At 72.2% G+C, this 47,700-nt stretch carries 37 protein-coding genes, 1 tRNA gene and 4 pseudogenes; 28 read left to right on the forward strand and 14 right to left on the reverse strand.

The genetic code is table 11. The features are described from left to right. Positions 1 to 112: 112 nt before the first annotated feature. The 3 genes from GCU69_RS18520 to GCU69_RS18530 all read left to right on the forward strand — a co-directional run bounded on the left by GCU69_RS18520 (position 113) and on the right by GCU69_RS18530 (position 3,532). Complete coding sequence (locus tag GCU69_RS18520; RefSeq protein WP_156206649.1) at positions 113 to 1,105, forward strand: IS481 family transposase; 993 nt, start codon at positions 113 to 115, stop codon at positions 1,103 to 1,105. Between the two features lie 399 nt (positions 1,106 to 1,504). Further along, positions 1,505 to 2,044: a hypothetical protein gene (locus tag GCU69_RS18525; protein ID WP_156206668.1), complete on the forward strand. Its 540-nt coding sequence runs from the start codon at positions 1,505 to 1,507 to the stop codon at positions 2,042 to 2,044. An 810-nt stretch (positions 2,045 to 2,854) separates the two neighbouring features. Further along, entirely contained in the window at positions 2,855 to 3,532 is a 678-nt protein-coding gene (locus tag GCU69_RS18530; RefSeq protein ID WP_156206669.1) for a hypothetical protein, read from the forward strand. A 143-nt stretch (positions 3,533 to 3,675) separates the two neighbouring features. Here the strand turns inward: GCU69_RS18530 and GCU69_RS18535 are convergent. Beyond that, positions 3,676 to 3,749, reverse strand: a tRNA-Pro gene (locus tag GCU69_RS18535). Between the two features lie 93 nt (positions 3,750 to 3,842). Beyond that, complete coding sequence (locus GCU69_RS18540; protein WP_156206670.1) at positions 3,843 to 4,790, reverse strand: metallophosphoesterase; 948 nt, start codon at positions 4,788 to 4,790, stop codon at positions 3,843 to 3,845. A gap of 300 nt (positions 4,791 to 5,090) precedes the next feature. Here GCU69_RS18540 and GCU69_RS18545 point away from each other — a divergent pair, with 300 nt between their 5' ends. Both GCU69_RS18545 and GCU69_RS18550 read left to right on the forward strand, forming a co-directional pair. Further along, positions 5,091 to 5,954: an LLM class F420-dependent oxidoreductase gene (locus tag GCU69_RS18545; RefSeq protein WP_098752664.1), complete on the forward strand. Its 864-nt coding sequence runs from the start codon at positions 5,091 to 5,093 to the stop codon at positions 5,952 to 5,954. A gap of 119 nt (positions 5,955 to 6,073) precedes the next feature. Then, on the forward strand, positions 6,074 to 6,541 hold the full coding sequence (locus tag GCU69_RS18550; RefSeq protein ID WP_098752668.1) for a GatB/YqeY domain-containing protein: 468 nt from the start codon (positions 6,074 to 6,076) through the stop codon (positions 6,539 to 6,541). 535 nt (positions 6,542 to 7,076) lie between these two features. Here GCU69_RS18550 and GCU69_RS18555 read toward each other — a convergent pair. After that, positions 7,077 to 9,335 (reverse strand): transglycosylase domain-containing protein, encoded by a 2,259-nt coding sequence (locus tag GCU69_RS18555; protein ID WP_156206671.1) that lies wholly within the window; start codon positions 9,333 to 9,335, stop codon positions 7,077 to 7,079. Positions 9,336 to 9,735: 400 nt separating this feature from the next. Here GCU69_RS18555 and GCU69_RS18560 point away from each other — a divergent pair, with 400 nt between their 5' ends. After that, positions 9,736 to 10,068 (forward strand): WhiB family transcriptional regulator, encoded by a 333-nt coding sequence (locus tag GCU69_RS18560; RefSeq protein ID WP_176604603.1) that lies wholly within the window; start codon positions 9,736 to 9,738, stop codon positions 10,066 to 10,068. A 289-nt stretch (positions 10,069 to 10,357) separates the two neighbouring features. Here GCU69_RS18560 and GCU69_RS18565 read toward each other — a convergent pair whose 3' ends face one another. Further along, entirely contained in the window at positions 10,358 to 11,902 is a 1,545-nt protein-coding gene (locus GCU69_RS18565; RefSeq protein WP_156206672.1) for an ArsA family ATPase, read from the reverse strand. Between the two features lie 40 nt (positions 11,903 to 11,942). Beyond that, positions 11,943 to 12,932: an ArsA family ATPase gene (locus tag GCU69_RS18570; protein ID WP_156206673.1), complete on the reverse strand. Its 990-nt coding sequence runs from the start codon at positions 12,930 to 12,932 to the stop codon at positions 11,943 to 11,945. Positions 12,933 to 13,004: 72 nt separating this feature from the next. Between GCU69_RS18570 and GCU69_RS18575 the strand changes: the two genes are divergently transcribed. The 4 genes and pseudogenes from GCU69_RS18575 to GCU69_RS18590 all read left to right on the forward strand — a co-directional run bounded on the left by GCU69_RS18575 (position 13,005) and on the right by GCU69_RS18590 (position 15,762). Continuing rightward, positions 13,005 to 13,166, forward strand: a complete 162-nt coding sequence (locus GCU69_RS18575) for a DUF4177 domain-containing protein (RefSeq protein ID WP_003975360.1) — start codon at positions 13,005 to 13,007, stop codon at positions 13,164 to 13,166. After that, entirely contained in the window at positions 13,163 to 13,630 is a 468-nt protein-coding gene (locus tag GCU69_RS18580; protein WP_098752658.1) for a RidA family protein, read from the forward strand. The genes GCU69_RS18575 and GCU69_RS18580 overlap by 4 nt, the downstream gene beginning before the upstream one ends. Positions 13,631 to 13,828: 198 nt before the next feature. Then, positions 13,829 to 14,722 (forward strand): annotated as a pseudogene (locus GCU69_RS18585) (NUDIX hydrolase); the annotation flags it as partial. Positions 14,723 to 14,931: 209 nt separating this feature from the next. Next, positions 14,932 to 15,762 carry an MBL fold metallo-hydrolase gene (locus tag GCU69_RS18590; protein WP_156206674.1) on the forward strand — a complete coding sequence of 277 codons (831 nt, stop codon included), beginning with the start codon at positions 14,932 to 14,934 and terminating at the stop codon, positions 15,760 to 15,762. Positions 15,763 to 15,992: 230 nt separating this feature from the next. Here GCU69_RS18590 and GCU69_RS18595 read toward each other — a convergent pair whose 3' ends face one another. After that, a complete protein-coding gene (locus GCU69_RS18595; protein WP_098752656.1) occupies positions 15,993 to 16,667 on the reverse strand; it encodes a Crp/Fnr family transcriptional regulator in 675 nt (224 codons plus the stop codon). Positions 16,668 to 16,917: 250 nt separating this feature from the next. Between GCU69_RS18595 and nth the strand changes: the two genes are divergently transcribed. From nth to GCU69_RS18610, 3 genes are read left to right on the forward strand one after another with little or no spacing between them, the layout of a single operon-like run. After that, positions 16,918 to 17,733: an endonuclease III gene (gene nth / locus GCU69_RS18600; protein WP_235978555.1), complete on the forward strand. Its 816-nt coding sequence runs from the start codon at positions 16,918 to 16,920 to the stop codon at positions 17,731 to 17,733. Further along, the gene (locus tag GCU69_RS18605; RefSeq protein ID WP_156206675.1) at positions 17,730 to 18,467 is read left to right on the forward strand and encodes an NUDIX hydrolase; all 738 of its coding nucleotides are present in this window, start codon (positions 17,730 to 17,732) and stop codon (positions 18,465 to 18,467) included. Before nth ends, GCU69_RS18605 begins: the two co-directional genes overlap by 4 nt. A 12-nt stretch (positions 18,468 to 18,479) precedes the next feature. Beyond that, entirely contained in the window at positions 18,480 to 19,679 is a 1,200-nt protein-coding gene (locus tag GCU69_RS18610; RefSeq protein WP_098752653.1) for a MarP family serine protease, read from the forward strand. A 62-nt stretch (positions 19,680 to 19,741) separates the two neighbouring features. On the opposite strand, the gene GCU69_RS18615 is transcribed toward GCU69_RS18610, so the two are convergent. The 5 genes from GCU69_RS18615 to acs form a co-directional block, all read right to left on the reverse strand. Next, complete coding sequence (locus tag GCU69_RS18615; RefSeq protein ID WP_098752652.1) at positions 19,742 to 19,957, reverse strand: hypothetical protein; 216 nt, start codon at positions 19,955 to 19,957, stop codon at positions 19,742 to 19,744. Between the two features lie 115 nt (positions 19,958 to 20,072). Next, positions 20,073 to 20,999, reverse strand: coding sequence for an alpha/beta fold hydrolase (locus tag GCU69_RS18620; protein ID WP_156206676.1), 927 nt, complete (start codon positions 20,997 to 20,999; stop codon positions 20,073 to 20,075). After that, positions 20,996 to 21,466 carry a phage holin family protein gene (locus GCU69_RS18625; RefSeq protein WP_098752650.1) on the reverse strand — a complete coding sequence of 157 codons (471 nt, stop codon included), beginning with the start codon at positions 21,464 to 21,466 and terminating at the stop codon, positions 20,996 to 20,998. The genes GCU69_RS18620 and GCU69_RS18625 overlap by 4 nt, the downstream gene beginning before the upstream one ends. Positions 21,467 to 21,551: 85 nt before the next feature. After that, positions 21,552 to 22,970 (reverse strand): Na+/H+ antiporter NhaA, encoded by a 1,419-nt coding sequence (gene nhaA, locus GCU69_RS18630; protein ID WP_176604602.1) that lies wholly within the window; start codon positions 22,968 to 22,970, stop codon positions 21,552 to 21,554. Positions 22,971 to 23,142: 172 nt separating this feature from the next. Further along, complete coding sequence (acs, locus tag GCU69_RS18635; protein ID WP_098752648.1) at positions 23,143 to 25,104, reverse strand: acetate--CoA ligase; 1,962 nt, start codon at positions 25,102 to 25,104, stop codon at positions 23,143 to 23,145. A gap of 533 nt (positions 25,105 to 25,637) precedes the next feature. Here acs and GCU69_RS18640 point away from each other — a divergent pair. Further along, positions 25,638 to 26,882, forward strand: a pseudogene (locus GCU69_RS18640) (hypothetical protein); the annotation flags it as partial. Between the two features lie 346 nt (positions 26,883 to 27,228). Here GCU69_RS18640 and GCU69_RS18645 read toward each other — a convergent pair. Then, entirely contained in the window at positions 27,229 to 28,224 is a 996-nt protein-coding gene (locus GCU69_RS18645; protein WP_098752667.1) for an ATP-binding protein, read from the reverse strand. Positions 28,225 to 28,334: 110 nt separating this feature from the next. Between GCU69_RS18645 and GCU69_RS18650 the strand changes: the two genes are divergently transcribed. Next, positions 28,335 to 29,156 carry a Fic family protein gene (locus GCU69_RS18650; RefSeq protein ID WP_098752647.1) on the forward strand — a complete coding sequence of 274 codons (822 nt, stop codon included), beginning with the start codon at positions 28,335 to 28,337 and terminating at the stop codon, positions 29,154 to 29,156. Positions 29,157 to 29,579: 423 nt separating this feature from the next. On the opposite strand, the gene GCU69_RS18655 is transcribed toward GCU69_RS18650, so the two are convergent. Next, entirely contained in the window at positions 29,580 to 30,461 is an 882-nt protein-coding gene (locus tag GCU69_RS18655; RefSeq protein ID WP_156206677.1) for an HAD-IB family hydrolase, read from the reverse strand. Between the two features lie 429 nt (positions 30,462 to 30,890). Between GCU69_RS18655 and ssd the strand changes: the two genes are divergently transcribed. From ssd to GCU69_RS34775, 7 genes and pseudogenes are all read left to right on the forward strand, one after another. Further along, on the forward strand, positions 30,891 to 31,997 hold the full coding sequence (ssd, locus tag GCU69_RS18660) for a septum site-determining protein Ssd (RefSeq protein WP_156206678.1): 1,107 nt from the start codon (positions 30,891 to 30,893) through the stop codon (positions 31,995 to 31,997). Between the two features lie 77 nt (positions 31,998 to 32,074). Next, positions 32,075 to 33,253 (forward strand): annotated as a pseudogene (locus tag GCU69_RS18665) (TadA family conjugal transfer-associated ATPase); the annotation flags it as partial. 326 nt (positions 33,254 to 33,579) lie between these two features. Continuing rightward, positions 33,580 to 34,725 (forward strand): type II secretion system F family protein, encoded by a 1,146-nt coding sequence (locus GCU69_RS18670; protein ID WP_408055817.1) that lies wholly within the window; start codon positions 33,580 to 33,582, stop codon positions 34,723 to 34,725. A gap of 200 nt (positions 34,726 to 34,925) precedes the next feature. Next, positions 34,926 to 35,528, forward strand: a complete 603-nt coding sequence (locus GCU69_RS18675; protein WP_408055818.1) for a type II secretion system F family protein — start codon at positions 34,926 to 34,928, stop codon at positions 35,526 to 35,528. Between the two features lie 273 nt (positions 35,529 to 35,801). Beyond that, the gene (locus GCU69_RS18680) at positions 35,802 to 36,023 is read left to right on the forward strand and encodes a DUF4244 domain-containing protein (protein ID WP_098752642.1); all 222 of its coding nucleotides are present in this window, start codon (positions 35,802 to 35,804) and stop codon (positions 36,021 to 36,023) included. After that, positions 36,010 to 36,768, forward strand: coding sequence for a TadE family type IV pilus minor pilin (locus GCU69_RS34770; RefSeq protein WP_408055819.1), 759 nt, complete (start codon positions 36,010 to 36,012; stop codon positions 36,766 to 36,768). Before GCU69_RS18680 ends, GCU69_RS34770 begins: the two co-directional genes overlap by 14 nt. 65 nt (positions 36,769 to 36,833) lie before the next feature. Beyond that, positions 36,834 to 37,031, forward strand: a pseudogene (locus tag GCU69_RS34775) (Rv3654c family TadE-like protein); the annotation flags it as partial. A 162-nt stretch (positions 37,032 to 37,193) separates the two neighbouring features. Here GCU69_RS34775 and GCU69_RS18695 read toward each other — a convergent pair. After that, on the reverse strand, positions 37,194 to 39,635 hold the full coding sequence (locus GCU69_RS18695; RefSeq protein ID WP_156206680.1) for a DEAD/DEAH box helicase: 2,442 nt from the start codon (positions 39,633 to 39,635) through the stop codon (positions 37,194 to 37,196). A 54-nt stretch (positions 39,636 to 39,689) separates the two neighbouring features. Between GCU69_RS18695 and bldG the strand changes: the two genes are divergently transcribed. The 6 genes from bldG (at position 39,690) to GCU69_RS18725 (ending at position 47,180) form a co-directional block, all read left to right on the forward strand. Then, positions 39,690 to 40,031: an anti-sigma factor antagonist BldG gene (bldG, locus tag GCU69_RS18700; RefSeq protein ID WP_156206681.1), complete on the forward strand. Its 342-nt coding sequence runs from the start codon at positions 39,690 to 39,692 to the stop codon at positions 40,029 to 40,031. Positions 40,032 to 40,152: 121 nt separating this feature from the next. Beyond that, positions 40,153 to 40,602 carry an ATP-binding protein gene (locus GCU69_RS18705; protein WP_098752666.1) on the forward strand — a complete coding sequence of 150 codons (450 nt, stop codon included), beginning with the start codon at positions 40,153 to 40,155 and terminating at the stop codon, positions 40,600 to 40,602. A gap of 1,053 nt (positions 40,603 to 41,655) precedes the next feature. Further along, positions 41,656 to 44,067 carry a sodium-translocating pyrophosphatase gene (locus GCU69_RS18710; protein ID WP_098752636.1) on the forward strand — a complete coding sequence of 804 codons (2,412 nt, stop codon included), beginning with the start codon at positions 41,656 to 41,658 and terminating at the stop codon, positions 44,065 to 44,067. A 215-nt stretch (positions 44,068 to 44,282) separates the two neighbouring features. Then, positions 44,283 to 44,849, forward strand: coding sequence for a small secreted protein (locus GCU69_RS18715; protein WP_235978557.1), 567 nt, complete (start codon positions 44,283 to 44,285; stop codon positions 44,847 to 44,849). Between the two features lie 501 nt (positions 44,850 to 45,350). Beyond that, positions 45,351 to 46,829 (forward strand): DUF7059 domain-containing protein, encoded by a 1,479-nt coding sequence (locus GCU69_RS18720; protein ID WP_156206683.1) that lies wholly within the window; start codon positions 45,351 to 45,353, stop codon positions 46,827 to 46,829. A 153-nt stretch (positions 46,830 to 46,982) separates the two neighbouring features. Continuing rightward, the gene (locus GCU69_RS18725) at positions 46,983 to 47,180 is read left to right on the forward strand and encodes a hypothetical protein (protein WP_098752635.1); all 198 of its coding nucleotides are present in this window, start codon (positions 46,983 to 46,985) and stop codon (positions 47,178 to 47,180) included. Positions 47,181 to 47,700: the final 520 nt, after the last annotated feature.

The raw sequence follows: 47,700 nt of genomic DNA on the forward strand, positions 1-47,700 counted from the left end.
GCCAGGTTGGTCGAGTTTGTGCGACGACACGGTCTGAATCTGTGAGATGACGAAGGCCCCCGGTTGTGGAGTGGAGCTGTCGAGGAACCGCTCCGCCAACCAGGAGGCCTTCGTGTCTCACGCTAACGCTGCTCTGACGCCCCGTGCCCGTCTTCGCCTGGCGCGTCTGATTGTGGATGAGGGATGGCCGGTCGCCCGTGCGGCCGAGCGCTACGACGTGTCCTGGCCCACCGCCAAGCGATGGGCCGACCGTTACGCCGAATCCGGGCCGGCCGCGATGGCCGACCGGTCCTCACGACCTCACCGCAGCCCGGCCCGAACTACTCAGCCGCAGGTCCGCAAGATCGTGCACCTGCGCTGGAAGCAGCGACTGGGACCGGTCCAGATTGCCGGACGGCTGGGCATGCCCGCCTCGACCGTCCACGCGGTCCTGACCCGCTGCCGGATCAACCGGCTGTCCCACATCGACCGTGCCACCGGCGAGCCGGTGCGCCGCTACGAACACGGGCATCCCGGCGCCATGCTCCACATCGACGTCAAGAAGCTCGGCAACGTCCCCGACGGCGGCGGCTGGCGCTACGTCGGACGCGTCCAGGGCCGCAGGAACCGTGCCGCAACACCAGACAAGCCCCGCAACAAGTACCGCGGCCCGCTGCTGGGAACCGCATTCGTCCACACCGTCGTCGACGACCACTCCCGCGTCGCCTACGCCGAGATCCGCAACGACGAGACAGCCGACACCGCAGTCGATGTCCTGCACCGCGCGGTGGCCTGGTTCGCCGCCCGCGGCGTGACCATCGAGCGGGTCCTGACCGACAACGGCTCGGCCTACCGCTCCCGGCACTGGAACCGGGCCTGCACCGAACTCGGCATCACACCGAAGAAGACCCGGCCCTACCGGCCACAGACGAACGGCAAGGTCGAGCGCTTCCACCGCACCCTGGCCGACGGCTGGGCCCTCGGACGCTTCTACTCAAGCGAATCAGCCCGCCGCAAAGCCCTGCCGGCCTGGCTCCATCACTACAATCACCACCGCCCCCACACTGCAACCGGCGGCAAACCGCCCGTCACCAGGTTGACCAATGTCCCTGGGCAGTACACCTAGGGCAGCGGCGTCCGGACGCCCGTGTTTCAGCCCACGCGTGACGACTCGGCCGTGGATCGTGGACGGCGACTTGTGGGTGGATTGAGCCGCTTCTCCCACTCTGGCCCAAGCGGTCACCGGGGGCCGAAGCCGGTGGATGGCCGACTGTGCCTGCAGGGCATTTCGTACGTCCTATATCAGGACGCTGCCTGGTACTCCTTGCCCCGTGGATCGTGATCCCGTTACCGGATCTCAGAGGACCGGCGCGCGACCAGCTGCACCCAGCCAGCCTCGCACGTGAGCCGCGCATAACGAATGCCGCAATTGCCCTGCACTACACCGTGGCACCAGGTAGCTTTCCCTGCCTTGGGGATGCCGGGAGCATGTCTGCGCCTGGCCGAGCGGGGAGGTGCGGGAGCGGTGGGTAAATCTGCAACTGTGCTCGGCCGGGAGATCGGCAAAACCGGGCGGCAGATGAACGTGCTGCTGCACAGGTATGGCTACCTGACAGGCGAGCCAGGCGCGTACTCCCTAACCGATAAGGGAGAGAAGTACGGCACCCAAGAGGATCATTACAGGGGCAACGTCAGGTCCCTGCACTACTACCGTCAGTGGACCACAACGATATGGAGCGATGAGACTCTCGCGGCTCTGCTGAACGACATGGCCAATGCGCCCACTCCGCCCGAGCCCGCCGAGTCGTTCCCTGACGACGATGTGACCGTCGCCGAAGCCGAGCCGGTCGGTGCCACTGACCGGGGTGCACCCGATAGCACCGGTACGCGTGTCGATCCGCGAATGGTTGCGATCGCTGCTGCGCTGCTGGTCGGGGCGAAGGCTGCGCAGATCGCGGCTCCGCACGCGCAACGCTGGTGGTCTGAGACTGCCGTGCCGACGACGTCGCGCGTGCTGAAGCGACTGAAGCGGCAGGATCCGTCGGACAACGATGCCGAGACCTAACCCTGAGTCTGCTGTCGCGGCAGAACGCATCAGCGGTTCTCGGTACGTTCGCCGTGAGGCCGATCACCGCGCCAGTCACAACACAGAGCGTTGAGAATCCGATCTGGGCCCAGGTCAGCACGCTTCCACCGGCCTCAGCGGACCCGGTCGTCGCGGCCGGGCAGTCGTAGTGGTCACCCGATCCTGGGGGACGTTCAAGACGAGGGCTCGTCGCTCGGGACTCCCAATCGCCCCGAGCGACGAGAATCCGGTCAGGGAGTGCTCCGTAAGCGGAGCACTCCCTGACCGGCTTTCAGTGCAACCAGTTCGCTGCTCCCATGGCAACGGCCGTCATCGTGCTCCCGAGTGCCAGCAACTTGAGCGGTGCGCGATCAAGTGTCACGTGCAAGGGGCCGCAACGAAGCTCGAAGGCTGGCGTGCGGGAGGGCGGCTCTGACTGGTAGGCCGCTTGAGCGTCAGGAACCACGTGAGAGTTGAGGTGCTTGGCCATGGCCTCTCCGATTCTTCGGGCCTACGGCGCATATCGACCGTAAGCAAGTGGGTTGCCCGGTGATTCGAGCGCGCCCACCTTCGAGCAGCTGCTCCTTAGCGCCGCAAGTCAATCCGCCCGCCTTCCTGCCTTGCTGTCGAGGCTGGTCACTTCATCCAGGCCAGGTCATGTGGGCCTGACCTGCAGTTTTGTTCTCCTCTCTGTGGCTTCGAGTCGAGTAGCCGAGCACATCAAACTTTTGAAGTCCGCTCTGCGACGGGCCCGTTGCGACAATCACGGTTGTCCTCACCAGGCATGCTGTGACAACTACGGTTGTCCCCATGCGTTCAGTGAGCGATGACGAGTTCTGGTTCGATTCGGACGCCATGGCGGATCCGTGGCGTCCGCCTCATGCTGCCGAAGCAGCCTGGATGAAGGACCAGTTGAGGGAGCTTGCCTGCGAGATCGCGGGTCGGATCTCGGCGCGCGGTCAGGAATGCCTGGTCAACGGACACGAACCCTCTGCTATGGCGGAGTTGTTCGCAGACTGGCAGCTCGCCTACCTGCATGCCCTGCGGCGGGTGCATGAAGCCGCTGAGGCGCTTGCCGCAGAGGCTGCGCTGATGGGCGGGGGAATGGGCGCTACCTATGGCCATCTGGGATCTGCCTGGGGGATCTCCAAGCAGGCAGCGCGTAAGAAGTGGCCCGGCGCGGTCGACGACGGCTCGGGGCAACCAGAGAAGATCACGGTGGAAAGGTACGGCGGGGTTGCCGAGATCACATACCTTCCAGACCGGTGTGCTTGGGGCTGGACTGCTCACGGCGACGATGGAACACACCGGGAGACGGAGGAGGTGTATACCGTCCGGTGGATAGCCATGAGTGCGGCCGAGGACTTCCTTCGTGATCACGCCGTGCCTTGGGGGGGCGTCGATGTTCCGCATGCGCTTGGCGATCCGAAGGATTGCTGGTGCTGGGATGACGACGCCTGGGCGCAGGAGCCGAGCAGCGACACGTGACGGCGGTTCCCTCGGTGGAGCTGTGCAGGGGGACTGATCCCTCTTTCGGGTCCGGCTCCCAAATGGCTCCCAAGAGTGCCCCAGAAACCCAGAAGGGGCCCGACCCGCTAAGCGGATCAGGCCCCTGACCTGGTGTTTCTCTGTCGGGGTGGCGGGATTTGAACCCACGACCTCTTCGTCCCGAACGAAGCGCGCTGCCAAGCTGCGCTACACCCCGAAGCAACGAGCCCTACTTTAGCCGACCGGAGGCCACAGGAGAAATCCGGTTAACGGCGTCGGCGCCGGGGCGGGGCGAAAGCGCGAATAAGGGTCAACCCGGGCACTCGGTGAGCGTGATCAGGGTGGCCTCCGGTGGGCAGGCGAAGCGGACCGGGGTGTAGCGGTTCGTGCCGCAGCCCGCCGATACGTGCAGGTAGGAGCGGTGTCCGCGGGCCTCGTGGGTGGACAGGCCCTTCACCCGCCCGGTGTCCAGGTCGCAGTTCGTGACCAGGGCGCCGTAGAAGGGGACGCACAGCTGCCCGCCGTGCGTGTGGCCCGCCAGGATCAGCGGGTAGCCGTCGGCGGTGAACGCGTCGAGGCTGCGCAGATACGGTGCGTGCACGAGGGCCAGCGAGAAGTCGGCGCCCTCCTCGGGGCCGCCCGCCACCTCGTCGTAACGGTCCCGCTTGATGTGCGGGTCGTCCAGGCCGGTGAGCGCGATCTCGATGCCGCCGGTGCCGGGGCCGTCGAGCTTGAGACGGCCGCGGGAGTTCGACAGGCCCACCCAGCCGGCCGCGTCGAAGGCGTCCCGCATGCCCTCCCACGGGTTCCGGGCGACGCCGATGGCCGGGTCGTTCTTGCCGTTCAGGCCGTGCTGGCCGCGCACCTTCTCCAGGAGGTAGCGGCCCGGGTTGCGCAACTTGGGGGCGTAGTAGTCGTTCGAGCCGAAGACGTACGTGCCGGGGAACTCCATCAGCGGCCCGAGCGCGTCGAGGACCTCCGGCACACCCTCCGGGTCGGAGAGGTTGTCGCCGGTGTTGACGACGAAGTCGGGGCGGAGCCCGGCCAGCGCCCGGAGCCAGCGCTGCTTCTTGCGCTGGCCGCTGACCATGTGGATGTCGGAGAGCTGGAGGACGCGCAGTGGCCGCATCCCGCGCGGCAGCACGGGCACCTCGACCCGGCGGAGCCGGAAGGAGCGGACTTCGATGCCTGCGGCGTAGCCGATACCGGCCGCGCCGACTGCCGTGATTCCCAGGGGTACTGCGTATCGCGCGCGCATGTGTCCATCGTCGCAGAGCCGCGCCGGTACGGGCCCCCGGGAGGCGCGGGACCCGGCGTACGGGTGCGGAAAATCCACAGCGTGTCCCGCCTCCCTGCCGGCCCGACCGGCGGTGCGCGGCCGCACCGTGCCCGCGGCCGCCCCCCGTGCGGCCCGGCTGGGGAATTTCGGCGGACGTGTGTCGTTGTCCCCTCTGGGTCCGCTCTGTGAGCCACGCCACGCGTCCGGAGCGCCCGGAACACGAGAACCCGAAGAAGCACGAGCGCGCGACACAGCGACGCGAGAGAGAAGGACGGTGCCATGCGGCTCGGAAAGACCGGATTGTGGACGGCCCCCGGGATGTGGGAGCCGGGCAGCGCCGAGCACCGGGAGGCGGCCGCCGAACTGGAGGACCTCGGTTACGGCACGCTCTGGCTCGGCAACACCACGGGTGATCTCGCCGAGGTCTCGGCGCTGCTCGACGCGACCCGGCGGCTCGTCGTCGGCAGCAGCATCGTCAACGTCTGGCTGAACGATTCCGCGACCCTGGCCGCAGCGTACCGGCAGGCCGCCGGGGCCCACCCCGGCCGCGTGGTGGTCGGGCTCGGCAGCAGCCACGCCCCGTTGGTGGAGGGGGCCGGGCAGGACTACCGGAAGCCGTACAGCAAGCTGCGCTCCTATCTGGACGAGCTGGCCGCCACCGAACCGCCCGTGCCGGGAGAGGACCAGATGCTCGCCGCGCTCGGCCCGCGCACGCTGGCCCTGGCGGGCGAGCGCACCGCCGGGGCGCTGCCGTACCTCACGACGCCCGAGCACACCGCCCAGGCGCGCGAGATCCTCGGCGACGGACCGCTGCTCGCGCCGGAGCAGAAGGTCGTCCTGGAAACCGACCCGGTCCGGGCCCGCGAGATCGCCCGGGAGACGCTGGCCATGTACATGTCCCTGCCGAACTACGTGAACAACTGGCGCCGGCTCGGCTTCACCGAGCACGATGTCGCCGACCGCGGCAGCGACCGGCTCGTGGACGCCCTGGTCGCCTGGGGAGACGTGGACACCGTGCTCGCGCGGGTACGGGAGCACCGGGCGGCCGGCGCCGACCACGTCGCGCTCCAGGTGCTCACCGGGTCACCGGGCCTGCCGCTGGCCGAATGGCGCGAACTGGCCCCGGCCGTACGCGAGTCCTGACCTGCCGGCTCCGCCCCGCCCCCGGATCCGGGCCGCCCTGCGGAACCGGCCCGTCCTTCCGCCCCGGCCCCCGGGCAATGCACTGGGCGTACGGTGCGGCGGGCTGGCAAGATTCGGGCATGACCACGCTCAAGAACCGTCTGCAGGAAGACCTCACCGCGGCGATCAAGTCGCGGGACGAGCTGCGCTCCTCCACGCTCCGGCTGACCCTCACCGCGATCTCGAAGGAGGAGGTCTCCGGCACCGCTGCCCGGGAACTCTCCGACGACGAGGTGCAGAAGGTGATCGCCCGCGAGGCGAAGAAGCGCCGGGAGTCCGCCGAGGCGTTCGCGCAGGGCGGGCGGGCCGAGTCGGCCGAGCGGGAGCGGGCCGAGGGCGAGGTGCTCGCGGAGTATCTGCCGAAGCAGCTGTCGGACGACGAGCTGCGCGCGATCGTCGCCGAGGCCGTGCGGGAGGCCGCGGCGGGCGGTGCCGAGGGGCCGCGCGCCATGGGAGCGGTCATGAAGATCGTGAACCCGAAGGTCGCCGGGCGGGCCGAGGGCGGCCGGGTCGCCGCCGAGGTGAAGCGGCTGCTGGCCGGCGGCTGACCGGCCCGGCCCCGGACCGGCCTCGGCTCGGTTCCGGTCCCGCTCCGGCCCGGGTCCCGCTCCGGACCGGTTCAGGCCCGTCTTCGGGTCGGCTCGGTTCCGGTCCCGCTCCGGCTCGGGTCCCGCTCCGGACCGGTTCAGGCCCGTCTTCGGGTCGGCTCGGTTCCGGTCCCGCTCCGGCTCGGTTCCGGCCCGGCTTCGGCCCTGCTTCGCACCGGCTCCGCACCGACCTCGCCCCCGCTCCGGGCCGGCTTGCCGTTCTGGGGACGCGAGTGCGTGTAGCAGGGGGACGCCGAGCGCGCGTACGAGGGCGTACGAGGGGACGCCGAGCGCGCGTACGACGAGACATCGCGCGCGTACATGGAGACGCCGAGTCCGCGTACGAGGAGGGGCGCCCGGGATCATCACCCGGGCGCCCCTCCTCGTACGTGTCCGGCACGGCACCCCCGGACCCCGCCATGCCATCCGTCCGGGTAGGCGTGCGGGCCGGGCGCCCCGCGCCGTGTGGAACGGCGCGGGGCGTGCGGAGGGGGCGCTAGTTGCGGCCGCCCGCGCCTCCCCAGTTGCCCCAGCCACCGCCGCCGTCGTTGCCGCCGATGATGTCCGGCGGGATCGAGACGTCGGGCCACGGGTTTCCGCCGCCGCCTCCGCCGCCGTTCCCGTTTCCGTTCCCGTTCCCGTCGTCGTTCCCGCCGTCGTCCGGCTTGTCGCGGCCCTTGTCCTTGTCCTTGTCCTTCTCCGGGTCCGCGATCGGGATCTGCGGCAGCTGCGGGGCCGGCTCGCCCTCCAGGGCACCGGTCATCGCGTCCCGCCAGATCGGCCCGGGCACCTCACCGCCGAAGACCTTGGCGTGGTACCTGCCGCCGATGGTGATGTCGACCATCCGCTTCTTGTGCGCCGGGTCGCCGACCCAGACCGCGCCCGCCATGTTCGGGGTGTAGCCGACGAACCAGGCGGCGTAACGGAAGTCCGTGGTACCGGTCTTGCCCGCGCTGGGCCGCCCGGTCAGGCCGGCCTGGGTGCCCGTGCCGTCCTCGACGACGCCCTTGAGCAGGGTGTTCATGGTGTGCGCGGTCTTCTCGGACATGGCCCGGGAGCACTTGCTCTCCGGAACCTTCAGCGCCTTGCCGTTCGCGTCCTTGATCGACTCGATGGCGACCGGCGTGCAGTACGTGCCGCCGCTCGCGAACGTCGCGTAGCCGGCGGCCATCGTCAGCGGGGACATCTCCTGGCCGCCGAGGGTGATGGAGGGCACCTGGCTGAGGTCGTCGCCGTCGGCCCGCTCGACGCCCATCTTCTGCGCCATGTTGACCACCGGGCAGATCCCGATGTCGCTGATCAGCTGCACGTAGTAGGTGTTCACCGACTTGGCGGTGGCTTCCTTCATGCCGTACGGGCCGACCTCGGACTCGTTCTCGTTCTCCACGGTGGCCGTGCCCGACCACTGGCCCTCGCAGGCCGGCACCGGGCTCGGATACTCCATCTTGTACGGCGCGGGGTACGTCTTCGTCGGCTGCACACCCTTCTCCAGGGCCGCCGCCGCGACGATCGGCTTGAACGTCGAACCGGGCTGGTAGCCCACGCCGCCGCCCATGTCCTCGTCGACCGACAGGTTGAGCGTGGTCTGGTTGTCGTCCAGGTCCAGGCCGTACGGGCGGGACTGGCCCATCCCGAGGATCTTCCCGGTGCCCGGCTCGACGAGCGAGACGGCGGTGGCGACCTCGTCGTCCTTGTTGACGTGGTTCTTGACCGAGGCCTGCACCGACTTCTGCGCCTTGGGGTCGAGGGTGGTGCGGATGGTCAGTCCGCCCTCGTCCCAGCGGTTCTTGCGCTCCTTGGCGGTCTTGCCGAACTCCTTGCTGTTCAGGAAGACCTCACGGACGTAGTCGCAGAAGAAGCCCGCGCCGTCGACCGCGGTGATGCAGCCGTTCTTCGGCTTGCTGATGTCCAGGCCCAGCGGCTTCTTCATCGCCTCCTCCGCCTCGGCCCGGGTGATGTCCTTGACGGCGGCCATCCGCTGGAGCACGACGTTCCGCCGCTTGACGGCCGCGTCCTCGTTGAGCACCGGGTCCCAGCGGGTGGGCGACTGGACGATGCCGGCGAGCAGCGCGGCCTCCTCCAGCTCCAGGTCCTTGGCGGACTTGCTGAAGTAGCGCTCGGCCGCCGCCTCGACGCCGTAGGCCTGCTGGCTGAAGTAGGTGATGTTGAGGTAGTTCTCCAGGATCTTCTTCTTGCCCAGCTCTTCCTCGACCTGGATCGCGTACTTCAGTTCCTGGATCTTGCGGCCGAGCGTCTGCTGCGTGGCGGCCCTGAACTTCTCCGCGTCGTTGCCCGCCTCCTCGACGAAGACGTTCTTCACGTACTGCTGGGTGAGGGTCGACGCGCCCTCGGTGACGCCGCCCTCCTGCGCGTTCCGGTTGAGCGCGCGCAGGATGCCCTTGAGGTCGACCGCGCCGTGCTCGTAGAAGCGCGCGTCCTCGATCGCGACGATCGCCTTCCGCATGTACGGCGAGATGTCCTTGAGCGGCACCACCGTGCGGTCGCGGGAGTAGACGGAGGCGATGAGGCCGCCGTCGGCGTCGAGGATGGTGGTCTTCTGGCTCAGCGGCGGGCGCTTGAGATTGGCCGGGATCTCGTCGAAGCCCTCGACCGAGCCCTTCGCCGCGAGCCCCAGCGCGCCGGCCGCCGGCAGGGCGATCCCCGCGAGCACGGCACCTGCCAGCACACTGACACCGAGGAATTTGGCGGCCTGTTGCGTTGTGGTGGGGGCCCCGCCCGAGCGCGTCTTAGCCATGGAAACAGCCTACGTTCTCATTCGCCGGACACGCGCGCATCCGTTGGCCTAAGCTCCCCTCATGAGTCACAACTGTGACTGAAGCACCCCGTCACCACCCCCTCCCTCTTACATCCTTCACCCCCTCGTTGCGCCGTTCGCCCCGAATGTCGCACTGCGACGCTCCGGCACTGCCGAACGGAGGGTGTTATCGCCCTGTTTGGCCAGGTAGTTCGGGTATGCGCCCCACTCACTCCGTTGGGTGATCTGCCGCGTACGCATAGTCCGTTCGGGCCATTCAAGATTGGGCCCGCAGGGGGTGTTGCGCCCTGGCCGCCTTCCGTAACGTCCTCAACTGGCAACGGTGAATATGCCGCTGCCGCCGTGGGGGAGCCTCAATTCGGGAGAGGACGGCACCAGCATGGGCTGGGTAACCGACTGGAGTGCACAGGCAGCCTGTCGCACGACCGATCCGGATGAACTGTTCGTCCAAGGGGCGGCCCAGAACAGGGCCAAGGCCGTCTGCACCGGATGTCCGGTGCGCACCGAGTGCCTTGCCGACGCCCTGGACAACCGAGTCGAATTCGGCGTATGGGGCGGCATGACGGAACGGGAGCGGAGGGCGCTGCTGCGCCGCCGCCCGACCGTGACCTCGTGGCGCCGGCTGCTGGAGACGGCACGGACGGAATACGAGCGCAGCTCGGGGATTCTCCCCGTGGAGCTCGACGAGGAGGACTACGCCGCGGTCGGGTGACCGGGGCTTGCGCCGCGCTGCGCCGGGCCGCGGTGTGCCGCGGTCGGACGGCGCGGGTCTGAGCGCGGGTGTGCGGACGATGGGGTGTGCGGACGATCCGCGCAGGTGACGATCAGGTCTGTCCGTGGGGCGGCCGCCCCGTGCGCCGGTGCCCGTGTGTCGGCAGGCTCTCGGGACGTCGGCCCTGGCGTCGGCCCGCAAGGCGTCGGCCGTTCCGTGCAGGGGCCGCTGCGCAGGGCTCAGCTGCGCATGGTTCCGCTGCGCAACGGCCGTCCGTGCGCCGGCCGCGTCAGGCCGCACCCGGGGTGCTGCCGTCGGCCGCCAGCCGTTCGCCGATCGCGCGCAGACCCGCCAGGTCGTGCACGTCACCGGGCAGCGCCGAGACCTCTGCGACCGGCACCTCCGGGTGCAGGGCGGTGAAGCGGTCGCGGTTGTGCTGCTCGCGGCCCAGCACCTGCATGCGTTCGGCATGGAGACGCAGCAGCCCGGCGGCCAACCGGTCCGCCGTCGCCCGCCGCGCCGGTCCGTCCTGTCCGTGCGGTCCGTCCTGTCCGTTCCCTGATGAGTCCGGCCGGTTCCCTGCGCTTTCGTCCTCGTCCTCCCGCGGCGCGGCCTCGTCCGGACCGCCTCCGGCGGCGGGGGAGTCACCGGCCGGGGCGCCGTCGCCGAGGCTCTCGGCCGCACGACTGGCAGTCTCCCCATCGCCCTGATCCACAATGCGGGCGTTTTCAAGATTTTCTGACTCCAGCGTCTCCGCGGCGCCGAGGGCCCGTTCGGCACTCAGCCCGGCCGCGCCGCTGCCGTGCACCCGGTTCAGCACGAGCCCCGCGAGCGGCATGTCCTCGGCGGCCAGTCGCTCCACGAAGTACGCCGCCTCCCGCAGTGCGTCCCGCTCCGGCGCGGCCACCACGAGAAAGGCCGTGCCCGGGGCCTGGAGCAGCCGGTACGTCGCGTCGGCGCGCGTGCGGAAGCCGCCGAACATGGTGTCCATCGCGGCCACGAACGTCTGTACGTCCCGCAGCAGTTGCCCGCCCATCAGCTTGCTCAGCGTCCCCGTCATCACCGACATCCCGGCGTTCAGGAACTTCATCCCGGCCCGGCCGCCGACCTTCGCCGGTGCCATCAGCACCCGGATGAACTTGCCGTCGAGGAACGACCCGAGGCGCTTCGGCGCGTCCAGGAAGTCCAGCGCCGACCGGCTCGGCGGGGTGTCGACGATGATCAGGTCCCACTCGTCGCGGGCCCGGAGCTGGCCGAGCTTCTCCATGGCCATGTACTCCTGCGTGCCCGCGAAACCGGCCGAGAGCGACTGGTAGAACGGGTTCTCCAGGATGGCCCGGGCCCGCTCGGCATCCGCGTGCGCCACGACGATCTCGTCGAACGTCCGCTTCATGTCCAGCATCATGGCGTGCAGTTCACCGCCCGGACGGCGGTCCCGGTCCCGGCCCCCGGCTGACCCGCCCCGGCCTGTTCCGTCTTCGTCCGTTCTGTCCCCGTCCGGTCCCTCTCCGTCCGGTGCCTCCCCGGCAGAGCCGTCCCCCGCAGACCGGTCCCCGTCCGGTTCGTCCCCGTCCGGTCGGCCCCCCGCGAGGATGCCCTCCACCCGCCGCGGGACGTTGTCCAGGGACGCGATCCCCATCGACTGGGCGAGCCGCCGCGCCGGGTCGATGGTGAGCACGACGGTCTTCCGGCCGCGCTCCGCCGCCCGTACCCCGAGCGCGGCTGCCGTCGTCGTCTTCCCGACGCCGCCCGCGCCGCAGCACACGATGATGCGGGTGCCGGGGTCGTCCAGCAGCCGGTCCACGTCCAGCCGCGGAGCCGCGTCCAGGGTCATACGGTGGCCTCGTTCCGCTCTCGGCCCCGGTCGCGCGGGCTCACGCCGCGGCCTCCGGGATGCCCTGCTTCCTGATGTCCTTGGCGAGCCGGTAGAGCCCGGCGAGGTCGGCTCCCCCGCTCAGCAGCTCCAGTTCCCGGGAGGGCAGGCCGAGTCCGGCTATCTCCTTGCGCTGGGCGCTCTCCAGACGTACCCGCTCGACGTGTTCCCCGGCCTGCTCCAGCAGCGGGCCGACCAGCCGCTCGGCCCGGCCGCCGCGGCGGGCCCCGCCGACACCGGCCCGGGACAGCGCCCCGGCGACCGCGGCCCGTTCGGTGCCCCCGGCCCGGGCGAGGGCCTCCTCGTCGAGGATCTCGGGCCGCACCATGTTGATGAAGATCCCGCCCACCGGCAGTCCCGCCGCCCGCAGCTCGGCGACACCGTCCACGGTCTCCTGGACGGGCATCTCCTCCAGCAGCGTCACCAGGTGGACCGCCGTCTCCGGGGACTTCAGCACCCGCATCACGGCCTGCGCCTGGTTGTGTATCGGCCCGATCCGGGCCAGTCCCGCGACCTCGTCGTTGACGTTCAGGAAGCGGGTGATGCGGCCGGTCGGCGGGGCGTCCATGACCACGTGGTCGTAGACCGGGCGGCCGTCCTTGCGCTTCCGCCGCACGGCCTCGCAGGCCTTGCCGGTCAGCAGTACGTCCCGCAGGCCGGGCGCGATGGTGGTGGCGAAGTCGATGGCGCCCAGCTTCTTGAGGGCCCGCCCGGCGCCGCCCAGCTTGTAGAACATCTGGAGGTAGTCCAGCAGCGCCCGCTCCGCGTCGATGGCCAGGGCGAACACCTCACCGCCGCCCGGCGCCACCGCGATCTTGCGCTCCTCGTACGGCAGTGCCTCCGTCTCGAAGAGCTGCGCGATGCCCTGCCGGCCCTCGACCTCGACCAGCAGGGAGCGCCGGCCCTCCTCCGCGAGGGCCAGTGCGAGCGCGGCGGCGACCGTCGTCTTGCCGGTCCCGCCCTTGCCGCTGACCACATGGAGCCTGCTCATGATTTGGAGCCTAACCAGTCGGCACCCGGGCTACGCACGGGACCGGCTGTCGCAGGCATTACAGTCGGCACCATGACCAAGTGGGAATACGCGACCGTGCCGCTGCTCGTCCATGCAACCAAGCAGATCCTCGACACCTGGGGTGAGGACGGCTGGGAACTGGTGCAGGTCGTGCCGGGGCCGAACAACCCGGAGCAACTGGTGGCCTACCTCAAGCGGGAGAAGCAGGCGTGAGTGCCGTCGAGGAGAAGATCGCCTCACTCGGGCTGACGCTGCCCGAGCCGGCCGCGCCCCTCGCCGCCTACGTCCCCGCGGTCCGCACGGGCCGGTACGTGTACACCGCCGGCCAGCTGCCTCTCGTCGAGGGCAAGCTCCCGCTGACCGGCAAGGTGGGCGCCGAGGTCACCCCGGAGGAGGCCAAGGAACTGGCGCGCACCTGCGCGCTGAACGCGCTCGCCGCGGTCAAGTCCGTCGTCGGTGATCTCGACCGGGTGGTCCGGGTGGTGAAGGTCGTCGGATTTGTCGCCTCCGCGTCGGACTTCACCGGCCAGCCAGGCGTCGTCAACGGCGCCAGCGAGCTGTTCGGCGAGGTGCTCGGCGACAAGGGCGTGCACGCCCGGAGCGCGGTCGGCGTGGCGGTGCTGCCGCTGGACGCGCCGGTCGAGGTCGAGATCCAGGTGGAAGTAGCCGGGGACTGACGGACACCGTTCGCGCAGGTGGCCGGGTACCGCGCCCTCGAACATCCACGCGGGAGCGCATAGCATCCGGCCATGTCCGCAACGCATGGGTCCGCAACGGACGGGTCCGCAACCGACCGGCCGGCAACGCCGGAGCCCGCGACTGACGCGGCCGCGACGGAGGAGTCCGCGACCGGGGCGGCCGCAACCGGTGCGGTCGTGACCGACCCGGCCCCGGCCGGTGCCTCCGCGGCGCCCGGGGCCGCGGCGGACGGCCAGTGGTATCCGCCGGAGTGGCCCGCCCGCATCCGAGCGCTCGCGAACGGCGGGCTGACCCCGGTGACACCCCGCCGCGCCGCGACCGTACTGCTGCTGCGGGACGGCCCGGCGGGCCCCGAGGTGCACATGCTGCGCCGCCGGGCCTCGATGGCCTTCGCGGCGGGCGCGTACGCCTACCCCGGAGGCGGCGTCGACGCCCGGGACGAGCGCCCCGTCGGCTGGGCCGGGCCCTCCCGCGCCGACTGGGCCGCCCGGCTCGGAACGGACGAGACGACCGCGCAGGCCGTGGTGTGCGCGGCCGTGCGGGAGACGTTCGAGGAGGCCGGAGTCCTGCTGGCCGGTGCGACCGTCGGCTCGGTCGTCGAGGACACCACGGGCGAGGACTGGGAGACCGACCGGGCGGCGCTCGTCACCCGCGACCTGTCCTTCGCCGATTTCCTGTCCCGGCGCGGCCTGCTGCTGCGCAGCGACCTGCTCCGCGGCTGGGCGCGCTGGATCACCCCCGAGTTCGAGCCGCGCCGCTACGACACGTTCTTCTTCGCGGCCGCCCTGCCGCCGGGACAGCGCACCCGGAACAGCTCCACCGAGGCCGACCGCGTCGTCTGGACCCGGCCCGCCGACGCCGTGGCGGCCTACGACCGGGGCGAACTGCTGATGATGCCGCCGACCATCACGACGCTGCGGCACCTGGAGCCGTACGGAACGGCCGCCGAGGCCCTCGCGGCGGCCGCGGACCGCGATCTGACGCCCGTCCTGGCACGGGCGGAGCTGCGCGGTGAGGAGATCGTGCTGAGCTGGCCGGGCCACGGCGAGTTCACCAAGAACATCGCCGCCGCCCCTCCGGCCGCCCGTGAAGCCGGCCGCGCAGCCGGTGAAGCCCGCGCCGTCGGCGAAGCCGGCCGCGCGGCCCGTGAAACCCGCGCCGTCGGCGAAGTGCGCGCAGCCGATGAAGCCGATGAAGCCAGCGCAGCGGATGAAGCCAGCGCAGCGGATGAAGCCAGCGCAGCCGATGAAGTCCGCGAAGCCGACGGAGGCCCCGCCGCATGACGTACGCAGCATCCCTGCCCGGACAGCCGCGCGGCGGTGCGATCTCCGGCCCGGCCACCGAACGCGCGGTGTGCGTCCTGGCGCCCAACCCGTCCCCGATGACCCTGGACGGCACCAACACCTGGATTGTCTCCGAACCCGGCTCCGACCTCGCCGTCGTCATCGACCCCGGTCCGCTGGACGAGGGGCATCTGAACGAGGTCGTGGCGACGGCCGGGCGCGCGGGCAAACGCGTCGCGCTGACGCTGCTCACGCACGGGCACCCGGATCACGCGGACGGCGCGGCCCGCTTCGCCGAACTCACCCGGACGGATGTACGGGCCCTCGACCCGGCGCTGCGCCTCGGCGACGAGGGGCTGGCCGCCGGGGACGTCGTCACGACCGGCGGCCTGGAGCTGCGTGTGGTGCCGACGCCCGGCCACACCTCCGACTCGCTCTCCTTCCATCTGCCCGCGGACGCCGCGGTGCTGACCGGTGACACCGTCATCGGCCGGGGCACCACGGTCGTCGCGCACCCGGACGGGCGGCTCGGCGACTATCTCGACTCGCTGCGCCGGCTGCGCTCCCTGACCGTCGACGACGGGGTGGACACGGTGCTGCCCGGGCACGGGCCGGTGCTGAACGACGCGCGGGGTGCCGTGGAGTTCTACCTGGCGCACCGCGCGAACCGGCTGGCGCAGGTGGAGACGGCGGTCGAGGCGGGACACCGTACGGCGGCGGAAGTCGTCGCACACGTGTACGCGGATGTGGACCGCACCCTGTGGCCCGCCGCCGAGCTGTCGGTCCGCGCCCAGCTCGAATACCTCGCGGAGCACGGGCTCGTCTGACCGGGCCGACGGCGCCACCGGGCCGTCCGGGCCGAATCCACCGGTCGCGCGAGCCGTCCGGTCCCACCGGCCGCACGAGCCCTCCGGGCCCGTCCGCGCCGTCCGAGCGAGCCGGCCCCGCAGCGCGAGAGAGCAGCCGCTGGGCAGGCAAGCGAAAGCCGGCCCCGCCGCGTGGGCGGGACCGGTCGTGCAGGCCGGGGCCCGCGAGGTTCCGAAGGGGCGTGGGGGCCTCAGCGCGAGCGCTTGGCCAGGCGCTCCACGTCCAGCAGGATCACCGCGCGCGCCTCCAGCCGCAGCCAGCCGCGGCCGGCGAAGTCGGCGAGCGCCTTGTTGACCGTCTCCCGGGAGGCGCCCACGAGCTGGGCCAGCTCCTCCTGGGTCAGGTCGTGGACGACGTGGATGCCTTCCTCGGACTGCACCCCGAAGCGGCGGGAGAGGTCCAGCAGCGCCTTGGCGACACGTCCGGGGACGTCCGAGAAGACCAGGTCGGACATCGAGTCGTTGGTGCGGCGGAGCCGCCGGGCGATGGCCCGCAGCAGAGCGGTGGCCACCTCGGGGCGGGCGTTCAGCCAGGGCTGGAGGTCGCTGTGCCCGAGGGCCAGCAGCTTGACCTCGGTGAGCGCGCTGGCGGTGGCCGTGCGCGGGCCCGGGTCGAAGAGCGACATCTCCCCGATCAGCTCGCCGGGGCCGAGGACGGCGAGCATGTTCTCCCGGCCGTCGGCGGAGGTCCGGTGCAGCTTCACCTTGCCCTCGGTCACCACGTAGAGCCGGTCGCCGGGGTCGCCCTCGTGGAACAGCGCCTCGCCGCGCGCGAGGGTGGTCTCCGTCATCGAGGCGCGCAGCTCAGCGGCCTGCTCTTCATCGAGCGCCGCGAACAGCGGGGCGCGCCGCAGAACGTCGTCCACGAGATCTCTCCTTGTCGACATGCTCAGAGGACCGTGGTCCCCATGATGCCGGACGGTGAAACGGTGTGATCAAACACAAGTGTGGCGCATCGTTGCCGCGAGCCATACGGCAGGGGGCCGATTGGGGTGGTGATTCTTTGCGGCCGGGGCGGATGTCGGCGCCGGGCCGTAGGCTGTCCGGGTGTCCGATACGCCGCCGCGACCACAGGATAAGGGGGCCGGAAGGGTGACCGAGGCCCGTAATTCCGCTGTGGGCGAACACGCGCCCGCGAAAAAGGCGAAAGCCGCGAATGGCGCCAAGCCGGAGTCGCGACTGGCCCTGGTCCGCCGCGCCCGGCGGATCAATCGCGAGCTCGCCGAGGTCTATCCGTACGCCCATCCGGAGCTGGACTTCGAGAACCCCTTCCAGCTCCTGGTCGCCACGGTGCTGTCCGCCCAGACCACCGACCTCAGGGTCAACCAGACCACCCCCGGACTCTTCGCGGCCTACCCGACACCGGAGGAAATGGCCGCGGCCGTTCCGGAGGAGCTGGAGGAGATCATCCGGCCCACCGGTTTCTTCCGCGCCAAGGCGAAGTCGCTGCTGGGACTCTCCGCGGCGCTGCGGGACCGCTTCGACGGCGAGGTCCCCGGCCGGCTGGAGGACCTGGTGTCGCTGCCCGGCGTCGGCCGCAAGACCGCGAACGTCGTCCTGGGGAATGCCTTCGGCGTCCCGGGCGTCACCGTCGACACCCACTTCGGGCGGCTGGTGCGCCGCTGGAAGTGGACGGAGCAGGAGGACCCCGAGAAGGTCGAGGCCGAGGTCACGGCCCTCTTCCCGAAGAGCGACTGGACGATGCTGTCGCACCGCGTGATCTTCCACGGCCGGCGCATCTGCCACGCCCGCAAGCCGGCCTGCGGCGCCTGCCCGATCGCGCCGCTCTGCCCGGCGTACGGAGAGGGCGAGACCGACCCGGACAAGGCCCGCAAGCTGCTGAAGTACGAGATGGCCGGCCGGCCGGGCCAGCGGCTGAGCCCGCCCCCGGACTACCCCGGCAAGCCCGCGCCGCCGCTGGGGGCCGGGTGACGGGCCGGGGACGCACCTGCGAGGGCGCCCCCGGGGACGCCGCCAGAGGGCCGGCGGGCGACGCCGGCGGCGCGCCGGAGGTGACCGCCGGGGGCCTGCCCGGCTGGCTTGAGCCGGTGGCCCGCGCCGCGCGCACCCTGCGCCCGGGGCAGCTGAGCCGGTTCCTGCCGCCCGAGTCCGGCGGGCGCCCGTCCGCCGTGCTGGTTCTCTTCGGCGACGGCCCGGAGGGACCCGAGCTGCTGCTGATGGAGCGGTCCAGCAGCCTCCGCTCCCACGCCGGCCAGCCCTCCTTCCCGGGCGGTGCGCTCGACCCCGAGGACGGTGACCCGCGGGGCGCCGGTCCGCTGCGGGCGGCGCTGCGCGAGGCGCGGGAGGAGACCGGGCTCGATCCGGACGGGGTGCAGGTGTTCGGGGTGCTGCCGAAGCTGTACATCCCGGTGAGCGGCTTCGTGGTGACGCCGGTGCTCGGCTGGTGGCGGGAGCCGTCGCCGGTCTCCCCGGTCGACCCCGCGGAGACGGCCCGGGTGTTCACCGTTCCGGTGGCCGACCTCACCGATCCGGCCAACCGCGTGACGGCCGTCCACCCGAGCGGCCACCACGGTCCGGCCTTCCTCGTCCGCTCCGCCCTGGTCTGGGGTTTCACGGCGGGCGTGATCGACCGGATCCTGCACCACGCGGGCTGGGAGCGCCCCTGGGACCGTTCGAAGCAAGTCACTCTCGACCGGCGCGCGTGAGACGGTGTCCCGGTGAATGTGCTGGACATCCTTCTGCTGCTGGCCGCCGTGTGGTTCGCGATCGTCGGGTACCGCCAGGGCTTCGTCGTCGGCATCCTGTCGGTCGTCGGGTTCCTCGGCGGCGGACTCGTCGCCGTCTATCTGCTGCCCGTCATCTGGGACCGGGCCACCGACAACGCCTCGCCCGGCACCGCGGCCGCGGTCGCGGCGGTCGTGGTCGTCATCGTCTGCGCGTCGATCGGCCAGGCCTTCACCACCCACCTCGGCAACAAGCTGCGCGGGCACATCACCTGGTCACCGGCCAGAGCCCTGGACGCGACCGGCGGCGCGCTGGTCAACGTCGTGGCCATGCTCCTGGTCGCCTGGCTGATCGGCTCCGCGCTGGCCGGCACCTCGCTGCCCACCCTGGGCAAGGAGGTGCGCAACTCCAAGGTGCTCCTCGGTGTCTCCCGGGTGATCCCGGAGGAGGCCAACACCTGGTTCGCCGACTTCGGTTCGGTGCTCGCGCAGAACGGATTCCCGCAGGTCTTCAGCCCGTTCTCGAACGAGCCGATCACCTCCGTCGAGCCCCCCGACCCGGCGCTGGCCAACAGCCCGGTCGCCGCCCGCGCGAAGCGCAGCATCGTCAAGGTCGTCGGCACCGCGCCCTCCTGCGGCAAGGTCCTGGAGGGCACCGGCTTCGTCTTCGAACGCAACCGGGTCATGACCAACGCCCATGTCGTCGGCGGCGTCGACGAGCCGACCGTGCAGATCGGCGGCGAGGGCCGGCTCTACGACGCGACCGTCGTCCTCTACGACTGGGAGCGCGACATCGCCGTCCTCGACGTGCCCGGGCTGCCGGCGCCCGCGCTGGAATTCGCCGAGGGCGACGCGCACAGCAGCGACAGCGCCATCGTCGCGGGCTTCCCGGAGAACGGCGACTTCGACGTGCGCGCGGCGCGCGTCCGGGGCCGTATCCAGGCCAACGGTCCCGACATCTACCACCGCGGCACGGTCAGCCGCGATGTGTACTCCCTCTTCGCGACGGTCCGCCAGGGCAATTCGGGCGGGCCGCTGCTCACCCCCGAGGGCGAGGTCTACGGCGTGATCTTCGCCAAGTCCCTCGAGGACTCCGACACCGGATACGCCCTGACGGCGGACGAGGTCCGCGAGGACATCCGGCGTGGCGAGGCGGCGCGGAGCCCGGTCGACAGCCAAGGGTGCGCGCTCTGAGCGGGCCCTCGGGGACGGCCGCGGCGGCGTCGGCGGAACCGGCGGTCATGGCCGGCGCGCCGTCAGTCGCGCGGATGCCGCAGCCGCGCCGACACCCAGCGGGCGCGGCGGCCGATGATGCGCGGAATGCCGAGGGCCTGGGGCTCGATACGGCAGTCCAGGGCCGTATCCTCGGCCCGTTCGGAGGATCCGGGGGCGACCACCCCCTGCGGGGTGCTCCGCACCATGGCGGAGCGGCGATTACGAGACACGTCACGGTAGTCGTGCGTCCAACCCATATCCGGTCTCTGCCCTCGGCGCGGCGGGGGTAACCGCCTCCCGGAGGACCAGTTGGCCTATGCGCCCGGCAAAAACCGTGCGTGTGACAAGCGGCCCGCCGGTCATCCGTCCGCCCTAGCGGTCGGGCTCCGGGTCCTTGAGCCAGTTGACCAGCTCGTTCGAGAAAGCCACCGGGTCCTCCTCGTGCGGGAAGTGCCCCAGACCGTCGAACAGCCGCCAGCGGTACGGCGCTTCGACGTACTCCCCGGAACCGGCGGCGCTCCGGGTCCGCATCACCGGATCGAGTGAGCCGTGCAGATGCAGCGTCGGCACCCGGACCGGCCGCTTCATCCGCCGGTTGAACTGGAAGCCGTCCGGCCGCGCCAGCGACCGCACCAGCCAGCGATACGGCTCGATCGAGCAGTGCGCGGTCGACGGGATCGACATCGCCCGGCGGTACACGTCCACCTCGTCGTCCTCGGGCAGCCGGGGACCGGACCACTCGCGGATCAGCCGGCCCACCAACGCCGCCTCGTCCGCGACCAGCTGACGCTCCGGCAGCCACGGCCGCTGGAATCCCCAGATGTACGAACCGGCCCGGCTCTGCCGGACGTCCCCCACCATCGCCGAGCGCCAGCGCCGCGGATGCGGCATCGAGGCGACGGCCAGCCGGCGCACCAGCTTCGGCCGCATCGCCGCGGCCGTCCACGCCAGATAACCGCCGAGGTCGTGCCCGACGAGAGCCGCGTCCGGTTCGCCGAGGGAACGGATCACCCCGGTGACGTCGAGGGCCAGGTTCGCCGGGTCGTAACCGCGCGGGGTGCGGTCGCTGCCGCCGACGCCGCGCAGGTCCATCGCGACGGCGCGGTAACCGGCATCGGCGAGCGCGGTGAGCTGGTGCCGCCAGGTCCACCAGAACTGGGGGAACCCGTGCAGCAGCAGGACCAGCGGTCCGTCACCGGCCTCGGTGATGTGGAAGCGGGCACCGTTCGCGGTGACGTCCCGATGGGTCCACGGTCCGCCGATCCTGACGGCCGGTGCGGGGATCTCGGGAGCGGTCATACCGCAGAGCGTGTCACACTCTTCCGCTCCGGCGCGCCGTCCGGGGCGGCCGCGGGCGCGGGGCGCGGGTGCGGCTTGGCCTTCTGGAGCACGGCCGCCGACTGGCGGGCGGAGGCCATGCTCCGCTCCGGCTTCTTGACCTTCTTGAACTTGGCGACGGCGAAGAGTCCGAGCAGCGCCGCGAGGAGCAGATAGGCACAGCCGACGATCAGGAAGGACCAGGCGAGGCCGAGCCCGAGGTTGTGGATGCCGTAAGCGGCGGCGAAGCTCAGCACGGGGAGCGCGAAGAGGGCGAGGATTCCCGCCGCCGTGATCGCGCCGCCGCCGATGCCCGCGCGCTTGACGTCCTGCCGCAGCTCCGCCTTGGCCAGCGCGATCTCGTCGTGCACGAGCGCGGACAGCTCGGTGGTCGCCTCGGCGACCAGCTGCCCGAGGCTGCGGTTGCCGTCCTGTTCCACTGCGCTCATCGCTACATCCCTCATCTCGTTGCCGGGGGCGGCCGCCTGCCGGGCAGCCGGGCCTGCCCCCGACGGTTGCTCGCGTTGCCTCAGATCATGCCGGACCGTCTTTCTTTCCGCTCCGAGCGGCGGTCACTTCGGCAAGCCGCCGGTGCTCCGCGGCCCGGGCCTCCAGCCGCTCGGCCATCCGCAGATGGTAGGCGGGGTCATCCTGCTCATATATGTCAGGAATGCCGGACTCATCCTCGTCGCGGTTCTCCTCCTCGTACAGCTTCTTGTACTTGTCGTTGCGAAGCTTGAGCAGGACGCCCGCCACGACGGCGGAGATGACCGACCCCATCAGCACGGCGGCCTTGACCTCGTCGGCCAGCTGCGGCTGGTCGGGGAACGCCAGCTCGCCGATGAGCAGCGACACGGTGAAGCCGATGCCCGCGAGCGCCGAGACGGCCAGCAGGTCGGCCCAGCGCATCTCCTCGTTCAGCTGTGCCTTGGTGAAGCGGACGGCCAGCCAGGAGCCGCCGAACACGCCGACGACCTTGCCCAGGAAGAGGCCGAGGACCACCCCGAGCGGTTCCGGGCGGGTGAAGACGTCGGCGATGGCACCGCCGGAGACCCCGACTCCGGCCGCGAAGAGGGCGAAGAGCGGTACGGCGACCCCGGCGGACAGCGGGCGGACCAGGTGCTCGATGTGCTCGGCCGGGGAGTGGTCCTCACCCTCCCGGACGGTGCAGCGCAGCAGCAGGCCCATCGCGACACCGGCCACGGTGGCGTGCACACCACCGGCGTGCACCAGGGCCCAGATGACGGCGGCCAGCGGCACGTACACGTACCAGCCGCGGACGTTGTTGCGGTGCAGGAACCAGAAGAGCAGCAGCCCGGCGGCCGCCAGGCCGAGCGCGGGCAAATTGATGTCGGTGGTGAAGAACAGCGCGATGATCAGGATCGCGCCCAGGTCGTCGACGATGGCCAGCGTCAGCAGGAACGCCCGCAGGGCGGACGGCAGCGAGGTGCCGATCACCGCGAGGACAGCGAGCGCGAAGGCGATGTCGGTGGCGGTGGGCACGGCCCAGCCGGACAGGCTGCCACCGCCGGTCGTGTTCACGGCGACGTAGAAGAGGGCGGGCGCGACCATGCCGCAGACGGCGGCGATCATGGGGAGGGCGGCGGCCCTGGGGTCGCGCAGCTCACCCGCGACCAGTTCGCGCTTCAGCTCTATGCCGGCGACGAAGAAGAAGATCGTCAGCAGGCCGTCCTTGGCCCAGTCGGCGATCGACAGGTGCAGATGCAGCGACTCGGGGCCCAGCTCGAAGTCGCGGACCGTCTCGTAGAAGCCGCTGAGCGGGGTGTTCGCCATGACCAGGGCGACGATGGCGGCGATCAGCAGCAGGATGCCGCCGACGGTCTCGGTCCGCAGGGCGTCGGTGACGTACGTCCGCTCCGGGAGCGGCAGCCGGCCGAGGAATTTGCGGTTCTGGGGCGTGGCCAAGGGAGGACCTCCGGTCGCTGACGTCATGGACCGCCGCAGCCATGGTTCTCATGGCACGTTGGCGCGGCCGCCGACCAGACTTCCCGGCACACCCTGAATGATTATCGCGTTGATCCGCGGTGACCAGCCTACCTGCCCGACGGCAGCGACGCCCCCGGGGCTTTTCCGGAGGCGTCGCTGTACGGCTCGTGCGGCGGGGTCAGTCCTCGGAGGACGCGCTCGGCAGCTTGCTCTGGATGAGCTCCATCACCGAGGAGTCGGTCAGCGTCGTGACGTCACCGAGGGTGCGGTTCTCCGCGACGTCCCGCAGCAGCCGGCGCATGATCTTGCCCGAACGGGTCTTCGGCAGCTCGGCGACCGGCAGGATCCGCTTCGGCTTGGCGATCGGCCCGAGCTGCTTCGCGACATGCGCCCGCAGCTCGTCCACCAGGCCCTCGTCCTCGGAGGCCGTGCCGCGCAGGATGACGAAGGCGCAGATGGCCTGGGTCGTCTGCGGGTCGGTCGCGCCGACGACGGCCGCCTCGGCGACCTTCGGGTGCGAGACGAGCGCCGACTCGACCTCGGTGGTCGAGATGTTGTGCCCGGACACCAGCATGACGTCGTCGACCCGGCCGAGCAGCCAGATGTCGCCGTCGTCGTCCTTCTTCGCACCGTCGCCCGCGAAGTACTTCTTGTCGAAGCGCGACCAGTAGGTGTCGAGATAGCGCTGGTCGTCGCCCCAGATGGTGCGGAGCATCGACGGCCACGGCTCGGTGAGGACCAGATAACCGCCGCCGCCGTCGGGCACCTCGTTGGCGTCGTCGTCGATGACGGTGGCCGAGATGCCGGGCAGCGGCACCTGGGCCGAGCCGGGCTTGGTGGCGGTGACACCCGGCAGCGGGCTGATCATGATGCCGCCGGTCTCCGTCTGCCACCAGGTGTCGACGACCGGGGTGCGGTCGGCGCCGATGTGCTTGCGGTACCAGATCCAGGCCTCGGGGTTGATCGGCTCGCCGACCGAGCCGAGGATGCGCAGCGAGGACAGGTCGAACTTCGCCGGGATGTCGTCGCCCCACTTCATGCAGGCGCGGATCGCCGTCGGCGCGGTGTAGAGGATCGTGACGCCGTACTTCTGCACGACCTCCCACCAGCGGCCCTGGTGCGGGGTGTCGGGCGTGCCCTCGTAGAGCACCTCCGTCGCGCCGTTGGCCAGCGGGCCGTAGACGATGTAGGAGTGGCCGGTGACCCAGCCGACGTCCGCGGTGCACCAGTAGACGTCGGACTCGGGCTTCAGGTCGAAGACGGCGCTGTGGGTGTACGCGACCTGGGTGAGGTAGCCGCCGGTGGTGTGCAGGATGCCCTTCGGCTTACCGGTGGTGCCCGAGGTGTAGAGGATGAAGAGCGGGTGCTCGGCGTCGAAGGCCTCGGGGGTGTGCTGGTCGGACTGGCGGTCCACCAGCTCGTGCCACCAGACGTCGCGGCCGTCGTTCCAGGCGGTGTCCTGGCCGGTGCGGCGGACGACGAGGACACTGCGGACGTTCTCCGTGCCGGGACGGGTCAGCGCCTCGTCGACCGCCGGCTTGAGCGCGGAGGGCTTGCCGCGGCGGTAGCCGCCGTCGGACGTGATGACGACGCGGGCGTCCGCGTCCTCGATACGGGTCGCCAGCGCGTCGGCCGAGAAGCCGCCGAACACCAGGGAATGGGGCGCGCCGATGCGGGCGCAGGCCAGCATGGCGATGACGGCCTCGGGGATCATCGGGAGGTAGATCGCGACCCGGTCGCCGGCCTGGACACCCAGCTCGAGCAGGGCGTTCGCGGCCTTGGAGACCTCGCGCTGCAGCTCGGCGTAGGTGATCGCGCGGGTGTCGCCGGGCTCGCCCTCGAAGTGGACGGCGACGCGGTCGCCGTGACCGGCCTCGACATGCCGGTCGACACAGTTGTACGCGACGTTGAGCTTGCCGTCCGCGAACCACTTCGCGAAGGGCGGATTGCTCCAGTCGAGGGTCTGGGTGGGCTCGGTGGCCCAGGTCAGGCGCCGGGCCTGCTCGGCCCAGAAGCCCAGCCGGTCCGCCCTGGCTTGTTCGTACGCCTCCGCGGTGACGTTGGCGTTGGCCGCCAAGTCGGCGGGCGGCTCGAACCGCCTTTCCTCTTTGAGCAGATTGGCCAGGCTCTCGTTGCTCACGACTTCTCCCATTCTCAGGGTGTCCGTAGTGTCCCGAGCGGTAGCTCATCAGGCCGCGGCGCACCCTGACAAGGGTTTGTCTGCAATGGTTTAGACCTCTGGGTGCGGAGTCATGTGCAGCTCAAGGCGTGGGGAGCGCCCGCGTCGGGTTGGACCGGGACGAACACCGGAACCGGTCCGTGTTGCAGAACATATGCCTGAGCCTCCGGCATATGAAAGTAGTGCCGCGCAGTTCAGGGGAATTGTCGGCCGCCCGGCGGGTGGCGGACGGCCGCGGGCGGGCTCCGAAAGGCTTCCCCGGCGGCTCCCGGCCGCGTCGCCGGCCGGTCGTCGGCTGCTGTGACGCTGGTCACGCCGGGCCCGTGGTGCGGCCGGTGCGGGCGGCGGCTCGGGCATCGGTGAGCCGGTAGCTGCTCTCTTGGGGTGAACGAGTCGGATCGTCGGCTTGTCGTACTTATTTCTCCTTTGTCCCGTGCGACGTTGGCCGCGCTGTGTCGGCAGCGCTCCCCGGGCAGAGGAAAGTAGGTGGGCCGATGGCCACCGCATGGAGAGTGACCACAGGAACCGTCGTCGCGCTCGCGGCACTGGCCGTCGCCGGCTGCTCGGCCTCCACCGAGCGGCCCTCGGACGACGCGGAGCGCCAGGCCGCCGCCGGACCGGTGAAGCTGATCGGGGACGGCTCCACCGCGTACACGGGACGCCAGCCGCACCAGCCCGCGCCGAAGAAGCTCAAGTCCGGCCAGCCGCCGCCGCAGTTCGTGGTGTTCTCCTGGGACGGCGCCGGGGAGGACAGCCAGCGGCTGTTCTCCCACTTCCGCGAGGTGGGCCGGGAGTACGACGCGAAGATGACGTACTTCCTCAGCGGCGTCTATCTCCTGCCGGAGCGCGAACGGGAACGCTACAAGCCGCCGAGACACGCCCCGGGCTCCTCGGACATCGGCTTCAACAACGAGAAGGGGATCAAGGACACCCTGGAGCAGATCCGTGCCGCCTGGCTGGAGGGAAACGAGATCGGCACCCACTTCAACGGCCACTTCTGCGGCCCGGACGGCGTCGGCACCTGGACCACCGAGGAGTGGAAGAGCGAGATCCGGCAGGCCGAGCGTTTTGTGAAGAGCTGGAAGACCGCGACCGGCTTCGAGGACGCGCAGCCGCTCCCGTTCGACTACGGCCAGGAACTCGTCGGCGGCCGGGCGCCCTGCCTGCAAGGGCAGAAGAACCTGATCCCGGCGGCCAAGGCCATGGGCTTCCGGTACGACGCCAGCTCCGCCGGCGGCCGGCAGGTCTGGCCGTCCAAGATCGACGGAATCTGGGACTTCCCGCTCCAGCAGATCCCGATGCCCGGCCGCGGTTTCGAGACGCTGGCCATGGACTACAACTTCCTGGCCAACCAGTCCGGCACGGTCAAGGGCGACCCGGCCAAGCACGCCCTCTGGGGCCAGCAGATGCGGGACGGCATGGTGCAGGCGTTCGAGCGCGCCTATACGGGGAACCGGGCGCCCCTCTTCATCGGCAACCACTTCGAGTCCTGGAACGGCGGCACCTATATGCGCGCCGTCGAGGACACCATCAAGACGGTCTGCCCCCGGGAGGGCGTCCGCTGCGTGACCTTCAAGCAGCTGGCGGACTGGCTGGACGCCCAGGATCCGAAGGTGCTGGACAGGCTGCGCACGCTGGACGTCGGCGAGCGGCCGGCGCAGGGCTGGGACGCGCTGCTGGACGGCCGCCCGGCCGAGCCGTCTCCCGCGCCCTCACCGCCGGTCCGGGCGGGGGACGCGGCGAACGGTGACGCGGGGAACGGTGACGCGGGGAACGCAGGCGCGGGGAACGCAGGCGCGGCGAACGAGGATGCGGGGAACGGCGGCGCCGGGAACGGCGACGCGGGGAACGGCGGCGCCGGGAACGCAGGCACGGCGAGTGGCGACGCGGCGGACGGGGATGGCGGGAACTCCCGGGGCCCCGGGAACTCCGAGGATGCCGGGGGCTCCGGGAACTCCCGGGGCTCCGGGGACTCCGGTGACGGAGGCGCGGCGGGCGCGGACGAGCCGGGCCGGGGCGAGCCGGGCCGGGATGTGCCCGGCGGCCGGGATGTGCCCGGCCGGGACGTGCGGGCCGCCGCGCCGGTCAGGCCGGCTGCCGGATAGCGGCGCGGCGCTCGTCGAGGACGAAGGCGGGGTCGACCTGAGCGGCCAGGTCGGCCCCCGTCCTCGCGTTGCCCCAGCTCTCCGCGTTCTTCACATGGAAGTGCACCATCTGCCGGGTGTAGCGGACGGGGTCGCGCCGTTCGTACGCCGCGTCCGCCGTCTCGTGCAGGTCCCGCAGCGCGCTCCGGGCGGTGGCCTCCAGCGTGTCGAAGCCCGGTGAGCGGCCCTTCTCCATCGCGCGCACCCAGTCGGAGTGGCCGAACGCCACGAGCAGGTCGTCCCCCGCCGCCTCGCGCAGGAAGGCGAGGTCGTCCGGCCCCTGCACCTTGTTGCCGACCACGCGCAGCGCGACGTCGTAGTCCCGGGCGTACTCCTTGTACTGGCGGTAGACGGCGACGCCCTTCCGGGTCGGCTCGGCCACCAGGAAGGTCATGTCGAAGCGGGTGAACATGCCGGAGGCGAACGAGTCGGACCCGGCCGTCATGTCGACGACGACGTACTCGTCGCGGCCGTCGGCGAGATGGTTCAGGCAGAGCTCCACCGCGCCGGTCTTGGAGTGGTAGCACGCCACGCCGAGGTCGGCCTCCGTGAACGGCCCCGTGACCATCAGCCGCGCGGTGCCCGCGTTCCCGTCGAGGTGTACCGGGCGGGCGCAGGCGTCGAAGACCGGGTTGTCCTCCGCCAGCCGCAGCAGCCGGGAGCCCTCGCCCGGCGGTGTCGTCTTGATCATCGACTCGGCCGACGCGATGCGCGGATTGGTGCCGCGCAGATATTCCTTGATCAGCGGGAGCCGGGCGCCCATGGCGGGGAGCGCCGCCGCCTCCGCGTCGTCCAGGCCGAGGGCCGGTGCCAGATGCTGGTTGATGTCGGCGTCGACGGCCAGGACGGGGACCTGCGCGGCGGCGAGATGACGGATGAACAGGGAGGACAGGGTCGTCTTGCCGCTGCCGCCCTTACCCACGAAAGCGATCTTCATGTTCACGAAGCGTATCCGCTCGGACCCGGGGAGTGAGGTCGCGGGCGGGTGTGCGTGAACAAGACCACTCGTACGAGAGCAGGTGCGGGTGAGTGCGTAGGGTCGTGCTCATGCGTACGAACACCGATCCGCTCGCCGCCCTCGGGACCCTGCCGGGCGTCGCCGACTCCGTGGACTCCGTACGGAAGGCCGTGGACCGCGTCTACGGCCACCGGGTGATGCGCCGCCGGAGCAACGAGGTGACGTCCGAGGCGGCGCTGCGCGGCGCGCGGGGGTCCGCGGCGCTGTCCGGTGCCGACTGGGCGCTGGAGGAGGTGCGCCGCCGCAGCGACTTCAGCGGTGGCGGTGAGCCGCAGACCGTGGGGGCGGCCCTGCGGCTGACCGCCGAGGCGGGGCAACTGCTCGGGGTGTGGCGGCAGTCCCCGCTGCGGGTGCTGGCCCGGCTGCATCTGGTCGCGGCGGGCGGAGCGGCCCCGGAGGACTCGGTGGGCCGGCCGCGGCTCGCCGGTGAACCGGTCGACGAGCCCCTGGTGGCGCTGGAGCTGCCGTCCGCCGACGAGGTCGCCGGGCGGCTGGAAGGGCTGTCGGGGCTGCTGGTCACCGGGAGCGAGGCGCCGGCACTCGTGACGGCGGCGGTGGTGCACGGGGAACTGCTCGCCCTGCGGCCGTTCGGCTCGCACAACGGGCTGGTCGCGCGGACGGCGGAGCGGATCGTGCTGGTCGGCAGCGGGCTGGACCCCAAGGCGGTCTGCCCGTCCGAGGTGGGCCACGCCGAGCTGGGGCGCGAAACCTATCTGGAGGCGCTGAAGGGTTACGCGTCCGGTACGCCCGAGGGCGTCGCTGCGTGGATCGCGCACTGCGGACGGGCCGCCGAGCTGGGGGCGCGCGAGTCGACGGCGGTCTGCGAGGCGATGCAGCGCGGAGCGGCCTGACCGACGCTTCCTCCCGGCATCTTTCGGGGTGCCGGATCGTCGCGGGGGCGTCGCCGGACGGCCCACGCGCACCGGCTCCGGTACGGGGCCCGGGGATGGCGTTTGTCCTCCGGGCCCGCGGGGGGGGCAGAGAGGCACGAAAATGCGGCGGTACCGCGAGGTACCGCCGCTGGCACATCCGCCGGGTTACCAGTGCGTGCACGGTATCTGCCGATCAGGTCGGGTGCTTTGCCCGTTACCTGGTGCGGCTGGCCCGTAATCGACGGGTCGGCGTCGCGTGGGTTCCCGACGTCTGTGCATCCGGTCCGTGGGGCCTGTGCGTAACAGGAGGTCCGTTCGGACTTCCTCCGGTCTCGCGGGCCGTTAATTCCTTTGTACTCCCCCGAGGGGGCCGGCGGAAGCCCCCGCCGCGGTTCTTTGCATTCACCCGCAAACCCGGGCATACGGCGTCCGGCGTCGGCCGGCGTACCAGACCAGGCCCGCGGTGGCGGCCGCGGCGCCCACCGCGACGGCGGCGGTGAGCAGCGGCTTGGCCCGGGCACTTCCCCGGCCGCCCCACGGGAAGGCGGACAGCGTGGGTGCGCGCTGCTTCAGGCGGACCGGGCGGTCGAAGGAGAGGGCCGGCCAGCCGCGGGCGGCCGCCTCCCGGCGCAGGGCGCGGTCGGGGTTGACGACGTGCGGGTGGCCGACGGTCTCCAGCATGGGTATGTCGGTGATCGAGTCGCTGTAGGCATAGCAGCGGTCGAGGTCGTAGCCCTCGCTCTCGGCCAGCTCGGCCACGGCCTCGGCCTTGGTGGGGCCGTAGGCGTAATACTCCACCTCGCCCGTGTAGCAGCCGTCGGCGACGACCATGCGGGTCGCGACCACGCGGTCCGCGCCCAGCAGCTCGCCGATCGGCTCGACGACTTCGGCGCCCGAGGTGCTGACGATGACGACGTCCCGCCCCGCGGCGTGGTGGTGCTGGATGAGCGACGCGGCCTCGTCGTAGATCAGCGGGTCGATCAGGTCGTGCAGGGTCTCGGCCACGATCTCCCGCACCTGCTGGACGTTCCAGCCGCGGCAGAGCGCCGAGAGGTACTCGCGCATCCGTTCCATCTGGTCGTGGTCGGCGCCGCCGAGCAGAAAAATGAACTGGGTGTACGCGGTCCGCAGGACGGCCCTGCGGTTGATGAGGCCGCCTCGGTAGAACGACTTGCTGAAGGCCAGCGTGCTTGACTTTGCAATGACGGTCTTGTCGAGGTCGAAGAAGGCAGCTGTGCGGGGCAAGGAGTGGTTTTCCACGAGGCGAGCATATGCGCCCACCATTCGGCGTAAGCTGTGGCGTGTGGGTTTGCCTGAGAAGGCTCTCGGGTACACCATGGAAGTCACGGATCGTTCGCGACCGTGCTAACCCGGTCCGACTCCTCCCCCCCCCCCCCGAGTCGGCCGTGGGGACGACCCCCGCTCTCCCCCCCGGCGGGGGTCGTCGCATGTCCGGACGCGTTTTCGCCGTCCTCATCGGTCTTCCTCCGCTCTCTCGTCCGCCAGGTCGCCGACGCCTCCTTCACTGTGATCTGTTACTCACAGTAATGAGAGTGATGCGGATGGAAGTCACCGGTTTAGGTGGCTGGGATATCCACAACTTGTGAGTTGTCCACAGATTTGAACCAAGATCCACATGATTTCCCGGATCGCTGCACGGTGATTCCCCGCGATGTTCGCGGAGTTGGACCACGTAGCGAGAGGGAACCCGACATGAACGGATCCATCGCTTCCGATCGGCCGGAAATCACCCGGCCGCGGGGCGTACCGCTGGTCGTCACGGAGGACGAGGCGCTGCTGGACGACCTGCTGCGGTTGTGCGCCGCCGCAGGAGCCGAGGCCGAGGTCTGTTCCGGGACTCCCGAGCGCGGGGGCGGCTGGGAGCTGGCGCCGCTCGTTCTCGTGGGCGCCGACGCCGCGCACCGGGCGCGTGGTGCCGGCCGGCGGCAGGGTGTGCTGCTCGTCTCCCGCGGGCCGGACGACCCCGGGGTGTGGCGCGCCGCCGTCTCCGTCGGCGCCGACCATGTCGTCATGCTGCCCGACGCCGAGGCGTGGCTCGTGGACCGCATCGCCGACGCCGCGGAAGGCGCCGGACGGCAGGCTCTCACCGTCGGGGTGATCGGCGGCCGCGGCGGCGCCGGGGCGAGCACGCTCGCCTGTGCGCTCGCCGTCGGGGCGGCCCGCTCCGGGACGCGCACGATGCTGATCGACGCCGACCCGCTGGGCGGAGGGCTCGACGTCCTGCTCGGCGGGGAGCGCACCGAAGGACTGCGCTGGCCGGCCTTCGCCCGGTCCCGCGGCCGGCTGGCGGGCGGGGCGCTGGAGGAGTCGCTGCCCGAGCTGCGATCCCTGCGGGTGCTCAGCTGGGACCGGGGGGACTCCGTCCACATCCCCGCGGAGGCCGCGCGGGCGGTGCTCTCCGCCGCGCGCCGGCGCGGTGGTGTCGTGGTCGTCGACCTGCCCCGACGCGTCGACGAGACCGCCGGGGAGGCGCTCGCGCAGCTGGATCTCGGACTGCTGGTGGTGCCCGGGGAGCTGCGGGCGGTGGCTGCCGCGCACCGCGTCGTGACGGCCGTGACCCCGCTGCTCCGGGACCTCCGAGCCGTGGTGCGCGGCCCGTGCGAGGCCGGGCTGGACGAGCGAGAGGTCTCCCGTCTGCTGGGCCTGCCGCTGGCGGGAGAGCTGCCGCCGGAGCCGGGACTCGCTCCCGGAAGGGCTGCCGGAGCCGTGCCGGGAGCCTCGGGACGAGGCCCGCTGGCCCGTTTCAGCTCCGCCTTCTGGGACGCCGCGCTGGCGCACGACGGGGGTGTCGCCGCATGAGCCGGGTGAACACCACTCACGGGTGGACCCCTGCCGGGACGGCGAGGACGGGCGGGCGGCACCGAAGCCCCGCTCCCATGGGCGGGACCGCTGCCCCTGCCGGCCCGCGCGCCGCGGTTCCGCCGGCGCTGCTCGACGCCGTACGGCTGCGGCTCGCCGAATCGGGCGGCGAACCGAGCCCGGCCCGCGTCGCCGCCGCGCTCCGGTCGGAGGGCAGACTGCTCGGCGACGCCGAGATCCTCGCCGTTGTCACGGCCCTCCGCTCGGAACTGGTGGGCGCAGGCCCGCTGGAGCCGCTGCTGGCCGATCCCGAGGTCACGGACGTGCTCGTCACCGGGCCGGACCAGGTCTGGATCGACCGTGGCCGCGGTCTGGAGCGCGCCGGTGCCGGCTTCCCCGACGCCTCGGCGGTGCGCGGACTCGCCCAGCGGCTGGCCGCCGCGGCCGGGCGGCGGCTGGACGACGCGCGGCCCTGGGTGGACGCCCGGCTCCCGGACGGCACGCGACTGCACGCGGTGCTGCCGCCCGTCGCCGTCGGCTCGGCGTGTCTGTCGCTCCGGGTCGTCCGGCCGCGTGCGTTCACCCTCGCCGAACTCGTCGGCACCGGCACGATCCCGCCGGGTGGCGAGCGGCTGCTGCGGGATGTGCTCGACGCCCGGCTGTCCTTCCTGATCAGCGGTGGCACGGGCTCCGGGAAGACCACGCTGCTGCGCAGTCTCCTGGGGCTCGTCGGACCGGCCGAGCGCATCGTGCTCGCCGAGGACTCCGCCGAGCTGCGCCCCGACCATCCGCATGTGGTCCGGCTGGAGGCCCGGCCCCCGAATCAGGAGGGCACCGGACGGGTCACGCTCAGGGACCTGGTGCGGCAGGCGCTGCGCATGCGGCCGGACCGGCTGGTCGTCGGCGAAGTGCGGGGGCCGGAGGTCACCGACCTGCTGGCCGCCCTCAATACGGGCCACGAAGGAGGCTCTGGCACCGTTCACGCCAATGCCGCCGCCGATGTGCCGGCCCGGCTGGAGGCTCTCGGGGCCACCGCCGGACTCGACCGGGCCGCGCTGCACAGCCAGCTCGCGGCCGCCTTGTCCGTTCTGATCCACCTGGTGCGGGACCGCTCCGGACGGCGGCGCGTCTCGGAGCTGCATGTGCTGGAGCGCGACGGCGCGGGCCTGGTCCGTACGGTTCCGGCCGTGCTCTGGCCGGCCCACGGTGCCGAGCCGGTCCGCGGCCCGGGGTGGCGCCGGCTGGCCCGGCTGCTGACGGACCGTACGAAAGGTCCCGAGGCCGCCTCCCCTGCCGGGCAGGAGGGCGAGCGGGGCGGAGAGGCCCGGGGCGGACCGGGCGACGGGCGCCGCCCGGGCCGGGCGGTCCGCAGCGGCCCGGAGCACGGGTTCGGCGCCCACGGGTCGGCCGGCGGGCTGGACCGGGACGCCGCGCCGAGAGCGGCCGGCCCGGCGGAGGCCGGGACCGTGCGCGGCTCGGACGGTGTGTGGTGGGGCGGCCGGACGGACGTCGCCGGACTCCGACCAGCGCCCCCGCCGGCGAGCCGGGCGGAGAGGACGCACACCGGAAGGGGTGGTCCCCGGTGACGGGCGGAGCCGCGAGCGGCGTGGCGTCCGAGCCGGTGACGGACGCCGGAACGGGCATCGGGGCGTATGCGCTGTTGCTGGTCTGCGCCGCGCTGGCGGCCTGGCTCGTACACGACCGTCAGATGAGGCGGCGGCGGGCCCGGTTGCTGTTCGCGGGCTCCGGACCACCGTCCGGGGCCGGGGATTCCGCTGACCCGTTCACCGCGCGGGCTGCCGCCCTGCATGCCCGGTGGCGCGGTCGGGCGGGTGGCCGGATCGGCCGTGAATGGCTCTGCCTGCCTGCCGGAGCAGTGATCGCCCGGCTCGGGGAGTCCCCGCTGCCCCTGGTCGCCGCGCTGCTCATGGTGCCGTTCGGACGGCGTTTCCTGCGGCGCCGGGAAGCCGGCCGGGCCCGGGAGCGGCGCGCGGCGGAAGTCGTCGAGTGGTGTGCCGCGGTGGCGGGCGGTCTCCGGGCCGGGCGCCAGCCACTCGAGGCGCTGCTGGCCGCACCGGCTGCCCCGGGTCCGCGGGACGCGGCGATCGCGGCGGCCGCCCGCTACGGCGGGGATGTGCCGGGAGCACTGCGGCAGGCGGCGCAGGAGCCGGGCGCCGAAGGTCTGGCGGGGGTGGCGGCCTGCTGGCAGGCCGCGGCCGGGACGGGCGCGGGGCTCGCGGCGGGACTGGAACGGGTGGCCGGGGCGCTCCGTGCGGAGCGGGACCAGCGCGAGGATCTGCGCGCACAGCTCGCGGGCACCAGGACCAGCGCTCTGCTGCTCGCCGCCCTGCCGGGATTCGGGTTGCTCATGGGAGCCGCGCTCGGCGCGGAGCCGCTCCGGGTCCTGCTGCACACCCCGGCCGGGCTCGGCTGTCTGGCCGTGGGCGGTCTGCTGGAGTGCGCCGGGCTCGCCTGGACGGCGCGTATCGTCCGCGCGGCTCGGTCGGCGGACGGAGTGCCGAAGCCCGCGGCCCGGAGCAGTCCCGTTCCGGCTCGCGGTCTTCTTCCCCTCGGCGGGACGGACGCGACGGGACGGCAACCGGGGTCAGGGCATGCGGTGCGGGCCGGAACGACCGGGCCCGGGGGAGCGGCGGCCCCGCGGCCGGACGACCGGAGCGCGGCATGGAAGCACGGCGGTGCCGCCGCCGTCATCCGGAGCCGGGCATGAGCGCGCAGGGGGCGGCGGCTGTCCCCAGCCTGTGGACGATGCTCGGCAGTGCTGTCGCGGTGACAGCGACGGTGTGCGCGGTGCGCGACGCCCGGCGTGGTCGGACGGTCCGCGGACGGCTGGTACGTCTGTGCCCGGCCGGGCCTTCGCCAGGCAGGTGTGCCGGGATTAGCCAGGTCGCCGGCGGGCGGTTCTCGGCGTTGTGCGCCGCGCTGCGGGGCTGGTGGCCCGCGGTCGGTACGGGCCTGGCCGTGGCGGCCCTGGTGGGCGGTGTGGCCGGCTGTGTCGCGGCGGTGGCCGTCGGATACGGGGTGCGGATACGGACGCGTTCCCTCCCGGCACGGCGGCCTCCCTGGGCGGAGGAGGCGGACCGGTTACCGCTGGCGGCGGATCTGCTGGCCGCCTGCCTCGCGGCGGGTGCCGGCCCCCGCGAGGCGGCGCAGGCGGTCGGGGGTTCACTCGGCGGTCCGCTCGGGGAGCGGCTGATACGGGTCGCGGCGGAGCTGCGGCTCGGCGCGGGGCCGGAAGCCGCGTGGGGCCGGTTCGGGGAGCTGCCGGGCGCGGAGCCGCTGGCCCGGTGCCTGGAACGGGCCCAGTCGACGGGCGCCCCGGCGGTGGAACCGGTGACGCGGCTGGCCGCCGACTGCCGGGCCGAGCGGGCCCGGGCGGCCACAGCCGCCGCCCGGAGAGCGGGTGTGCTGGCGACGGCACCGCTCGGGCTGTGCTTCCTGCCGGCCTTCCTCACGATCGGCGTGGCGCCGGTGCTGATCGGGCTGGCGGGACAACTGCTGAGCGGCGCCTGACGGACGGTCGGCTGCGTTCCGGCCGTCAACCGGACACCGGCCCCGGCCGTACGGCTGCCGCGGTCGTACGGCGGCCCCGGCCGTGCGGTGCTCCCGGATCTGAGAGCGGGCCGGAAACGGCAATCGGGCGATCCGCCCTGGAACGACAACCACCGGAGCGAAACGAACAACACCGTCACCGACACCAAAATCCACTCCGACACCGCAGCAAGGACCACCAAGCGCGACCAAGCGCGACCGAGCACGACAAGGCGATCACACAGGGGGATTGGCATGTACGAGCGGATCAGTGCGCGCATCGGCGAGCACATTCGGGCACACATCGCTGTGCTCCGCGGGAGGGATGCCCAGGCAGGAATGACGACCGCGGAGTACGCGGTCGGGACGATCGCCGCCGCCGGATTCGGGGCGGTGCTCTACAAGGTGGTGACGAGCGAAGCGGTCTCCGGGGCCCTGGAATCGGTCATCGGGAAGGCGCTCGATGCCCAGTTCTGACCAGGCGGACCGGCCGCCACAGGACGCGGGTTACGCCACGGCCGAGGCCGCCGTCGTGCTGCCCGTGCTGGTGCTCTTCGCCGGGGTGCTGATCTGGGGCCTGATGGCCGCCGCGGCACAGATCCAGTGTGTTGACGCGGCGCGGGCGGGAGCCAGGGCGGCCGCCCGGTCGGAGCCGCGGAGCACGGCACTGGCCGCAGCCCGCTCCGCGGCCCCGCGAGGCGCCGAGGTCGGGCTGCGCCGTGAGGACGGGCTGGTCCGGGTGACGGTCACGGCGCGGGCGCCCGGTCCCGGCGGACTGGGGCTCACGCTGCGGTCGGAGGCGGTCGCCTCCGACGAGGCGGTGGCCGGCCCCGAACAGGCAGCGGCTCCGGCGGCATCGCGGAGACAAGGGCCGGGCGCGGGCCCACCGGCATCGGCCGTCTCGGCGCAGGGCTTGTCGGTACCGAGCGGCCCGCTGCCGGGGGCGTCCTTGGCACCGGCCGGTTCGGCGACGGGGTCCGGCCCGCCGGCACCGAGAGCCCCCGTGCCGGGTGCGTCGGCCGCCGGAGAACCGGCCGCCCGGGAACCGGCCGCCCGGAATGGGGCGGCCCCGAAGCGGCAGGGGCCCGACCGGGCCCGCAGCGCGCCGGAGCCGGACCCGAAGCGGCGGGCGCCCGTCCGGCCCGACAGCGTCCCGGAGCCGGAGCCGGAACCGGGACAGGCACCGCGGACCGGCCCCCGATCGTGGGAGGCCCGGCCGTGAGCGGGAAGCACGACCGGGGCTCGGCGACGGTGTGGACCGCGGTGGCGGCGACGGCTCTGTGCGTGGTGTTCGCCGCGGTGCTGGCCGCGGGCCAGGCCGTCGTCACCCGGCATCGCGCGGGAAGCGGCGCCGACCTGGCGGCCCTGGCAGCCGCCGATCACGCCCTGGAAGGGCGGGCCGCCGCTTGTGCGCGGGCGGGGCGCGTGGCCCGGGAGCAGGGAGTGCGGCTCGTGCGCTGCGCGGTGACGGGCGAGATCGCCGACCTCACGGCGGAGGCGGGCAGCGGCTGGCTCACGGCCCGGGTACGGGCGCGAGCCGGTCCGGCGGACACGGTCCCGCCCGCCCCCACAGCGGCGACCCGGTGCCTCCCCGGCCCTCCGGCCAGGTACGGACTCCGGGAAGCGCTGCGGGCCGGAATCGGCGGGCTATTCCGTGGGTGCGCCCGACAGCAGGGTGGTGAGCAGCCGCACGGCGGCGCGCTTGTTCAGCGGGTCGTTGCCGTTGCCGCACTTCGGGGACTGGATGCAGGAAGGGCAGCCGGCTTCGCACTCGCAGGCCGCGATCGCCTCCCGGGTGGCACGGAGCCAGCCCCGGGCCGTGTGGAAGCCGCGTTCGGCGAAACCGGCGCCGCCGTGATGGCCGTCGTAGACGAACACGGTGGGGAGGAGGGTGTCCGGGTGCAGCGGGACCGACACCCCGCCGATGTCCCAGCGGTCACAGGTGGCGAACAGCGGCAGCATGCCGATGGACGCGTGCTCGGCGGCGTGCAGGGCGCCGGCCAGCTGTTCCGGATTGACCCGGGCCGTGTCGAGCTGGTCCTCGGTGACGGTCCACCACACGGCCCGGGTGCGCAGCGTGCGGGGCGGCAGGTCGAGCTTGGACTCGCCGAGGACCTCGCCGGTGATCAGCTTGCGGCGCAGGAAGGAGACGACCTGGTTGGTGACCTCGACGGAGCCGAAGCACAGCCGGGAATCGCCCCAGGGGATCTCCTCGGTGGTCTCCAGGACGGAGATGGCCGTGGTGTCGCGGGCGGTGGTGGCGTACGGCGGGTTCGCCTCCTCCACGAGGGCCACGCTCTCCTCGAGGTCCAGCTGCCGCACCAGATAGGTCCGGCCCTGGTGCAGGTGCACCGCGCCCTCGTGGACGGCGGTGTGGGCGGCGGAGGCGTCCACGGTGCCCAGCAGCCGGCCGGTCGCCGCCTCGACTACCTGGACGGGCGGGCCGCCCTCGCCCCGGATGTCGGCGAGGTCCGCGGCCCGTTCCCGCCGAGTCCAGTGCCAGGCAGTGGCCCGGCGGCGCAGCAGCTTGCTCCGCTCCAACTGGGGCAGCACCTCCGCGGCCGCGTCGCCGAAGAGGCCGAGGTCCGCCTCGGTGAGCGGCAGCTCGGCCGCGGCGGCGCACAGGTGCGGGGCCAGTACGTAGGGGTTGTCCGGGTCGAGGACGGTCGACTCCACGGGCTGCCGGAACAGCGCGTCCGGGTGGTGGACGAGATAGGTGTCCAGCGGATCGTCGCGGGCCACGAGGACCGCGAGCGCCCCTTGCCCGGTGCGGCCCGCCCGGCCGGCCTGCTGCCAGAGCGAGGCGCGGGTCCCCGGATACCCGGCGATGACGACGGCGTCGAGGCCGGCGACGTCGACGCCCAGTTCGAGCGCGGTCGTGGCGGCCAGACCGAGAAGGTCGCCCGAGTGCAGGGCGCGTTCCAGGGCGCGGCGTTCGTGGGGGAGATAGCCGCCCCGGTAGGCGGCGACCCGGCCGGGCAGCGACCGGTCCACGGCGGCCAGCCGTTCCTGGGTGATCACGGAGATCAGCTCCGCGCCGCGCCGGGAGCGCACGAAGGCGACCGTCCGGACGCCCTGGACGACGAGGTCGGTGAGGAGATCGGCCGTTTCGGCGGTGGCGGTACGCCGGACGGGTGCGCCCTGTTCGCCCTGGTGCTCGGTGAGCGGGGGTTCCCAGAGCGCGAACACCAGCTCGCCGCGGGGCGAGGTGTCCTCGGTGATCTCGGCGACCGGCAGCCCGGTGAGCCGCCCGGCGGCCCGTGCCGGGTCCGCCGCGGTGGCGGAGGCGAGCAGGAAGACCGGATCCGCGCCGTAGCGGGCGCAGATCCGCCGCAGCCGGCGCAGTACCTGGGCGACGTGCGAGCCGAAGACCCCGCGGTAGGTGTGGCACTCGTCGACGACTACGTAGCGCAGCGCGCGCAGGAAGGACGACCAGCGGGGATGAGCGGGGAGGATGCCGCGGTGCAGCATGTCGGGGTTGGTCAGCACGTAGTTGGCGTACTGCCGCACCCATTCGCGCTCCTCGACGGGGGTGTCGCCGTCGTACACGGCCGGGCGGACGGCGTTGCCCAGCGGTGCGGCCAGCTCCGCCACGGCGCGCCGCTGGTCCGCCGCCAGGGCCTTCGTCGGGGACAGGTAGAGCGCGGTCGCGCCGCGTCCGTTGGGGGCCTCCGAGCCGTCCAGCAGGGTGCTCAGCACCGGGGCCTGATAGGACAGCGACTTGCCCGAGGCGGTGCCGGTGGCGACCACCACGGATTCGCCGCGCAGCGCGTGTTCGGCGGCCCGGGCCTGGTGCTCCCAGGGGTGTTCGATTCCGGCGGCGCGGACGGCGGCCACGACTTCTTCCCGGATCCGCACCGGCCAGTCGGCATGGCGGCCCTCTCGCGGGGGCAGGTGCTCCGTATGAGTGATGCGTGCAGCCCGGTCCCCCGCCCCCGTGAGCCGGTCGAGTACGGTCCTCGGGGCGGAGCGTGCACCCGCAGAGCGCGGGAGTTGATAGTCGGCCATCGGCACCGAGTGTGTCACCGGGCTGACGGAGAATGGGCTCAAGGCGTCGTGCGCGCCTGCCGGTAAGTGATTGAATGCCATCGCGGCTGCCGATCCATGGGGGGCGACCGCTCGTTGCAAGGTGCTGGAGGATCCGTGGACCTGTCCCTGTCGACTCGGACCGTGGGCGACCGTACGGTCGTCGAGGTCGGTGGCGAAATTGATGTATACACCGCGCCCAAGCTGCGCGAGCAGCTGGTCGAGCTTGTCAATGACGGCAGCTACCACCTGGTCGTCGACATGGAGGGCGTGGACTTCCTCGACTCCACCGGTCTGGGCGTGCTCGTCGGTGGCCTGAAGCGCGTGCGTGCCCATGAGGGCTCGCTCCGCCTGGTGTGGAACCAGGAGCGCATTCTCAAGATTTTCCGCATCACCGGCCTGACCAAGGTGTTTCCGATCCACACCTCGGTCGACGACGCCGTCTCGGCCACCGACTGACACTGCCGTCCCCCGGGTGCGTGCCGTTCGGCCCGCACGCCGGGGGCGGGAGTCACCGGGGGGCGCCGGACGACCGGCACGGCCCCCTGAGACGTACGCCTGTATGACCGAGGGGGATGGCATGGCCACCGTCGAGCTGCTGTTCAGCGCTCTGCCCAATCACGTCCGCACCGCGCGCCTGGTGGCCGCGGCAGTGGCACGCCGGGCCGGGGTCGACGAGGCCGTGCTGGACGAGGTTCGTCTCGCGGTCGGCGAGGCGTGCAGCAGGGCGGTGGGGCTGCACGTGAGCAACAACGTTTCCGCGCCCGTGAAGGTCACGCTGATCGAGGACGAGAAGAAGTTCTCCATCCAGGTCGCCGACGAGGTGCCGCACGGCCCGGCCGCCGCGCAGCGCAACGGCCGCGGTGAGACCTCCGGTGCCGTCCTCGACGACGCGGCCGCCGAGGAGGAGGACGAGATGGGGCTCGCGGTCATCAGCGGGCTCGTCGACGACGTCGAGGTCAAGGCCGACGAGACCGGTGGTCTCATCCGGATGAGCTGGCCGACGACGACGGCCGCAGTCCTGCCGTAGCGGCCCCCTCTGCCTGTTCCCGCTTGGCCGGCGGTCCGCGCCGTAGCGGTCGACGCCGCAGCGGTCCGCTGCACCGGCCCTTATCCAAGTCGTCTGAGTCTCTGAGCAGTGACAGCTGTGCAGTGACAGTGGCAGCTGTGCAGGAGCAGCGGCGGCAGCCGGCCGCCGTGGGCGTCCCTGTCCTGCCGCCGGTTCCGCGATCAGATGCCCGCCCACAGACGGCAATCAGAGCCGTAGGCGGCCGGTCCGCCCCGCAGGCGGCCATCCGCCCCCACAGGCCCCGTCCCGCCCCACAGGCCGCACCTCGCCCCACAGGCCCCGACCCGGCCCAGGGCTGCCCTCGCCCCGCAGGCCCTCGACCCTCAGGCCCCCGACTCCTGCCCCGAGCCCAGCCCCCGGGTCCCGGATCTGTGCCTTCCGGGTTCCTCGCAGGCGCCAACGTTCGGGCGCATACGGCCGGTCCCTCGCCCCCGCCCGACCCCTGCACCGTCCCCAGCCGGCCGGTCCCCGGCCGATCCCCTACCCATCCCCGGCTGTCCCGGCCGGTCGATCCTCAGCTGTCCCGGTCGGTCGATCCTCAGCTGCCCCAGCCGGTCGGTCCCCCTGCGGCAGTCGGGGCAGTCGGTCCCGCCTGCCCCGCCTGCCGCGATCCGTCTCCGGCGTCCCGCCCGCCCCGGTCCGTCAGGCACTGCCCGGAGCCCCCGGCCGCACTTCTGCCGGTGCCCGTCGCCCGCCCGCCCCGTGTCGGCAGGCTTCCAGTGGTCGACATTGGCCGAGGTTCCGTACCGCCTGAACAGGCCTTTCATCGCTTCCTTTAATTATTGAAAGATCATATTCGCTCGTCAGCGAATTTATGGTTCTCCTTCGTCCGGGCGAATTCCCCGAGCCGCTCCACCTGCGATCTTCCCGCGTGCGGGTTAATTGCTCTGCACGCGCTCTGTTTTGATCCCGTCGGCCTCCCTAGAATCCGTCGACAATCTTTGCTCAGGACGCCTGAGTGCCGCGGCCGTTCCCCGTGCTGCGCGCCCATGTGCCAAACGTCAAGGAGGACGAATGGCGGGGCCCCTTCCCCCTCTCCAGCAGGACCAGTTTCTCTCCCTACCCCTCGCAGCCGCCGAGTTGACCACCGGCAACCGGGTGATCGTGCTGATCATCGGGGCTGTCGCGCTGGCCGCTCTCGGCGTCGCCGTCGTGCTCGTGCGCCAGGTGCTGGCCGCGGGTGAGGGCACCGAGAGCATGAAGAAGATCGCAGCCGCTGTACAGGAAGGCGCGAATGCCTATCTGTCGCGGCAGCTGCGCACGCTGGGCGTATTCGCCGTCGTCGTGTTCTTCCTGCTCATGCTGTTGCCGGCCGATACGTGGTCGCAGCGCATCGGGCGGTCGGTGTTCTTCTTGATCGGCGCATTGTTCTCGGCGGCCACCGGCTACATCGGTATGTGGCTGGCCGTGCGGAGCAATGTGCGAGTGGCGGCGGCGGCCCGTGAGGCGACCCCCGCGGAGGGAGAACCGGCCAAGGACCTCACCGACGTTTCGCACCGGGCGATGCGGATCGCTTTCCGCACGGGCGGCGTGGTCGGCATGTTCACGGTCGGTCTCGGTCTGCTCGGTGCGGCCTGTGTCGTGCTCGTCTACGCGGCCGACGCGCCCAAGGTGCTGGAAGGTTTCGGTCTGGGCGCGGCGCTGATCGCGATGTTCATGCGAGTCGGCGGTGGCATCTTCACCAAGGCGGCCGACGTGGGCGCCGACCTCGTCGGCAAGGTCGAGCAGGGCATCCCCGAGGACGACCCGCGCAACGCCGCCACCATCGCGGACAACGTGGGCGACAACGTCGGCGACTGCGCCGGGATGGCGGCCGACCTCTTCGAGTCGTACGCCGTGACCCTGGTGGCCGCGCTGATCCTCGGCAAGGTGGCCTTCGGTGACGCCGGGCTGGCCTTCCCGCTGCTCGTTCCCGCGATCGGCGTGGTCACGGCGATGATCGGCATCTTCGCCGTGTCGCCGCGACGCTCCGACCGCAGCGGCATGACGGCGATCAACCGCGGGTTCTTCCTCTCCGCGGTGATCTCGCTGGTGCTCGTCGCGGGCGCGGTGTTCGCCTACCTGCCGTCCTCCTACGCCGACCTGGAGGGCGTCACGGACACGGCGATCGCCGGGCACGAGGGCGACCCCCGGTTCCTGGCGCTCGTCGCGGTGGCCATCGGCATCGTGCTGGCGGCGCTCATCCAGCAGCTCACCGGCTACTTCACCGAGACCAGTCGGCGTCCCGTCCGGGATGTCGGCAAGAGCTCGCTGACCGGCCCGGCGACCGTGGTGCTCGCCGGTATCTCGCTGGGCCTGGAGTCCGCGGTCTACTCCGCGGTCCTCATCGGCCTGAGCGTGTACGGCGCGTTCCTGCTCGGCGGTACGTCGATCATGCTGGCGCTGTTCGCGGTCGCGCTGGCCGGCACCGGTCTGCTCACCACCGTCGGCGTCATCGTCGCGATGGACACCTTCGGGCCCGTGTCGGACAACGCCCAGGGCATCGCCGAGATGTCCGGTGACGTCGAGGGCGCCGGCGCGCAGGTGCTGACCGACCTGGACGCGGTCGGCAACACCACGAAGGCGATCACGAAGGGCATCGCGATCGCGACGGCCGTGCTCGCGGCGGCCGCGCTCTTCGGTTCGTACCGGGACGCGATCGCCACGGCCGTCTCGGAGGTGAACGCCAAGGCCGGGGAGATGAACCTGAGTCTGGACATCTCGCAGCCGAACAACCTCGTCGGGCTCGTCCTCGGCGCCGCCGTCGTCTTCCTCTTCTCGGGGCTGGCGATCAACGCGGTGTCCCGGTCGGCGGGCGCGGTGGTCTTCGAGGTGCGGCGGCAGTTCCGCGAGAAGCCCGGGATCATGGACTACACCGAGAAGCCGGAGTACGGCCGCGTCGTCGACATCTGCACCAAGGACGCGCTGCGCGAGCTGGCCACGCCCGGACTGCTCGCGGTCATGGCACCGATCGCGGTGGGCTTCTCGCTCGGGGTCGGCGCGCTCGGCTCGTATCTGGCGGGCGCGATCGGCACCGGCACCCTGATGGCGGTCTTCCTCGCCAACTCCGGTGGCGCGTGGGACAACGCGAAGAAGCTCGTCGAGGACGGTCATCACGGCGGCAAGGGCAGCGAGGCCCACGAGGCGACCGTCATCGGTGACACCGTCGGCGACCCGTTCAAGGACACGGCCGGTCCGGCCATCAACCCGCTGCTGAAGGTGATGAACCTGGTGGCCCTGCTGATCGCGCCCGCCGTGGTGCAGTTCAGCTACGGGGACGACGCGAGCGCCGGGCTCCGGGCGGCGGTCTCGGTGGTGGCCGTCGGCGTCATCGTCGGCGCGGTCTACGTCTCGAAGCGGCGCGGAATCGCCGTGGGTGACGAAGGCAACGCCGAACGCACCGCGAAGCCCGCCGATCCGGCGTCCGATCCGGCGGTGGTGTCCTGACGGCGGACAGCCTCACGGCAGGTCGGAAGGGGTGCGGGCGGTGCGTTTCGGCGTACCGCCCGCACCCGTGTCCGGGCACCCGGAACGCCCTGGTCCGCCCCACCCCGCTTGGTGCAAAAGATCACAAAACGGCTGCGTGTGTGTCTCCGGCCGGCGGTCCCGGCCCTTTGGGCGTGTATGTTCCGGGGCCGAGAGCCATGGAAGGGGCCGATCCGGTGAACAAGAAACTTGTGGCCGCGCTGTCCGGCGGTGCGGCACTCGTACTGGCGCTGTCGGGTTGCGGCGACGACAGCGAGCAAAAGGTCAACGACTACGCCAAGAAGGTCTGCGACCAGGTTCAGCCCCAGCTGAAGAAGATCACGCAGGCCAACCAGTCCATCACCGCCACGGCCGCGGACGGCAAGCCCGAGGAGATCAAGAAGGCGGACTCGGCGGCCTTCCAGCAGATCTCCGACGCCTACGCCGACATGTCCGGCTCGGTGAAGGAGGCCGGCGCGCCGCCCGTCGAGGACGGCGAGAAGACCCAGCAGCAGGCCGTGAAGGAACTCAGCGAGACCTCGAAGGCGTACGCGGGCCTGAAGAAGGCCGTCGATGACCTGGACACCAAGGACCAGGGCAAGTTCGCCGAGGGGCTCAAGGGTGTCGCCGAGGATCTGGACAAGGTCAACAAGGTCGGTGACGACGCGATCAAGAAGCTCCAGTCGGGCGAGGTCGGCGCGGCGATGAGCAAGCAGGAGGGCTGCCAGCGGGGGACCGGCGGGACGGACGAGAGCGGAGCCTGAGCCCCCGGGACCCGGCCGGGCGCCCGGGCCGCCGCACGGACTGCCGCGCACCGGCCCGGGAGGCCCAGGCCCGCCGGCCCCGGAGGCGCCCGGCGCTCGGTGACCCGGAGACGTACGGGGTCCGCCCGGCGACGGCCCCGCGACCGCCCGGCCGCGGTCCCTCGGTGATGGTCCGACGGCTCCGCGGTGTCCTTGCCGTCGCCATCCGGTCGGTGGCCTTGCCCTCGCCCGGCGAGGTCCCCCGCGAGGTCCCCCGCGAGGTCCCCCGCGAGGTCCCCCGCGAGGCCCCCGCGAGGCCCCCGCGAGGCCCCCGCGACGTCCCCGCGATGCCCCCGTGACGGCCCGGCACCCGCCGAAGGGTGCCGGGCCGTCGCCGCGTCCGCCGACAGCCCCGACAATGGCCTGGTGAGTACGCACAGCACCCCCACGACCGACGCGGGCCGCGCCCGCCCGTTCGCCGCCGGCCATGTTCCCCGGAACGCCGGCGGCCGCACCCCGGCGATGCTGCGCGACGCCTTCCTGGCCGCCGCGTTCACCGCCGACGGCCTGCTCGAACTCCTCGGCGCCCCCGCCTACGCCGCTCTCGCCCGCAGCGAGACCGTCCCCGCCCGGCGCGCCACCCGCGGCGGCTCGCCGCTGGAGACGCTCGTACGGCTGTTCCTGCTGCAGAGCCCGGTGCCGTACGAGAAGGCGCTCGCCGCGCTGCCCGTCGAGTCCTGCCTCGCCGACGGCTGGCTGGTGCAGGACGGCGAGGAGGTGCGGGCGAGCGTCGACGTCCGGCCCTACGGCGGGCCGGAGGGCGAGGACTGGTGGATCGTCTCCGATCTGGGCTGTGCCGTGGGCGGCGCGGGCGGGGTCGGCGGCGGCCGGATGGCCGCCGAGGACCGCTCGCGGCTCGTGCTGGGCGTCGGCGGCGCCTCCACGACGCTCGCGGGCATCACCGTGCGCGCCCCGGTGGAGTCGGCCCTCGACCTCGGCACCGGCTCCGGCATCCAGGCGCTGCACGCGGCGCAGCACGCGACCCGGGTCACCGCGACCGACGTCAACCCGCGCGCCCTGCACTTCACCCGGCTGACGCTGGCGCTCTCCGGTGCCCCGGAGCCGGATCTCCGGGAGGGTTCGCTGTTCGACCCGGTGCGGGAGGACGAGAAGTACGGCCTGATCGTGTCCAACCCGCCCTTCGTGATCTCGCCCGGTGCCCGGCTGACGTACCGCGACGGCGGCATGGGCGGCGACGACCTGTGCCGCTCGCTGGTGGAACGCTCGGCGGACCGGCTGGCCGACGGCGGGTACTGCCAACTGCTCGCCAACTGGCAGCACGTCGACGGTGAGGACTGGCGGGACCGGGTGTCCTCCTGGGTGCCGGACGGCTGTGACGCCTGGATCGTGCAGCGGGAGGTGCAGGACGTCGCGCAGTACGCCGAGCTGTGGTTGCGCGACGGCGGCGACCACCGCGCGGGCCCGGAGGAGTACGCCGCCCGGTACGACGCGTGGCTGGACGAGTTCGAGGCGCGCCGCACGAAGGCCGTGGGCTTCGGCTGGATCACGCTGCGCAGGTCGGGCGCCGACCGCCCGTCGGTCGTCGCCGAGGAGTGGCCGCACCCCGTGCAGCAGCCGCTCGGCGAGACGGTGCGGGCGCACTTCGCGCGCCAGGACTTCCTGCGCGGCACCGACGACGCGGCGCTGCTGGAGGCCCGGTTCCGGCTCGCGGAGGAGGTCGTGCAGGAGCAGGTCGGGCTGCCGGGCGCGGAGGATCCCGAGCACGTGGTGCTGCGTCAGAACCTGGGCATGCGGCGGGCCACGAAGGTGGACACGGTCGGCGCCGGGTTCGCCGGGGTGTGCGACGGGACGCTGACCGCGGGGCGCATTCTGGACGCGATCGCGCAGCTCGTCGGCGAGGATCCGGTGCTGCTGCGGGACCGCACGCCGGAGGCCATCCGGATGCTCGTCGAACAGGGTTTCATCGAGCCGGTCGGATAGTCGTACGCCGGCCGCGCGGCCGCGCCTGCTGTTAACCCACCGTTCGCCACGCCGCCGTGTCCGTGTGCAAGCGTCCGGCAGACCAATCGGGCATACGGTCGGCGCACCAGCCGTGCATCGGGCACAGAGCCGTGCGCAGAGGAGTCGGAAGCGATGGAGAGCGGTCCCGCCCTGTTCACCGGAACGGTCTTCGCGGTGTTCGGAGCCGCGTTGCTGGTGTGGACAGGGGTGCGTGTACGGGCCGGTGCGCCGGTCGTCCGGGAGGCCAACCCGCCGCTGGCGCTGACGCTCTCACTGCTCTTCGGCGCGGCCTTCCTGCTGATCGGCGGAAGACTGCTCGCGTACGGGTGAGACCTCCGGAGTCTTCGTGTACGGCTGAGACCTCCGGCGCCCTCGTGTACGGGTGAGACCTCCGGCGCCCTCGTGTACGGGTGAGACCTCCGGAGCGTCTCGCGTACGGGTGAGACCTCCGGAGCGTCTCGCGTACGGGTGAGACCTCCGGAGCGTCTCGCGTACGGGCGGGCCCCGGAGCGACTCGCCCACGGATCAGACCGCCTGAACGTCTCGCGCACGGGCCCGCGGCCCGGGCGTCTTGCGTACGGGTGACGGCCCGGCCGCCTCGCGTACGGTGACCGCCGGAGCGCCTCCCCGCGTCGGCCGGCCCCCGTACGGCCGGCGGTCCGCGGCCGGAACGGGCGGCGGCCCGCGCCCCGGTACTCCGGGACACGGGCCGCGCCGTCGGCCGGGCCGGTCAGCCGCGCAGGATGCGGCCTTCCTTGTCGGTGCGGTCGTTGCTGGTGAGGAAGAGGATGCCGTCGATCAGCGCCCAGATGCCGCAGCCGCCGAGGGTGAAGAGCTGGCCGAGCGCCAT

The sequence above is a fragment of the Streptomyces lycii genome, assembly GCF_009735685.1.
Lineage (GTDB): Bacteria > Actinomycetota > Actinomycetes > Streptomycetales > Streptomycetaceae > Streptomyces > Streptomyces lycii.

Excerpts from the sequence above, each read along its gene's own strand:
- GCU69_RS18530 (WP_156206669.1), top strand. The coding sequence starts at position 2,855 with ATGCGTTCAGTGAGCGATGACGAGTTCTGGTTCGATTCGGACGCCATG.
- GCU69_RS18540 (WP_156206670.1), bottom strand. The coding sequence starts at position 4,790 with ATGCGCGCGCGATACGCAGTACCCCTGGGAATCACGGCAGTCGGCGCG.
- GCU69_RS18545 (WP_098752664.1), top strand. The coding sequence starts at position 5,091 with ATGCGGCTCGGAAAGACCGGATTGTGGACGGCCCCCGGGATGTGGGAG.
- GCU69_RS18550 (WP_098752668.1), top strand. The coding sequence starts at position 6,074 with ATGACCACGCTCAAGAACCGTCTGCAGGAAGACCTCACCGCGGCGATC.
- GCU69_RS18555 (WP_156206671.1), bottom strand. The coding sequence starts at position 9,335 with ATGGCTAAGACGCGCTCGGGCGGGGCCCCCACCACAACGCAACAGGCC.
- GCU69_RS18560 (WP_176604603.1), top strand. The coding sequence starts at position 9,736 with ATGGGCTGGGTAACCGACTGGAGTGCACAGGCAGCCTGTCGCACGACC.
- GCU69_RS18565 (WP_156206672.1), bottom strand. The coding sequence starts at position 11,902 with ATGACCCTGGACGCGGCTCCGCGGCTGGACGTGGACCGGCTGCTGGAC.
- GCU69_RS18570 (WP_156206673.1), bottom strand. The coding sequence starts at position 12,932 with ATGAGCAGGCTCCATGTGGTCAGCGGCAAGGGCGGGACCGGCAAGACG.
- GCU69_RS18575 (WP_003975360.1), top strand. The coding sequence starts at position 13,005 with ATGACCAAGTGGGAATACGCGACCGTGCCGCTGCTCGTCCATGCAACC.
- GCU69_RS18590 (WP_156206674.1), top strand. The coding sequence starts at position 14,932 with ATGACGTACGCAGCATCCCTGCCCGGACAGCCGCGCGGCGGTGCGATC.
- GCU69_RS18615 (WP_098752652.1), bottom strand. The coding sequence starts at position 19,957 with ATGGGTTGGACGCACGACTACCGTGACGTGTCTCGTAATCGCCGCTCC.
- GCU69_RS18620 (WP_156206676.1), bottom strand. The coding sequence starts at position 20,999 with ATGACCGCTCCCGAGATCCCCGCACCGGCCGTCAGGATCGGCGGACCG.
- GCU69_RS18625 (WP_098752650.1), bottom strand. The coding sequence starts at position 21,466 with ATGAGCGCAGTGGAACAGGACGGCAACCGCAGCCTCGGGCAGCTGGTC.
- nhaA (WP_176604602.1), bottom strand. The coding sequence starts at position 22,970 with ATGACGTCAGCGACCGGAGGTCCTCCCTTGGCCACGCCCCAGAACCGC.
- GCU69_RS18645 (WP_098752667.1), bottom strand. The coding sequence starts at position 28,224 with ATGAAGATCGCTTTCGTGGGTAAGGGCGGCAGCGGCAAGACGACCCTG.
- GCU69_RS18650 (WP_098752647.1), top strand. The coding sequence starts at position 28,335 with ATGCGTACGAACACCGATCCGCTCGCCGCCCTCGGGACCCTGCCGGGC.
- GCU69_RS18655 (WP_156206677.1), bottom strand. The coding sequence starts at position 30,461 with ATGGTGGGCGCATATGCTCGCCTCGTGGAAAACCACTCCTTGCCCCGC.
- ssd (WP_156206678.1), top strand. The coding sequence starts at position 30,891 with ATGAACGGATCCATCGCTTCCGATCGGCCGGAAATCACCCGGCCGCGG.
- GCU69_RS18680 (WP_098752642.1), top strand. The coding sequence starts at position 35,802 with ATGTACGAGCGGATCAGTGCGCGCATCGGCGAGCACATTCGGGCACAC.
- GCU69_RS34770 (WP_408055819.1), top strand. The coding sequence starts at position 36,010 with ATGCCCAGTTCTGACCAGGCGGACCGGCCGCCACAGGACGCGGGTTAC.
- GCU69_RS18695 (WP_156206680.1), bottom strand. The coding sequence starts at position 39,635 with ATGGCATTCAATCACTTACCGGCAGGCGCGCACGACGCCTTGAGCCCA.
- GCU69_RS18705 (WP_098752666.1), top strand. The coding sequence starts at position 40,153 with ATGGCCACCGTCGAGCTGCTGTTCAGCGCTCTGCCCAATCACGTCCGC.
- GCU69_RS18710 (WP_098752636.1), top strand. The coding sequence starts at position 41,656 with ATGGCGGGGCCCCTTCCCCCTCTCCAGCAGGACCAGTTTCTCTCCCTA.
- GCU69_RS18720 (WP_156206683.1), top strand. The coding sequence starts at position 45,351 with ATGCTGCGCGACGCCTTCCTGGCCGCCGCGTTCACCGCCGACGGCCTG.
- GCU69_RS18725 (WP_098752635.1), top strand. The coding sequence starts at position 46,983 with ATGGAGAGCGGTCCCGCCCTGTTCACCGGAACGGTCTTCGCGGTGTTC.